The organism is Streptomyces sp. NPDC030840 (genome assembly GCF_055572015.1).
In genome coordinates, this window is the sequence record NZ_JBVIEE010000013.1 from 36,396 (window position 1) to 79,876 (window position 43,481).

The window sequence follows — 43,481 nt, forward strand, 5'->3', positions numbered from 1 at the left end:
CAGCGGGCACGGGCCACCCGCCACGACCGCGCCCCGACGGGCGGGATCGGGCCCTGCGGGCGGCCCCGCGGAACCCGCGGAACCCGCCCGTTCAGGCAGCCGTGCTCAGCCCCGGTCGCGTCGCCGCACCGGGCTCCGCGCCGAGGCCCTGCGGCCCGTGCGCCTCCACGTCCACGACGACCGCTTCCCGGTGACGGCGCGACCGGACGCCGGCAGCGGGCACGGGCCACCCGCCACGACCGCGCCCCGACGGGCGGGATCGGGCCCTGCGGGCGGCCCCGCGGAACCCGCGGAACCCGCCCGTTCAGGCGGCCGTGCTCAGCCCCGGTCGCGTCGCCGTACCGGGCTCCGTGCCGAGGCCCTGCGGCCCGTGCGCCTCCACGTCCACGACGACCGCTGCCGCGGTCCGGCGCCGGCGCAGGGCGAAGCCCGCGCCGATCGCGCCCGCGATGAGGAGTCCGCCGGTCGCGAGGGCGCCGCGGGCCCCGGCCAGCTCCATGAGGAGACCGAGCGCCGGAGGGCCGGCGAGGCCCCACACGGTGCTGATGGTGGCCCAGACGCCGAGCACCCGGCCCCGGAGGCGGGCGGGAGGATCGGTCTGCAGGACCGTGGTCCCGGCGGTGTCGGAGACGGACTCCACCACGGCCATCGGCAGGACGAGCACCAGCAGCACGGCGAGCGACGGGGAGAACGCGGCCACCGCCTGGAGCAGGGCTCCCCCGGCCGCCAGCAGGCCGACGATCCGTACGGACGGGCTGCGCAGCCGGGCGCCGAGGACCGCGCCGAGGATGCCGCCCAGGGCGAGCACGGTCGAGACCGTGCCGAACGCCCCGGCACCGCCCGCGAGGGGCCCGGTGACGAGGACCGCGAGCGTCAGCTGGTAGTTCCGCCCGAACACCGCGCTAATCCCGGTGATCCCGGCCAGCGCCATCAGCCGGGGCCTGCGGACGAAGAAGGCCAGCCCCTGACGCACAGTCATGTCGGCGGTCATGTCGGCGGTCATGTCCTCAGCCCGCTTCCCCGCCCCGCGCTGGGCGGGAAGGGTGACCTTGCCGGCCGCGGGAGCGTCGGGCTCCTGGTGCACCGGGCGCAGGAACGGGATGACCGCGGCGACGAACAGGAACGACAGTCCGTTGCCGACGTACGCGGCGGCCGTGCCGAGCACGCCGACCGTCACGCCCGCCAGCGCCGTCCCGGCGAGGCGTCCCGCGCTGTGCACCAGCGATCCCACCCCGATCGCGGAGGGCACGTCCTCCTTGCGGACGAGGTCGTTGCCGAGGAGCGCGCAGGCGGGGCCGTCGACCGTGGCGACGAGCCCGGTCACGGCGGCCAGCACCATCAGCACGGTCAGGTCGAGCCGGTCCAGCGCGACGAGGACGGCGGTCACGAACGCCACGGTGCCCAGGAGGGCCTGGCTGACGGCGGCGGTCGTCTTCCGGGGCCAGCGGTCCACGGCGGCGCCGCCCGCGAGGCTCACGAGCAGCGCGGGTGCGGCCTGGACGGAGATGGACAGCCCGGTCGCGGCGGCGGAGCCGGTGATCTGGAGGACCAGCAGGTTCTGCACCGTGAGCTGCATCCAGGTCCCCGCGTTGGACAGGAAGTTCGCGAGGGACCACCAGCGCATGCTGGGGTACTTCAGGGACCGCCAGGGCGAACGCGACGCGGACACGGTTACGGGGGCGGGCGCGTGGCCCGCGGGCGAAGAAGGCACAGTGAGCTACTCGGAGACAGGGCCGGGGACTCGGGCGGGGCCGGCGACTCGGGCAGGGTCGGGCGAGGGGACAGCTGCGGGGTGTCGGAACGCCGGCTGCGCTGCACGGCCGCTCCACCGGACGGGTCCGGCGACGGTGCCACCGGGTCGGCATCCCACGACGGCTGCGGCATGGGTTCACCCTTGGGCACGGCGCCGACCATCGTGGCAGACGGGGAGGGCGAGTCATTTCGCGTGCGCCGCGAACGCCGTCGGCGGGACCGCCAACCGCACCCGTGCCAGGGGCACTTGCCCCACCTGGTGTGCTTGCTCACAGAGCTCACGCCGCCGCGACGGCCACCCCCGCCCGGCGTGACGCCGGTAACACCGCCCCCGCGGCGCGCCCTCACGTGTGACCGCCACCCGCCGGGGCACCCGAGCGGCGGCCGCCCCTCCGGCGCACCACGACATGACCGCCCTGACAGCACGAACCGACCGGTCCGGGACCCCATGGCGCATGCCTGCCCGGACCCGCACCCCGGGAGGGTGGTGCACGTGACAGCCATGAGCTTCACCACGTCGGCACGGCCGGCCTGGGAACGGGCCCTGGTGACCGGAGGCGCCGGCTTCCTCGGGTCCCACCTGTGCGAGCGCCTGCTGGAGCAGGGTGTCGCCGTCGACTGCGTGGACAACCTGTCGACGGGCTCACCGGAGAACACCGCCCACCTCATGGACCGCCCGGGCTTCCGCTTCCTGCCACACGACATCGCCGGCCTCTCGGCACCCGGCGCCTCGGTGGCGCTCGCCGGCCCGTACGACCTGGTCCTCCACTTCGCGTTTCCCTCCGCCCCCGCCGACCGCCGCCGTCTCCCGCTGGAGACACTGGCCGCGGGCAGCGCCGGCACCCGCAACGCCCTCGCGGTGGCGTGCCGGGACGGCGCGCGTTTCCTGCTCGGCTCCTCGTCGGCGGTCTACGGCCGTCCCCACGCGCATCCGCAGCGGGAGGACCACGTCGGCGGCGTCGACCCGGTCGGCCCGCGCTGCGCCTACGAGGAGGCTCAGCGGTTCTCCGAGGCGCTGGTCACCGCGTACGCGGGCGCCGAGGGGGCCGACGCCGGGATCGTGCGGGTGTTCAGCACGTACGGTCCCCGGATGCGTGCCGACGACGGCCGGGCGGTGTCCACCTTCATCCGGCAGGCGCTGGCCGGGGAGCAACTGACCGTCGCGGGTGACGGCCGCCAGACGCGGTCCCTGTGCTTCGTCGACGACACGGTCGAGGCCGTCCTTCTGGTGGCGGCCGCACGGTCCGTGCGCCCGGTCAACGTGGGCGGCGGCGAGGAGACGAGCGTCGCCGCCCTCGCCCGCCGGGTGATCGCCCTGACCGGCTCGGACTCGACGCTGCGGTTCGTCGACCGCCCGGCCGGCGAGGCGGAGCGACGCGCTCCCGACACGACCTGGGTCCGCGAGTTGTTCGGCTGGAACCCGAGGGTGTCGCGGGAGGAGGGCCTCCAGCGGACCATCGCCCACTTCGCACGGCACCCCGCGGAAGCCGGTCGCCGCCGTGCCCCAGTGGCGAACGGACGAGGGGAGTGATCGCCGTGAAGGCGCTGGTCGTGTGCCCGGACGGTTTCGACGGTGTCCTCCTGGCCGGTCCGGCCGTCCGGGCCGTGGCGACGCGGGCCGAACACGTGACGATGCTGTGCTCCCCTGAGGGCGCCCCGGCCGCCCGTCTGCTGCCGCACGTCGACGAGGTGCTGACCTGCGCGGACGACGACCCGCCCGGCGGGGACGAGAGCGGCCCGGACGACGTGCTCGGACGGCTGCGCGGCGGAGCGCACGACGTCGCCCTCGTCCTCACCCCCACCGATCGCGGCCCCACGCCCCTCGTGGACCTGGTGCGCGGGGCGCGGGTGCGGCGCGTCGTCGGGAGCGCCGCCGAGCTGGGCGTCCGTCCCCGGCAGGGCGACGACGGCCGGCTGCGCGTGGGGCCGACCCCCGACACCGCGGGTCTCACCGGTAACGGCCCCTACGTGGTCGTCTCGCCGGGGCCGGACACTCCGGAGCGCGCCCGGGACGCCGACCGGTACGCGGAGGCCGTCGGCCTGCTCGCCGACGCGGGCCACCGCGTGGTCGTCACCGGCAGCCCGGACGAGAGCGCCCTGACCCGGCGGATCAGCGGCGACACGGCCGTCGACCTCGGGGGCCGTACGGACGCGCGGACGCTGGCCGGCGTGCTCCGCGCCGCGGACGTGCTCGTCGCCGCGGAGCCGGGCCCGGCCCATCTGGCGGCCGCCACCGGCACCCCGGTGGTCTCCCTGTCCCGCCCCGTGCTGCCCGCCGAACGCGGGGCGCCGTACGGCGTTCCCCGCGTGCTCCTGGGCGACAGCGACCGGTGCGGCGCCCCGGGCGACGGCGGCCACGAGGTCACCGCGCGGGACGTGGTCCGCGCCGTACAGGAACTGATCAGGGAAGGCATGTGATGACGGCGTCCTCCGACGGACACCACCGCCACGCGCCCCCGGCACCGGCGTCGCCCCCGGCACCGGGCGGCGCGGCGCGTACCAGCGTCGCGGTGATCACCCGCAACCGCCGCGAGAGCCTGTTGCGCACCCTGGACCGGCTGGCGGCGCTGCCGGAACGGCCCCCGGTCGTGGTCGTGGACAACGGCTCCACCGACGGGACCGCCCAGGCGGTCCGCGCCCATCCGGTGGGCGCGCGCCTCCTGCTCGCCGGGCGGAACACGGGGGCCCTGGGCCGCAACCTCGCCGTACGCCACGCGACCACGCCGTACGTCGCCTTCAGCGACGACGACTCCTGGTGGGAACCGGGCGCCCTCGACACCGCGGCGGACCTCTTCGAGGCCCACCCCCGGCTCGGCCTGCTGGCCGCGCGCACCCTGGTCGGCCCGGACGGAAGCGAGGACCCGCTCAACTCGGAGCTGGCCGCATCCCCCCTGCCTCCCGTGCCCGACCTGCCGGGCCGCCCGGTCCTGGGGTTCCTCGCGTGCGCCGCGGTCGTCCGCCGGGGTGCCTTCCTTGAGGCGGGCGGCTACCACCCGGTGCTCTTCTTCGGCGGCGAGGAGACGCTGCTGGCGTACGACCTCGCCGCACGCGGCTGGGGCGTGGCGTACGCCCCCTCGGTGACCGCCCGGCACGCCCCGGAGCCGGGCGGCCGGCCGGGGCGTACGGCGGTCCAGGCGCGCAACCATCTGCTGACCCTGTGGCTGCGGCGGCCGGTCCCCGTGGCGCTCCGCGGGACCGCCACGGTCGCGGCCGCGGCCGCGCGCCGGGAGCCCGGCGCCGTGTCGGCGCTGCGCGGGACGCTGGCCCGTCTCCCCACGGCGCTCAGGCACCGGTCACCGCTTCCGGCGCCGGTCGAGAGCGCGGCCCGGTTGCTGGACGGGACGTCCGCCTCCGCGCACCGGGGCGGTGCGTCATGAGCGCGAGGCGTCCGGATCCCCGTACGACGGTCGTCGTCATCACCCGTGACCGGCGGCAGGAGTTGCTGCGCTCCCTTCAGCGGCTTCGGGACCTGCCCGAGCGGCCGAGGGTGATCGTCACGGACAACGGGTCCGGTGACGGCAGCGCGGAGGCCGTCGCCGAGCGGTTCCCCGAGTTCCTGGTGCTGCGGCCGGGACGGAACCTGGGCGCGGTCGGACGCAACCTGGCGGTGCGTCAGGTCCGTACGCCGTACGTGGCCTTCTGCGACGACGACACCTGGTGGGAGCCCGGCTCACTGGCACGGGCGGCGGACCTGCTCGACGCCCACGAGCGGCTGGCCGCGGTGACCGCCCGCATCGTGGTGGAGCCCTCCGGCGAGGAGGATCCCGTCGTGGCGGAACTGCGCGACTCGCCGCTGACCGGTCCCGGCTGGCTGCCCGGGCCGCCGCTCGGCTCGTTCCTCGCCGCGGCGACGGTCCTGCGTACCGACGCGTTCCGCTCGGCGGGCGGCTTCCACCCCGGGCTCTGGCTCGGCGGTGAGGAGGAGCTGCTCGCCACCGACCTGCTCCGCCAGGGGCACTGGCTGTGCTACGTACCGGAGCTGACGATCCATCACGCGGCCTCGCCGGTCCGCGACAGCACCGATCGCCGGGTTCTCGGCCTGCGCAACACCCTGTGGTTCACCTGGCTGCGGCGCCCGTGGTCCTCGGCCGTGCGCCGCACTCTGTACCTGATGCGCACCGTGCCGCGGGACCGGGCGTCCCTGCGCGCGTTCGCCCGTGCGGCGGCGGGACTTCCCTGGGTGCTCGCCCAGCGTGACCCGGTTCCCCCCGCTCTGGAGGCCCGGCTGGCAGCCCTGGAGAAGGCGCGGCGCACCTCAACCGCCCGCAAGTACGTGGGCTGACCGGCCGGCCCCCGCACCACCAGGGCGGGAGCGCCCGTGGCGCTCCCGCCCTTGAGTGTGCGCGTCGCGTTGTCCGAGGGTGTGTCAGAGGGTCGAACCCGGGTCTTCCGGCCGGATGCGTCCGCGCCAGGCGCCCGTCTCGCCCCCGCGCTGTTCGATGTACTCCTTGAAGCGGCGCATGTCACCCTTGACCCGGCGGTCGATCACGCCGAGCATGTCCGCGCCCTTCTCGGTGGCGCCGGCGGGCTCGACCTCCATCGTGAGCTCCACCCGGGTGTGGGTGTCGTCCAGCTTCTGGAAGCTGACCGATCCGCGCTGGTGGGGCTCGCCCTCGACGACCCGCCAGGTGATCCGGTCGTCCGGCAGCTGGTCGACGATCTCGGTGTCGAACTCGCGCCGCACTCCGCCGATCTTCATGGTCCAGTGGTTGTGCCGGTCGTCGAGCTGCCTCACTTCCTCGACGCCCTCCATGAAGTTCGGGAACTCCTCGAACTGCGTCCACTGGTTGTAGGCCGTGCGGACGGGAACCTCGACCTCCACCGCTTCCTTCACCGTGCTCATGGGTTCCTCCTCGCTGACGGTCGTCCGCGCCGGGCCTGACGGCCGGCACGCGTCTTCCGGCGGCCGGGTACCCCGGGGCGGCCGGACAAAGACCTCCTCACGGCCGAATACGGGCGGCGCTTCTCACTGTCATCAGGCCCACGGTGACGGGTACCTGGACGCTTCGCCCACGGCCCCCGTGGGCAGAAACCCCGAGCCCTCCAACACCGAGGCGCTGGCCGCGGTGGCCGCGGCGATGATGTCCGAAACCGACGACGAAGGACATCCCGTGGCCTTCGACCCTGGAGGAGCGGCGTCACGGGGGCGTGACCCGCTGTTCCGGGTTCTCCACCTTGAGAAGGAGCTTGCCGGGCTGCTTGCCGGTGAACACCGTCGGCAGGAGGGCCGGCGCGTTCTCGAAGCCCTCGACGATGTCCTCCGCGACGTGCAGGCGACCTTCGCTTACCCAGGCGCCGAGTTGGGCGGCGCCCTCGGCGAGGCGGTCGGCGTAGAAGAACAGCGGGATGCCCCGGACGGTGAGCCGGCGAGTGCAGACGCGCATGTAGTTGGTCGGGCCCTGGAGCTTGACGTCGGTGCAGCCGGACGACATCGCGCCGCAGATCAGCCCGTCCCTGGGGCGCCATGCGGAGCAGCACCGTGTCGAGCATGTCGCCGCCGACGTTGGGAAGGTCGAGCAGGCCGGTTACGACGCGGCCATCGACTACAAGAGCGACAAGCTCGACGAGCGCGCGGGTCGACGCGGCCCGTCCCGCCCGGCCGGACCTCTCGGAGGAGGACCGGCGCGGACACCAGGACCACGACGATGACGGGGAGGTTGACGAGGAAGACCGAGCCCCCCCCAGAACTGGCCGAGGAGGACGCCGACGATGACCTGGCCGATGGCGAAACCGGCCGCGAAGGCCGCGGCGAAGTCACTGGGCGAGGCCACGCCCGCGGTGGTGCTCGGCAGGCGCGGCGACGTTCTCGCGTGGAACCGCACCGGGCACGCGCTGGCCGCCGAGCACATCCCCTTCCAGGCGCCACGACATCCGCAGGAGCGTCCGTCGATCCCCAGGATGTTCTTCCTCGACCCGCACACCCGCGCCATGTACCGCAACTGGCCGGCTCTCGCCGAGGTCCACGTCGCCTATCTGCGCCTCACCGCCTACCCCCCGGGGTACATCGAACAGGAGATGGCCATGACCGCTGCCCCAACCGTGCTGGAGGCCGAAGAGACCCCCGCCGCCCCGGCCCCGCCCGGCCGGCTCGGGCGACTCGGTGTCCGGGCCATCATCCGAGTACGCCTGATGCTGCTGCTGTGCTGGTCGTGGTCGGGGGTCTCGGGGCGTTCGCGCCGCAGGTGACCTCGGCACTGGCCGGTGCCGGCTGGCAGACCGACAGCTCGGAGTCGGTGAAGGTGCGCGAGCTGGCCCATGAGCATTATGAGCTGGCAGTGGATCGCGGCAGCAGGCGCGGCGACAGTGCCTGGACCAGGGCCAGGGTGCTGAGGGCGAACATCACCACGCCCAGGGGGACGTGGAGCGAGGGCACATGGGCGACGCCCAGCGCGACCTGCGCCGAAGCGAGGAGGAGGAATCCGGTGGCGTACAGGACGGGGCGGGGGGATCCGCCGCCGGGGCGCCACGCCAGGACGGTGGCGAGGACGTACAGCATGGTGGCGGCGTACATGACCTTCGAGCCGATGTCGTGGAGGAGGTAGCCGTGAGACGAGGTCAGGAGCGCTCCGGCGGTGGCCGCTTGGAAGAACAGGGTCAGGGTCTGCAGGGCGATCACGACCTTGAGGAACGTGAGGGTGCGCTGTGTGTTCGCCATCTGTCTGCTCATGCCGCGGTCTCCTCCGTCGTCTCCAAGCGGTCCGGCATCAAGACACCGGTCCACCGACGACCGTGACAGCATGTGACGCAGATCACTTCAAGATCAGCCGAGGAACACACGGTGGACGCCCGGTTGGACTGCCTCGCCGGCCCGACCGCAGGCAGGGCCATCAAGCAGTTGATGGCGGCAGGCGAGCGCTCAAGGAATCGCCGCCGCCCGCCGGGAGCCGGTGCCCTGCGGGTGAGCCAACTCCCGCCTGCGCGGTCCGCATGGACGCGCACACGAAAGAGGCCGCGCGACGAGACACCCCTGTCAGCTCAGCATGTCGCGCAGTCGCTCGACGGCGTGGAGGCGTTCCCCGTGCGTGTCGGCCAGCGGCTTCACGCACAGGGTCGTCACTCCCGCGGCAGCGAAGGCATCGAGCTGTCCGGCGATCTGCTCCTTCGTCCCCACCAGGGATATGGCCCTCAACAGTTCCTCGGGAACGGCGGCTTCGGCCTCCTGCTTTTTTCCTGCCAAGTACAGGTCCTGGATGCGCGCCGCCTCCTGTTCGTAGCCGTACCGACCGGCGAGCCGGGCATAGAAGTTCTTGTTCCTCGCGCCCATTCCCCCGATGTAGAGGGCCAGTTGTGGCCGAGCTCGGTCCAGCAGGTGTTCCACGTCGTCGCCGACGGCCAGAGGCGCCGTCACCGTGATGTCGAGCGTGCCCAGTGCCGCGTCGCGCCGGGACAGCCCCGCGGTCAGTGCCGCTCCCCACACCTCGGCGGCCTTTCCGGGATGGAAGAACACGGGCAGCCAGCCCTCGGCGAGTTCGGCCGTCAACTCGACGTTCTTCGGTCCGATCGCCGCCAGGGTGATGGGGATGCGGGAACGGACCGGCTTGTTGACGAGTTTCAGGGGCTTGCCGAGCCCGGTACCCCGTTCGGGGGGAAGCGGAAGCGGGTACTTCGGGCCCGGGTGCACCACCGGTTCGCCCCGCCACACCTGACGGCAGATCTCCACCACCTCGCGGGTGCGGCTGAGTGGCGCGTCGTACGGCACCCCGTGGAAGCCCTCGATCACCTGCGGTCCCGATGCTCCGAGGCCCAGCGTGAACCGGCCGCCGGAGACCTCGTCCAGACCGGCGGCGGTCATCGCCAGAAGCGACGGCGTACGGGTGAAGACCGGGAGGATCCCGGAGGCGATCTCCAGGCGTTCGGTACGGGCCGCGAGGTAGCCCAACCGGCTGACGGCGTCGAACGAGTAGGCCTCCGGCACGAAGGCGATCTCGACCCCTGCCGCCTCGAAGTCCTTGACGGCACGGACCGATCCGATGAAGTCGCCGCTGTAGTCCAGTGTCATACCGATACGCATGCGAAGGCACCTCGTCTTCTGACCGACTCAGATTTATCGAACGATCGTTTAACAGCGTACCGGCCCTGCTGTCCAGGCGGAACCGGGCGATCTCGTAGCCCTTCAGTCAGTGCCCATACAAGCGATCATGTGCAGGGACCTTGACCGAGTGACGTGGCTCACTTTACGTTCGCGCTGGCCTTAACGAACGATCGATGAGTAACGCCTGACGTTGCTTCAGAGCGGCAAGGGAGGCCGAAGTGCTCGAAATCGATGGACTCGTCGTCCGGTACGGCGCTCGCGCACCCGTTCTGCGGGGGGTGTCCCTGGACGTCGGCGGCAGCGGCGTCGTCGCGCTCCTCGGCAGCAACGGCGCCGGCAAGACGACGCTCATGCGCGCTGTCTCCGGCACGCTCGGCCTGTACGGCGGCGGGGTCACCGAAGGCTCCGTCCGGTTCCGCGGCGAACGGATCACCGGCGCGGACACCGCCCGTACCGTGGCGCACGGGCTCGTGCAGGTACCGGAAGGACGGCACATCTTCGCCGGTCTGACGGTCGAGGACAACCTGAACGCCGGTGCGCTCACCGTGCGGTCGTCGGCGGTGCGTGAGCGCACACGCCGTCGGATGTACGAACTCTTCCCGCAGCTCGCCGAGCGGCGACGCGCCCGTGGCGGGGCGCTGTCCGGCGGCGAGCAGCAAATGCTCGCCATTGCCCGGGCGTTGATGGCGCAGCCCAGACTCCTGCTTCTCGACGAGCCGTCCCTCGGCCTCGCGCCGCGGCTGGTGCATCTCGTGGGCGAGACCATCCGCGACATCAGCCGGGAGGGGGTCCCCGTCCTGCTGGTGGAGCAGAACGCGGCGATGGCCCTGTCGGTCGCCGACTCGGCCTGTGTGCTCGACCTCGGCCGGGTCGTGCTGAGCGGACCGACGGACGAACTGGCGCAGAGCGACGATGTGCGCCGCCTCTACCTGGGCGCGGACGCGGACGCCGGCCAGGGCGCCGGAGGACCCGCGCCATGGCCCGGGCCCGGAACCCGTGAAGCGCCGGCGCTCAGCAGGTGGTCCGGATGACGACGACTCAAACTCAGAAGGCACCGGAACTGCGTGTCGAGGACGTGAGCGTGGTGTTCAGCGGACTGCGCGCGCTTGACCGTGTGTCATTCGCCGTGCGACCCGGAACGATCCATGCCGTCATCGGTCCCAACGGTGCCGGGAAGACGACGCTGCTCAATGCCCTGTCGGGGATCTACCGTGTCGCCTCGGCCGCATCATGATGGACGGTCAGGAGGTGACGGGCCTGCGTCCGGACCGGGTGGCACGGAGGGGAATCGCCCGCACCTTCCAGAACATCGTCGTGTCACCGGTCGAGTCCACACTCGACAACCTCATGGTCGGCCGGCATCGGCTGACCCGGTCCGGGATCGCCGCGACCGCACTGGGACTGGGCCGCGGTGAACAGCGTGTCCACGAAGCGCGGGTGCGCGACATAGCGGAGTTCGCCGGCCTGTCCGGTGTTCTTCACCGCCCGGCGGCGAGCCTCGCCTACGGGGACCTCAAGCGCCTGGAGTTCGCGCGGGCCCTGTGCCTGGAACCGCGGTTGCTCATCCTCGACGAACCGGTCGCCGGGATGAACACCGCCGAGAGCGCGGAACTCGCCCGGCTGGTCTCCACGGCACGTGACGCGCTCGGTCTGACCGTGGTGTTCGTCGAGCACGACATGGGAGTGGTCATGTCGATCGCCGACCGCATCACCGTCCTCGACTTCGGCAAGGTCGTCACGGACGGCACGCCGGAGCACGTACGGCAGCATCCGGAAGTGATCAGCGCCTATCTGGGAGCGCCCATGGGATCCGGAAACGACCAGGTGGCGGAGAGGTTGTCGTGATGACCCGCGGAGTCGAAATCCTCCTGAACGGTGTGTCATTGGGGTTGTTGTACGCCCTGATCGCCCTGGGCTTCGTCATCGTCTTCAAGGCGACCCGCACGGTGAACTTCGCGCACGCCTCGTTTGTGCTCTTCGGCGTGTGGGTGGTGGCGCAGACCAGCCCGCACATCGGCTTCGCGGCCGCCGTGGCGCTCGGCCTGGTCGCGGCCGGGACGCTGGGGCTGGCGGTGGAGCGACTGCTGCTGTCCCGGGTCGACGGCCGCAAGCATGATGCGCTGGCCATCCTCACCATAGGGGTCAACGTGGTGCTCACCGCGGAACTGAGCTGGCGCATCGGGGAGAGCGTGCTGCCACTCGGCGCTCCCTGGGACGGACACGTGGTCCACTTCGGCTCAGTGGTCCTGCCCTTGTCCGTGATCATCACCATCGTCACCGTGCCGCTGCTGATCACCGGTCTCGCCGCGGTTCTCCGGCACACCGGCTGGGGCCTGGCCATGCGCGCCTCGATCGAGGACCGGGAGGGTGCGGCGCTCGCCGGTGTCCGGCTGAAGCGGGTCTCGGCAGGTGCCTGGGTGACGGCCGGCGTCCTTGCCGTCGCGGCCGGCATCGGTCTCGCGTCGTTCCCCAGCCCTGGCGTGGCCGTGAGTACCGGGACCGCGGCCATCAAGGCGCTCCCCGCCGCGATCATCGGCGGCCTCGACTCGCTCGGCGGGGCGATCGTGGGCGGCCTGGTCATCGGCGTCGCCGAGGTGACCGTCGCCGAGTACCAGGACGCCCTCTCCTTCCTCGGGCGAGGGCTCGGGGACGTCGTGGCCTACGTGATCATGATCTGCATTCTGCTGTGGCGGCCCTCGGGCCTGTTCGGCGCGAAGGAGGTCAGCCGTGCCTGAGACGTCCCGGCTCCCCAGGGCAGGGCGTGTGCCGGCCCTGTGCGCGCTGACCGCCGCCCTGCTGGTCCTCCTCGCACTGCCCCTGTATGTCTCCGCGTTCTGGCTGAACATGGGCCTGTTCGCGATGGCGGCCGCGGTCGGCGCGATCGGCCTCACCATCCTGCTCGGCGCGGCGGGACAGTTGTCACTGGCACACGCCTTCTTCGTCGCCGTCGGCACATACGGCTATGCCTTCCTGGCCGGAGAAAGCGGCGGCGGGGTGTCCGGTCTCGGCCTCCCCACGCTACTCGCCGCAGTCCTGGCCGTCCTCCTGGCGGGCGTCTGCGGCCTGCTGTTCAGCCCGGTCTCCAGCCGTCTGCGCGGCATCTACCTGGGCATCGCCTCCCTGGGCCTGGTGTTCCTCGGCCACCATCTGCTGCAGAACATGAAGCCGGTGACCGGCGGCTTCGAGGGCCGGACCGTCGTGCCGATGTCGATCGGCGGGTTCTCCTTCTCCGACCAGGCGGACGTCACCGTCCTGGGCGTTCCGTTCGGTGCCGCCGAGAGCCAGTGGTATCTGTTCCTCGTCGTCACCGCCGGGGCGGCGCTGCTCGGCCGCAACGTCCTGCGCGGCCGGCCCGGCAGGGCGCTGAGGCTGATGAGGGACAGCGAGATCGGCGCGAGCGCCATGGGCATCGACATACGACGCACCAAGACAGCCGTCTTCGTACTGTCGTCGATGTACGCCGGCGCTGCCGGTGTGCTCACGGCACTGGCCTTCCAGCGCACCGTTCCCGACTACTTCAGCCTCCACCTGTCGATCAGCTATCTGGTGATGGTCATCCTGGGCGGCCTCGGATCCGTGGGGGGCGCGATCGCCGGTGCGGTCTTCGTCACGACGCTGCCCCTGCTGTTCTCCCGGTATGCGGATTCCCTGCCGTTCGTCACCGGAGCCGGCGGGCGGGGACTGGACGCGTCGACAGCGGCACAGTTCGTGTACGGCGCGGTCGTCATCGTGGCCGTGATCGTCCAGCCGGGCGGTCTGGCGGCGTTGGGCGGCGCCGTTCGACCTCTACGAAGCCGTCGCCCGGCCGCGGCCGCCGCTCCCTGAGCCCCCGCACCCCAGCCGTCCGTCGCCTCAGACACTCCAGACACGCCCCCCGCCTTGCCGGACGTGTGCTGTCAACCACCTCATCCGCTTCTCAGCGAGGAGACACACCGATGCCCACATCGCGCGCACTCGGCCTGGCGGCCACGGCCCTGGCCCTGACGCTGGCGGTTGCCGGCTGCTCCACCAAGGCCGAAAAGGCAGCCGGGGCCACGGCCGCCGCCCCCGGGGTCAGTGACTCCACCATCAAGCTCGGGATGCTGATGGACCTGTCGGGCCCGTTCGCGGGCACCGGCAAGACGATCCTCGACGCGAGCAACGTCGCCGTGAAGGAGATCAACGCGGCAGGCGGTGTCTGCGACCGGAAGCTGGCACTCGTCACCCGCGACCATGGCTACGACCCGCAGAAGGCCGTCGCCGCGTACGACGAGATGGATCCGCAGGTCCTCGGTTATCTGAACATCCTCGGCACACCGGTCGTCACGGCACTGCGGGACAAGATGGAGGCGAAGGACGAGCTCGCCGGCCTGACGTCGTTCGCGTCGACCCTGCTCGGGGACGAGCACCTGATCGTTTTGGGCCCCACGTACGACATCCAGACGATCAACGGCCTGGACTGGCTCGTGAGGAAGGGCGCACTGCGCGGCGGCGATTCCGTCGGGCACATCTACCTGCAGGGAGAAATCGGCGAGAACAGCCTGCGGGGCAGCAAGTTCGCTGCGGGGAAGCTGGGGTTGAAGATCGTCGGTCAGCAGATCGACCCCACCGCGACCGACCTCACCAGCCAGGTCAACGCGCTCAAGTCGGCGAAGGTCAAGGCGATCCTGGTCGACTCGACGCCCAAGCAGGCGGCTTCGGTGGCGGCAGTGGCACAGGCGGCCGGCATGGAGGTGCCGATCATGGGTGGGGTGTCGACCTTCGCCACCAGCCTGCTCACGACGTCTGCGGCGCCCGCGCTCACCGAGCACTACACCAGGCTCTCCGGGCTGGGCGCCCTCGGCGCGGACAACGCCGCCGCTCGCAAGCTGGCCGCTGCCTGGAGGGCCCAGTACGGCAAGGCACCGGAGGCCAGCAGCGGAGTCGTCCACGCCTACGCCATGACCAAGCTGTACGCCGAGATACTCGGCAAGAGCTGCGACGACCTCACCCGCCCGGGCGTGCTCAAGGCCCGCAGCGCTGTCACCGACTTCAGGCTGCCCGGCCTGCTCCCGACTCAGGACTTCTCCGATCCCGCTGAGCCCAGTTCGCTCGAGACCCAGGTGCTGGGTGTGGACAAGGGTGTCTTCGCCGGAGTCGAACCACGCGGTGACTTCTTCGCATCGGACCTGGCGAAGGAGTACAAGGTTCCGTCGGCCCCATGACACGGGGACTGTGCCCGGCGGGTCCGGCGGTGGCGGTCCGCCGGCCCTCGACTCCCCCATGGCGGGGGGCGGCTTTGTCGATCGGTCGTTCGTTCTGGGAGGCTGGGGCCATGGATGCGACGAGCGGCGAAGCGGCGGGCAAGCGCGGCAAGGCGGCGGACAAAGACCCCTCCGGCCCCCGGGGAAACGGCCGGGGGGTCATCATGGACGCCGCACGAGACGTCTTCGCGGAGCGCGGCTACTTCGGCGCCTCCATCCGTGACATCGCCAAGCGGGCCGGCATGAGTCTGTCCGCCCTCTATTACTACTACTCCGGCAAGGCGGAGCTCTTCCACGCCCTGATCGAGGACTCGCTCGACGACTACTTCCGTCACTGCGAGAAGGAACTGGCCCAGGCCGGTGACGACCCCGCCGCGCGGCTGGCCGCCCTGGTCAGAGTGACGGTCGACTACCGGGTCCGGCGGCGGGTCGAGAGTCTGCTGACCCTCCAGGAACTCCGTTATCTCGAACCGGAGTACCGGAACCCCATCATCGAAAGACGGCACGCCGTATCGGGACTGTTCCAGAAAGTCATAGACGACGGCATGGCCGGCGGAGTCTTCCGGACCCCGCACCCGGACGACGCCCGCCGGGCGATCATGGCGATGTGCAACGCCGTCGCCCAGTGGTACGACCCGTCCGGCGACCTCGGGACGACGGAGCTGTGCGACCGGTACGTGCGGCTGGCGTTCGCCATGGTCGGACACGACGAGGCGCCCGCCCGCTAGGGCGCCCGCACTTTTCGTCGCGGTCATTGACAGCGGCTGATACGGCACTTAACTTAACGATCGTTCGACAAGTTTCTTCTCTCCATCGGCTGCGGTCCCGACCGCAACGGCCGGGCCCGTGGCCCGGCGCACGACGGCAGTCGCCGAGCCTTCGCGGCACCGGCGGCGGCAGATCCGACACCGACTCGACCGACTGGAGTGTCCATGCAGACCAGCGGAATATCCGCGGTGGTGACCGGCGGTGCGTCGGGGCTCGGCCTGGCGACGGCACGGCGGCTTCTCAAGGCCGGCGCCCGCGTCACCATCGCGGACCTGCCCTCCTCGGACGGCGACCGCGCCGTCCTCGACCTCGGCCCCGAGGCCGTCTTCGTCCCCGCCGACGTGACGAGCGCCGAGGACATGACCGCCGTCCTCGACACCGCCGAGCGGACAGGAGCGCTGCGCGCGGTCGTCCACTGCGCGGGCCGCGGCGGTCCGCTCCGCGTGGTCGACAAGGACGGCACCGCTGGTGATCTCGACCATTTCCGCGCCGTGGTCGACGTCAACCTGATCGGCACCTTCAACGTGCTCCGGCTCGCCGCCGCCCGTATGGCCCGCAACGAACCCCTCGACGGCGACCGCGGTGTGGTTGTCATGACAGCGTCGGTCGCGGCGTTCGAGGGGCAGATCGGACAGGCCCCGTACGCGGCGTCGAAAGCCGGAGTGGCCGGCCTCACCCTGTGTGCGGCCCGGGATCTGGCGAGCAAGAGCATCCGGGTCGTCACCATCGCGCCGGGCTTGTTCGACACACCGATGCTCGGCAGGAGGCCGAAGGAGAAGCTCGACGCGCTCGCTGCCGCGGTGCCCCACCCCCCGCGCCTCGGCGCGGCGGACGAGTACGCACAACTCGCCCTGCACATCATCGACAACCCGATGCTCAACGGAGAGACCATCCGCCTCGACGGCGCGATCCGCCTGGCCCCACGCTGAAGGCCGGCGCTCAACCGCTACTCCCCCACCGCGACCACCGCTTGGCCACCGTAAAGGAGCTGCCGTGGCAGACGAAGTACTGGTCGAGTACGGCGACGGCATCGCCGTCATCACCATCAACCGGCCCGAGTCCCGCAACGCGGTCACCCGAGCCGTCGCGGAGGCGATCGCATCCGCGCTGGACGAGTTGGACGAGCGTGACGACCTCGCGGTCGGCATCATCACCGGCGCGGGCGGCACCTTCTGCGCGGGCATGGACCTCAAGGCGTTCCTGCGGGACGAACGCCCGTACATACCGGGGCGCGGTTTCGCCGGGCTCACCGAGGCCCCGCCGCGCAAGCCGCTGATCGCCGCCGTCGAGGGCTACGCCGTGGCGGGCGGATGCGAGATCGCACTCGCGAGTGATCTGGTCGTCGCCGCCGAGGACGCCAAGTTCGGGCTGCCCGAGGTCAAACGCGGTCTGGTGGCGGTGGGCGGAGGACTGCTGCGGCTGCCGGGCCGTATCCCGTACCAGATCGCGATGGAACTCGCTCTCACCGGTGACCTCCTCACCGCAGAACGGGCTTACCACTACGGGCTGGTCAACCGGCTCACTCCACCCGGCGGCGCGCTGAAGGAGGCAAGGCTGCTGGCCTCCGCCATCGCCGCCAACGGTCCGCTCGCCGTACGGGTCACCAAACGTGTCCTCGTGGAGTCTCCCGGCTGGCCGCGCGACGAACTGTTCGACCGCCAGAAGCCGATCACCGAGCTGGTGTTCAACTCGGATGACGCCCGGGAAGGCGCGTCGGCCTTCACCGAGAAGCGCGCTCCCGTCTGGCGAGGCCGGTGAGCGGCCGGTGAACGAGGAACAAGACCAGAAACGTGCGAACGGCGCCGTACCCGATGCGGCCCCGGGGCCGCTCACCGGGCTGCGGGTCATCGAGCTGGGGGGCATCGGGCCGGGGCCGTTCTGTGCGATGCTCCTGGCCGACGCCGGTGCGGACGTGATCCGTGTCGAGCGCCCGTCGGACGTGGCCGGCAGGCCCGATCCCGTCCTGCACCGGGGCCGGCGCTCGGCCGCCATCGACCTCAAGCACCCGGAAGGCGTCGCCGCCGTCCTCGACCTGGTGGCGGATGCCGATGTCCTTCTGGAGGGCTTCCGGCCCGGGGTGGCCGAACGGCTCGGGGTGGGCCCCGGCCCGTGCCTGGACCGCAACCCGCGCCTGGTCTACGGACGGATGACGGGATTCGGGCAGGACGGGCCGCTCGCGCCGCGGGCCGGGCACGACATCAACTACATCGCCCTGTCGGGGGCCCTGGGGGCCATCGGACCGGCCGACGGTCCGCCGGTCCTGCCGCTCAACCTGCTCGGCGACTTCGGTGGCGGTGGCGCACTGCTCGCCTTCGGTGTGCTGTGCGCGCTCGTGCAGGCACGCGCCACCGGGAAAGGCCAGGTCGTGGACGCCGCCATGGTGGACGGGTCGGCTCAGCTGCTGGCCATGGTCTACAGCCGTCTGCACCAGGGGCGGTGGACCGACCGCCGGGGCGTCAACTACCTGGACGGTACAGCCCCGTTCTACGGCGTCTACCGCTGCCGCGACGGCGAGTACGTCGCGGTCGGCGCGATCGAGGAGCCCTTCTTCGCCACCCTCCTGGAACGGCTCGGCCTGGTCGCGGATGCCGACTTCGCCGGGCAGTGGGACCGTTCCCGCTGGCCGGTCATGCGGCGGCGCCTGGAGGAGGTCTTCGCCGCCCGGACCCGCGACGACTGGGCCGCCGTGTTCGCGGACGCCGACGCGTGTGTCACCCCCGTGCTGTCGCTGGTGGAGGCACCGCGCCATCCTCACAACGCCGCACGGGGCACCTTCCTCACCGACGGCACGGGAGTCCTCCAACCCGCCCCTGCTCCCCGGTTCGGCTCCTCCGCCCCTCGCCGGCACGCCCGGCCGGCCCCCCTTCCCGGCGAGCACACAGCACAGGTCCTCGCCGAGACAGGCCGGAACTCCGAGGAGATCGAGAAGCTTTTCGACGCGGAGGTCGTGCGATGAACCGGCGTATCGCGCGACAGCCCTGCATGGCCGGCCGCAGGCCGACGCGTGAAGGGAGCGGCACATGACCGACTACTGGCCCGCGGGACTGCCTCGCCGCCTCGCCTACCCCGATGTCCCGCTCGGCGCGGTGCTCGCCGGTTCGGCCCGCCGCTACCGCGACCGGGCGGCCGTACGCGACGGCGACCAGGTTCTCACCTTCACCGGCCTGTACGAACAGGCTGCCGCGTTCGCACGCGGCCTCAGGGCGCGCGGCATACGGCAGGGTGACGTGGTCGCCCTGCACCTGCCGAACACCCTGTGGTTCGCCGTCGCCTACTACGGCATCGCACTCGCCGGCGCGACAGTCTGCCCGGCCAACCCCGCCCAGCCGGCCAGGGCCCTGCGCGCCCAGCTCGCCGACTGCTCCGCGGCGGCCGTGGTGACCCATCCGGAGCCGGCACCGGTGCTGGCCGAGGCGATCGACGAGCTGCCGGTCCGGCTGGTCGTCATCGTGCCGCCCAGCGCATCGGCCCCGGCCGACAGGCCGGACGACTGCGCAAAGCTGTTCGGGAAGGCGGGCACCGCCCTGGAGGACCTCGTCGCAGGCCAGAGCACCCATCCCCCAGAGGTGCTGGTCCCCACCGACTCCGTCGCCCAGTACGGGTACACCGGCGGAACCACCGGAGCACCCAAGGGAGTGCGCATACTGCACCGCAACATCGTCGCGAACACCATCCAGGTCGCCTGCTGGCGCTCCGGGGCGCTCCCCGGACTCGACAGCGAAGGCGGTGTGGTGCTGAACCCCTTGGAGACCCCCGACGACTACGCCCTGGCACCGGGCAGCTACGTCACGTTGTGCATCTCGCCCTTGTTCCACGCCCTCGGCCTGATCAGCCTCAACTTCTTCCTCCTGTGCGGCGCCACCACCATCCTGAGCGGCCGCTTCAACGCGGAGTCGTACGTGGAGCAGGTGGAACGGCACCGGATCACGTACATCCCGGGCGCCCCCGCGCTCTGGCACGCTCTGCTGGCGACACCGGGCATCCGCACGCGGGACCTCAGCTCGGTCAAGGCCGTGGTGTCGGGCGGCGCCCCCATAGACACGTACACGTTGGAGCAGCTGACAGAGGTCTTCCCCAACGCCGCCGTCATCGAGGGTTACGGCCTGACGGAGGCGACAGCGACCGTGTCCAGCGGCCCGATCGCGAAGGCCGGGCTGCGCAAGCCGGGCAGCCAGGGGGTTCCCCTGTTCGACACCGAGCTGGAGATCCGGGACCCGTTGGATCCCGGCCGGAAGGTGCCGCGGGGCGAGCGCGGCGAGATCTGGGTGCGGGGCCCTCAGGTGGCCTCGGGCTACCTCGGCCGCCCGGACGAGACCGCCGCGCAGTTCGTCGACGGCTGGCTGCGCACCGGCGACACCGGCCACCTCGACGCGGACGGCTTCCTGTACGTCTCCGGCAGGTCGAAGGACATGCTCCTCTACAAGGGCTACAACGTGTACCCGCGCGAGCTGGAGGACATCCTCGGCGGACACCCGGCAGTGCTCCAGGCGTCGGTCGTCGGAAGGCCGGTGCCTGCCGTCGGCGAGATCCCCGTCGCCTTCGTGGTCCCCGCCGCTGAGCCGCGCGCGATGGCCGAGGAGCTGATGGAGTACGTCGCGGAGCGCGTGACGCCATACAAGCGGATCAGAGAGGTCCGTTTCGTCGACGAACTTCCCGTGTCCCCGGCCGGAAAGGTGCTGAAAACCGAACTCCGCCGCCTGGCCCGGACGACTCGGGGCGCGGGCGAACCCCCCTCGGGCACACAGGAAACCGGCACGCCGGACACGGCGGAAAGGCAGGTCTGACATGCGTGACGCGGTCATCGTGGACGCCGTCCGTACCCCCGTGGGCAAGCGGAACGGCTCACTCAGCGGTGTGCACCCGGTAGACCTGTCCGCCGTGGTGCTGCGGGCCCTGGCCGAACGCAACGACCTGGACCCGGCGTTGGTCGAGGACGTGCTGTGGGGCTGCGTCTCACAGACCGGAGAGCAGGGCGGCTGCGTCGGCCGCTTCGCCGTCCTGGCCGCCGGATGGCCGGAGGAGGTGCCGGGCGTCACCATCGACCGGCAGTGCGGATCCTCGCAGCAGGCGGCGCAGTTCGCGGCCGCGGGAGTGATGAGCGGTCAGTACGACATCGTGGTGGCGGGCGGCGTGGAGTCGATGAGCCGCGTCCCGCTGGGCTCCGGCCGCGAGCGGGGACCCGGCGAACCCTTCGGCCCGGCCGTACGGGCCCGGTACGGCGTCTCCCGGTTCAGCCAGGGGCTGGGCGCGGAGGAGATAGCGCGGCGCTGGCGGCTGAGCCGGGAGCAGCTCGACGCGCACAGTCTGCGGTCCCACGCCAAGGCGGCGGCCGCGATCGACGAGGGGCGGTTCAAGTCCCAGATCGTGCCGGTGGACGTGACGGACGAGGACGGTTCCGTACGCACCGTCGACACGGACGAGGGAGTACGGCGGGGCGGCACGGCCGCCACGATGGCGGGTCTGAAGCCCGCGTTCACCGAGGACGGCGTGGTCACGGCCGGCAACTCCTCGCAGATATCCGACGGTGCCTCGGCGCTGCTGGTCATGAGCGGCGAGAAGGCGCGTGAACTCGGTCTGCGCCCGATCGCCCGCTTCCACTCCTTCGCCGTCGTCGGAGTCGACCCCGTGACCATGCTGACCGGCCCCATCCCGGCCACCGAGAAGGTCCTGGGGCGCGCCGGTCTGGGCATCGAGGACATCGGAGCCTTCGAGATCAACGAGGCGTTCGCCAGCGTGACCTGCGCCTGGCTCGCCGAGACCGGCGCCGATCCGGACCGGCTCAACCCCGACGGTGGCGCCATCGCCCTCGGCCATCCCCTGGGAGCCTCCGGCGCCCGGCTGACCACGACACTGCTCCACCACATGCGAGCCACCGGCACCCGCTACGGCCTGCAGTCGATGTGCGAGGGCGGCGGCATGGCGAACGCCACCGTCCTGGAACTCCTGCCCCGCTGAGCCGGAGCCGCCCGAGCCCCGGAGCCGCCAAGCGGCCCGAGCAGCACTGGCCCTGGGGCCCGCTCGATGAGGCGCCCACGATCGAGGAGTGCGAAATGCCAATGGACGCAGACGAGTTCGACGCCGTTCTGGCGGCCGTGCGGGCCTTCGTGCGCGAGAAGGTCGTCCCGCGCGAGAACGAGATCGAGGAGAAGGACCAGATCCCGGCTGACCTCCGTGAGAAGGCCGCGGCCATGGGCCTGTTCGGCTACGCGCTGCCCCGGGAGTACGGCGGGCTGGGCTTCTCCATGACGGAGGACGTACGCCTCTCGCTGGAGATCGGCTACACCACGCCCGCGTTCCGTTCGATGTTCAGCATCAACAACGGGGTCGCCGGCCAGCTCCTGGCGAGTTCCGGTACCGAGGAGCAGAAGCGGCGCTATCTGCCGCGGATGGCCGCCGGAGAGTTGATCGCGGCGTTCACGCTCACGGAGGCGGAGGCGGGCTCGGACCCCAGCGGTATCAGGACCCGTGCCGTACGCGACGAGGGCGGCTATGTCCTGAACGGCAGCAAGCGGTTCATCACCAATGCCCCGCTCGCCGGTGTCTTCATGGTGTTCGCCCGCACCGGGCCGCAGAGCACGGGCGCCGAGGGGATCTCCGTCTTCGCCGTCGACGCGGACAGCGCCGGCGTCACCGTGGGACCGAGGGACCACAAGATGGGCCAGTCCGGGGCCTTGAGCGCGGAGGTCTTCTTCGACGACGTACGCCTTCCGGCGAGTGCCCTCGTGGGAGAACGCGAGGAAGAGGGTTTCCGCACCGCCATGCGGTCGCTGGCGAGGGGACGTCTGAGCGTCGCGGCGATGTGTGTGGGGCTGGCCGGGCGCATCCTGGACGAAAGCGTCGCGCACGCCTCGGTCGCCCGGCAGGGCGGACGTCCCATCGGCGAGTTCCAGCTCGTCCAGGCCATGCTCGCCGAGTCGCACGCCGAGATGTACGCGGCCCGCGCCATGGTGCTGGAAGCGGCCCGCGCGTACGACTCGGGCGAGGACCGCAGGCTGGCGCCGTCCTCCACGAAACTGTTCTGCAGCGAGATGGTGGGCCGGGTGGCCGACCGTGCCGTCCAGATACACGGGGGCATGGGATACATGCGCCACGTTCCCGTCGAGCGCTTCTACCGGGACGTGCGACTGTTCCGCATCTACGAGGGGACGAGCGAGATCCAGAAGCTCATCGTGGGCAGGCAGTTGCTGCGGGAGCGCGCGTGACGGGCGGCGCGGGCGGCCCCATGAGCGAGGCGCGCGAGGCCACCGGGCCGTACGGGGAAGGCGACCGGCCGTCGCCACGCGGTCGTGGGCCGGCAACGGGGCCGCCGTGAGCGACCGAACCCCTGGCGCGGCCGTGCGCGTGGAGGACGACGGGCCGGTACGGGCGCTGACGCTCCATCAGCCCGGTCGCCACAACGTCCTCGCCCCGACCGGCCGCAACTCCTCACCGCACTGCGGGACGCGTCTACGAGCGGTGCCGGGCAGTGGTGCTGACCGGGGCGGGAGGCAGCTTCCGCGCGGGCGGCGACATCCGCCCCATGACACCGGTCCCGGAGGAGTCCGCCGCGCGGACGGAGGCGGTCGCGGGCATCGTACGGGCGATCGTCCGGGGCCCGGAGCCCGTGCTCGTGGCGGTCGAGGGTGCCACGTTCGGGCTCGGCATGTCGCTCGCGGCGGCTTGCGACCACGTGGTGGCCCCCCGTGATGCCCGGTTCGGCTGCGCCTTCGGCAGGATCGGGCTGGTCGCGGACGCCGGACCGCCCGGTCGCTGCCGGCGCGGGTCGGGCCGGGCCCGGCGAAGCGCCTGCTGCTGTTCAGCGACGTGCTGGACTCAGGGGAGTGCGGCCGCTCTCGGTCTGACCGATGTCCTCTGCGAGCCCGGATCCGCACGGCGGGAAGCGGTACGGCTGGGCCGGGCGGCTCGTCGAAGGCGCTCCGTTCTCCGTCGCGGCGACCAAGCGGATCCAGGCGTCCCGGCCCGCGGAACTCGACGCCGTACTCGCCGAGGAGGTACGGGCACAGCCGCAACTGCCGGCCGGCGCGGACTTCGCCGAGGGCAGCAGCGCGTTCTTGGCCGGACGCGCTCCGCGGTTCCCCGGACGTCCACGACGGAGCGGGCATGCGGCGGGCGGCGCGGGCCACAGCACCGACACGCCCGGCACAGGCAGGTACGACAAGGTCGAGGAGAAACCCATGGCGAGGCCCGACTTTCCTCCCCGGACCCTGAAGGGTGATCGGATGAACGTGGCAGACACCGAGCGGGCGGAACGCTCCGGCCCAGGACGAGTCGCTGGTGACGCGGCCCAGCCGGCCGGGCCACTGGCGGGCATCACGGTGGTGTCCCTGGAACAGGCTGTGGCGGCTCCCCTCTGTACCCGCACCCTGGGTGACTTCGGGGCTCGGGTGATCAAGGTGGAGAACCCGGAAGGCGGTGACTTCGCCCGGCACTACGACGACGTGGTGGGCGGCATGGCGGCGCACTTCGTATGGGTCAACCGGGGCAAGGAGTCGGTCACGCTGAACCTGAAGGATCCATCCGGGATGGCCGTATTCCACCGGCTGCTCGACCGCGCCGATGTGATGGTCTCCAATCTTGCTCCCGGTGCCACGGCGAGGCTCGGTATCGCGCCCGACGACCTGGCCGTCAGCCACCCGGAACTCATCGCCGTGGAGATCGACGGCTACGGGCCGGGAGGCCCCCTGTCCCACAAGCGTGCCTACGATCTGCTGGCCCAGGCGGAGTCGGGCGCATGCGCGACGACGGGCCTTCCCGGTGCGCCGGCCAAGCCCGGTCCACCGATGGCCGACGTGTGCACCGGCCTGTATGCCGCGTTGTCGGTTCTGGCGCTGCTCTGTGGCAAGGAGCGTGGCCATGGCCGCGGCCTCACCGCGGTCGGGGTGAGCCTGTTCGACACGATGACGGAGTTGATGGGGTATCAGCTCACCTACACGCTGCACACGGGTGTGGACCAGCAGCCGGTCGGCATGGGCTCGCCCGCGGTCGCGCCGTACGGTGCCTACCGGACAGCGGATGGCCAGACCGTCGTCCTGGGTACGACGAACGACCGCGAATGGCAGCGTTTCGCGCGTGACCTTCTCGGCAGGCCCGACCTGGCCGACGACGAACGCTTTCGTACCACCTCCGGCCGGGCCGAGCACCGTGAGTTCCTGGACGCGGAGATCGCCGACTGGTGCGCGCGCCATGACTTGACGCAGGTGCAGAGCGACGCGGATGCCGCGGGGATCGGGAATGCCCGGTTCAACACACCGAGCGAGGTCATAGCCCATCCGCATCTGACGGCCCGCGACCGGTGGCGCCGGATCGACACACCTCACGGTCAGGTGCCCGCTCTGCTTCCGCCTCCGGTCATCGCCGGCTACGAGCCACCGATGGGTGGAATCCCCGCACTCGGTCAGCACACCGATGCCCTGCTCACCGAACTCGGCATCACCAAGGACGACATCGCCATGCTGCGCGCACAAGGTGCGGTGGCCCCGACCCCTCGCTGAGGTGCCGGATCCATGACTCGACGGCCAGGGCAGGCGCGGCGCCGAACCGCACCTTCAGCTGGAAAGTGCCTCCGGCGGTGGCGGGAGCGCGAGGCCAACCGCATGCGGGATGACCGCGACCTCCAACCGGAGTGGCTCGGCTGCTTCAGTATGAGGAAGCGCGATCCTCCTGGCCTGTTGACCTGCCTGTCTGCCAGATCAGCGAAGCGGTGCCAAGTCACGTACTGGACATCGAAGAGGAACTACCCGACAAGGCACTGACCTGCGGAAATGCGCGCACATCCAGCACCCGTCCAGCACGGGCGCCGCGAAAAAAATACGAGATGAGCCAACGCTACCCGACAGAGTCCGCACGTGCGTGAAGTCCGTGAACCGGCCACGCATGCCACATCGGACTCATGTGCCGGCGACCGTATCTCGCTCCGCTCTTACTACAGACCGCGAGTCACAGCTGGAGCCCGACGTCGAGGACCTCCTGGTCGATTTGTCGAGCGCGGTGCGGACGGCTCCGAGGGCCACCGACTCGTCGCCGAGTTCTGATACCTCTGTCCGGGGTGCGGTCAAGCACAGTTCGTTCACCCGGTCGCGCAGCGGTTGCAGAAGCTGGTCCCCCGCGCGGGAGAGTCCGCCGCCGATACGACGAGGTCGGGGTCGAGGGTGAGGACGAGGGCCGAGATGCCGTTGGCGAGGGCGGACGCGTAGGCGCGTACGGCGTCGGCGGCCTTGAGGTCGCTCGGCGCGGCGCTGAACACGGCCTCGGCGTTGGCACCGTGGGCCTCCAGGTCGCCGGGGGCGTCGCACCAGCCCAGCAGGCGCAGGTTCCCGATCTCGCCGGCGGCGCCGTTCGGACCCCGGTGCAGCCACCCGCCGACGATCATCCCGGCACCGGTGTGCCGGCCGGCGAGGATGTACACGACATCGTCGATGTGGCCGGCGCAGCCGCGCCAGTGCTCGGCGAGGGTGGCGAGGTTGGCGTCATTCTCGGCGTTCGCCTGGCAGCCGAAGCGGCTGGTGAAGTAGCCGCTGAGGTTCACTCGGCTTCACGTACTGCCCGGCCGGCCGCCCGTCGTCGCCGAGTTCGTGGAGTCGTCCTTCGACGTCGTGCGCGCCAAGCGATTGGGTCGGCACCGGCAGCTTCCACCTGACCGGCCTCTCCGGCCTCGACCCGCAGCACAAACTGCCGGTCGTCGAGCAGCTGGAGGCCGCGCTCTACACCGCCCTGGTCACCCTCGCCGCCACGCGCACCTTCCCGGTGAAGCAGCCGCCCTCGGGGACGCTGATGAGCGCCATGCATCACGGCGTCCCCAACCGGCATTGGACCGCCCCGGAGCCGGTCACCAATAGTGCTGGGCATGGGCGCAGACGCCGTGACGGAGGTTCGCCGATGACCAGCTCCCCACCACCCGGAACCGCCGAGCCGGCCCGTGCCGCCTCGCCGTTGACGATCAGCGAGCAAGGCGCGTTCTGGGTCGGCGTCGGACGCAAGCCGACCGAGGCCGGGACCGCCGCCGAGGCCGCGATGTACGTCCAGTACCAGATCCCGGCCGATCTCCGGTATCCACTGCCCGTGGTGATGGTCCACGGGGGCGGCGGCCAGGGCACGGACTACCTGTCGACGCCTGACGGCCGCCCCGGCTGGGCCACCCGGTTCCTCCAGGCCGGTTACGCCGTGTACGTGGTCGACCGTCCAGGTCACGGGCGCTCCCCGTACCACCCCGATGTCCTCGGGCCCATCGAGGGCGCGGCGCCGACGTACGAGTTCATCCGCTGGCTGTTTTGCGACGGGGCGGAACGACCTGGTAGCCAGTGGCCCGGCAGCGGCGAGATCGGCGACGACTCCGCGCTGGACCAGTTGATGGCGAGCCAGGGCCCGACGCTGCCCACCTTCGCCGAGAACGAGGAGCAGATGCGGCGCTGCGGGGCCGAGTTGCTGGACCGTATCGGACCGGCCGTGCTGATCACCCACTCCATGGGGGCGCCGTTCGGCTGGCTGGTCGCCGATGCCCGGCCCGGAATGGTGAATGCCATTGTCTCCATCGAGCCGATGGGGCCGCCGTTCATCGAACTGCCCGGCCTCGGAAAGCTGGAGTGGGGACTCACCGCGGCCCCGATCACCTACGAGCCGCCGGTGCGGACCCCGGAGGAACTGCGCACCCGGCTGCGCGAGGCCGGGGGCGGCGGGCTGCAGGCCTGCCTGGTCCAGGACGAACACGCCGGACCCGTGCGCTCCCTGCCAGGGCTGCGCGGCTTCCCGATCGCCGTGGTCGCGGCCGACACCTCACCGTTCGCGGCGTTCCAGCACGGTGTCGCCGACTACCTCGCCCAGGCCGGTGCGGACGCCGAGTTGCTGCGCCTGGCGGACCTGGGGCTCACGGGCAACGGTCACCTGCCCATGGGCGAGAAGAACTCCGACGACGTGGCCGAGGCAGTGATGACCTGGCTGAACAAGCGACTGGCGGATGTGGAGGAAACGTCCCGATGACAACCGCGCCGACCGTGCCGACCGTCGAGACCGATGTGCTCATCGTGGGAAGCGGGCCCGCGGGAGCGAGCGCCGCGCTGGCCCTGAGCACCTATGGCGTGCCGAACGTCATGGTCACCCGCTACTCACGCCTCGCGGACACGCCCCGGGCGCACATCACCAACCAGCGCACCATGGAAGTGCTGCGTGACCTGGGCGTCGAAGAGGATGTGATCGCCCAGGCCACCCCGCAGCATCTGATGGGCAACACCGTCTTCTGCACCGCCATCGCGGGCGAGGAGCTCGGCCGGCTGAGGTCCTGGGGCAACGAACCGCTCGTGCAGGCCGCGCACGAGCTGGCGAGCCCCACCCGCATGTGCGACATGCCGCAGCACCTCATGGAACCGGTGCTCGTCAACGCGGCCATAGCACGCGGAAGCCAACTGCGGTTCGGCACCGAGTACCTGTCGCACGAGCAGGACGCCGACGGCGTGACCGCCACGGTCCGCGACCGGCTGCGCGGCGACACGTACACCATCCGCGCCAAGTACCTGATCGGCGCGGACGGCGGCCGCAGCAAGGTGGCCGAGGACGCGGGGCTGCCGATGGGCGGCCAGATGGGCGTGGCCGGCAGCATCAACATCGTCTTCGACGCGGACCTGACCAAGTACGTGGCGCACCGGCCCGCCACCCTCTACTGGGTGCTGGCGCCCGGCGCGACCGTGGGCGGCATCGGCGCCGGCCTGGTGCGCTGCGTACGGACGTGGAACGAGTGGCTGATCGTGTGGGGCTACGACGTCGACGCCGGGCCGCCGGACCTCACCGAGGAGTACGCCCTGTCCGTCGTCCGCAAGCTGATCGGCGACGACGAGATCCCGGTGACCATCAAGTCGTCCTCCGCGTGGACGGTCAACGAGATGTACGCCGAGACGTACTCCAGCGGCCGGGTGTTCTGCGCGGGCGACGCCTGCCACCGCCACCCTCCGTCCAACGGGCTGGGCTCCAACACCTCCATCCAGGACTCCTACAACCTGGCGTGGAAGCTGAAGCTGGTTCTGGACGGCACCGCGTCCCCGTCGCTGCTGGACACCTACAGCGACGAGCGGGCGCCGGTCGGCAAGCAGGTCGTAACCCGCGCCAACCAGTCCATCGGTGAGACGGCACCCGTCTTCGAGGCGCTCGGCGGCCTGGCGCCGCAGACCCCCGAGCAGCTGTGGCGGAACATCGCCGCCCGCAAGGACGCCACCACGGAGGCCGAGGAGCAGCGGGTGCGGCTGCGGGAGGCGATCGCCTTCAAGGCATACGAGTTCAACGCCCACGGCGTGGACCTCAACCAGCGCTACGCCTCCGCCGCGATCGTCCCGGACGGCACCGAGGACCCCGGCTTCGCACGCGACCCCGAGCTGCACTTCCAGCCGAGCACCCGCCCCGGCGCCAAGCTCCCGCACGCCTGGCTCTCCGCGGGCACCCGCAATCTGTCCAGCCTGGACCTGGGCGGGAACGGCCGGTTCACCCTGATCACCGGCATCGGCGGCGAGCCCTGGACGGAGGCCGCCCGCATCCTCGGCAAGGAGTTCGGCCTGGAGATCGCCACGGCGGTCATCGGCCCCGGCCAGGAGTACGAGGACCCGTACGGGGACTGGGCCCGGCTGCGGGAGATCGGCGACTCGGGCGCGCTGCTGGTGCGGCCGGACAACCACGTGGCCTTCCGCCGCCAGGACGCCACCGGTGACGTCACGGCCGCACTGCGGGACGCACTGCGGCAGATCCTCGGGCGGGGCTGAGCGACCATGGACCTCACCGCGAAGACCTCGAAGACCTCGAAGACCTCGAAGACCGCAACGACCGCGACGACGACGGCGGTGCTGGAAAGCTTCGCCCACACCTCCGATCCCCGACTGCGCGAGGTGCTGGTCTCCCTGACGCGTCACCTGCACGATTTCCTACGGGACATCGAGCCGACCCAGGCCGAGTGGGAGCGGGCGATCGACTTCCTCACCGCAACCGGGCACATGTGCGACGACACCCGGCAGGAGTTCATCCTGCTGTCGGACGTCCTGGGTGTGTCGATGCTCGTCGAGACGATCAACGACCACAAGGCGGCCACCGCGACCGACTCCACGGTGCTCGGCCCGTTCCACATGACCGAGTCCCCGGTCCGTGAACTCGGGGCGAACATCGATCTGGTCGGCGCCGGCGAGCCGTGTGTGATCAGCGGACGGGTCGTCTCCGTCGACGGCACCCCGCTGCCCGGCGCGACACTGGACGTGTGGCAGGCCGACGACCAGGGCTTCTACGATGTCCAGCAGCCGGAGAAGCAGCCGCCGGGCAATGGGCGCGGGCTGTTCACGGCGGACGCGGACGGGCGGTTCTGGTTCCGCTCGTGCGTTCCCAGCCCGTATCCCATTCCGACGGACGGGCCGGTCGGATCCCTGCTGGAGGCGACCGGCCGCCACCCCTACCGTCCCGCCCATGTCCACTTCATCGTGGGCGCCGAGGGGCACAGCCCGGTGACGACGCACATCTTCGTGGCGGGCAGCGACTATCTGGACTCGGACGCGGTCTTCGCCGTGAAGGAGAGCCTGGTCGAGGAGTTCGTCGAGGTGGACTCCCCCGAGGAGGCCGCGGAGCTGGGCGTGGCCAATCCCTTCCGCCGGGCTCGCTTCGACATCGTGCTGCAACCGGTGATCGTGTGAAGGGAGAGGTCCTGGACTTCACCTACCAGGCCCAGCCGATGCGCGTCGTCTTCCGGTCGGGTGCCGTCCCGGACGCGGTGCCCGACGAGGTCGCGCTTCTCGGCCTGCGCCGCGTCCTCGTGCTGTGCGACGACCATGGCCTGGACACGGCCCGTGCCGTCGCCGCGTCTCTCGGCGACGCCTGCGCCGGGCTGCACGCGGGGGCGGTGACGCACGTCCCGGTGGAGGTCGCCGACCTGGCCGTCGAAGCGGCCCGCGAAGCCCGGGCCGACGGCTGCGTGGCGGTCGGCGGCGGTTCCGTGACCGGCCTGGCCAAGGCCGTCGCGCTCAGGACCGGCCTGCCGATCGTCGCCGTCCCGACGACGTACGCCGGATCGGAGATGACACCCGTCTGGGGCCTGACCGAGGGCGCGGTCAAACGCACCGGGCGCGACCCGAAGGTGTTGCCGCGCAGCGTCGTGTACGACCCGCTGCTCACGCTCACCATGCCGCCCGTGGGGTCCGCGACGAGCGGCATGAACGCCATCGCGCACGCCGTCGAGGCTCTGTACGCCCCGGACTCCACTCCGATCGTCTCCCTCATGGCGGAGGAGGGTGTACGGGCGCTGGCCACGGCCCTTCCCGAGATCGTCGCCGACCCCTCGGGGCATGACGCGCGCAGCCGCGCGCTGTACGGGGCGTGGCTGTGCGGTGCCTGTCTCGGCGCGACCACCATGGGGCTGCACCACAAGCTCTGCCATGTGCTCGGCGGCACCTTCGACCTGCCGCACGCCGAGACACACGCCGTCGTCCTGCCCCATGTGCTGGCCTTCAACGCGCCGGCGGTTCCCGAGGCACTGGCGGCGCTGCGCCGGGCGCTCGGTGTCCCGGATCCGGTACGGGAGCTGCACGAGCTGGGCGAGCGGCTGGGCATCCCGCGATCGCTCGCCGACCTGGGCCTGACCGCCGCCGGCGTGGACCATGCGGTCGATGTCGCTCTCGGGGCGCCGTACGCGAATCCCCGCCCGGCCTCCGCCGACGATCTGCGCGCCGTCCTGCACGCGGCCTGGGCGGGCGAGCCGCCGTACGGCGGCTGACCCGTCCTACCGGGAGATCTCGGCGTACGGAACGCCGGTCGCGCGTCGGGCCACCCGGCGTGCGACCTCGGCGAAGGCCGGGGCGGCGGGCGAGTGACCGGCCTCCGGAAAGACGACGGCGGCCACCAAGCCGAGGGGCTCCTTCGGAGCGACGTTCTCCACTCCCGGGTGCGGGAACATCCGGGTGGCCGACAGCGGCATCAGTCCCACCATGTGCTGGTAGGCGATCTTCAAGGAAACGTCCTGGGCCGAGCGGGCGTGGAAGCCGACCGTCGGGGCGTCGTCGTCCCCGTTTCGTCCGCCGACCCAGAAGTCGAGGCCCGGCTCGGGGGTGACCCAGGGCTGGTCGAAGACCTCGGTCACGTCCACCGCGGCGGCCGAGGCCAGCGGATGCCCCTTCCACAGCGCGAGGGAAGCGGGCTCGGTGAAGATCGGTACTCGTGTCAGGCCCGGCATGTCGACGTTCAGGGGCAACAGCGCCACGTCGTGCTCGCCGGCCAGCAGCGGGGCGAGACCCTGGTGGAAGTCCGCTTCATGTACCCGGATCGTGACGCTGGGATACCGCTCGCAGAACGCCTCGATGACCGGATGCGTCAGCTCCGCGAGAGCCACCCCGTAGAGCGCGACCCGCACCTCGTCCCGTCGCCTGGCCCTGATGGCGTCTGCGGCGGCGGCGAGCCGGTCGGCGTCGGCCAGCACCTCGCCCGCCCGTTCGAGCAGTTCCGCGCCGTCGGCGGTGAGCGCTACATGCCGTTTGTCGCGGTCGAACAGCTGGACGCCCAGCTCACGCTCGAGGGCGGCGATCGATCGCGTCAGCGCGGGCTGGGTGAGGTGCAGACGCTCGGCGGCGACCCGGTAATTCAAGGTCTCGGCGAGCGCCGAGAAATGGCGCAGGTTCCGGAGTTCCACTCAGCCCTCCAGAAAGGCGGGGTCCACGGCGTTGTGGTCCGCGCCAGGTTACAGCGCGCTTCCCCGCACGTCACCAGTCAGAAATGTGCGGCATTCCCGTCACCCTCTCCGACCTGCTGTGATGCACGACACTCATCAAGCCCACGGTCACCGGCATTGGACGGTCCTTCGCTGCGCTGCCAACACTCCCTTCAGGCCGACCCAGAACATCAGCGGATGGGGTGCGAATTGTCCGAGACAACCGAGACAACCGTGGCAGTCGAGAAAATCATCGAGATTCCGCAGCCGGAGCCGGACCTGACACCGGAGGAACTGGTGCGCCGGGCCGCCGGCATGAGGGCCTGGCTACGTGATCATCAGGACGAGACCGAACAGCGGACCGGTATCTCCGAGGACACGCACAAGGCGTTCCTGGAGGCGGGTTTCTACCGGTCCCTCCAGCCACGCCGCTTCGGTGGCTACGAGTTCGACCTGCGGACCTACTCCCGGATGGTCACCGAGGTGGCCCGCGGCTGCCCGTCCAGCGGCTGGAACCTGTGTCTGGCCGCCTCCCACAGCCTGGTGGTGGCCGGCCGCTTCCCCGAGAGCACCCAGCGCGAGGTGTTCGGGCCGGACGGTGACTTCCGGGCCCCGCTGCCGATCGCCCCGAGCGCCACCGCGACGAGGACCCCCGACGGGTACCTGGTCAACGGCCGCTGGGACTACTCCTCCGGAGTCAACGTCTCCACGCACTTCCTGGGTGGCGTGCTCATCATCGACGAAGAGGGCGGCATGCCCACGCCGGGCCTGGTGCTCGTGCCCTCCGGCTGGCGGATGCTCGACAACTGGGGCGAGATCCTGGGCTTCCGCGGCAGCGGCTCCAACAGCGTCGTGGCCGAGGACGTCCTCGTACCGTACGAGTACGTGTCCAGGACCCACCTCCTGGCGAACGACGCCACCGACGGGCCAGGTGTGGAACTGCACGGCAACCCGATGTACGCGGGCCGGCTGATGTCGTTCTTCAACATCCAGCTGTGTTCGATCGTGGCGGGCACCGCCTGGGCCGCGGTCGACGAGTACCAGCGGATCATCACCACCAAGAACAGCCCGCTGCCGCCCTTCAAGCCGCGCAGCCACGATCCGGAACACCAGCGCAACCTCGGCCTGGCCACGGCCCTGGCCGACAGCGCGCAGCGGATCATCCTGTCGGTCACCGACGACTACACCGCGTACGCCGCCCGGGGCCTGGCAGGGGGCGAGCCCTTCTCCGAACTGGACGACCAGGCCCTCTCCCTCACGGCCCGGCAGTCCGGCCAGCTCGCCTGCCAGGCCGTCGAGATGCTGGCCTCGGCCAGTGGCTCCAGCGCGCTGGCGAACGGCGAGCGCATGCAGCGGTACCTGCGCGACGTCGCCACGTACAGGACGCACATCAACGCCCAGCACAGCTGGTGGGCCACGGGATACGCCCGCTCTCTGCTCGGCGTGGAGAACCCGGCGTGAACCGGTCGACGTCCGCCGCGACGGCACCCGGCGGCGGCCCGGCGGACGACCCCGGCCGGTTCCGGCACGTGCTCGGCCACTACCCGACGGGTGTCACGGTGGTCACCGCGAAGGAACCCGACGGCACCCCGGTCGGCATGGTCATCGGCTCGTTCACCTCGGTGTCCCTCGACCCCCCGCTCGTCGCGTTCTTCCCCGGCCGCTCCTCCACCACCTGGCCAAGGATCATGGCCGGCGGCGCCTTCTGCGTGAACGTGCTGGCCGTCGGCCAGGAGGGCCTCTGCCGGGACGTCAGCGCCAAGGCCCCCGACGTCTTCGACCGCCACCCGTGGCGCGGCGCACCCTCGGGCAGCCCCGTCCTGGCGGGCGTCGCCGCCTGGATCGACTGCGACATCGCCGACGTGTGGACCCTCGGCGACCACTACTTCGTCCTCGGCCGCGTACGGGAACTCGGGGTGGAGAAGACCGGCGTCTCGCCGCTGGTCTTCTCCCGGGGGCGGCTCGCCCCGTTGCCGCCCCGCCGGGACCACGACGACTCGGCCGACTACACATGGCCCGACTGGCTCTGAGAGATCTGAGAGAAGAGAGACGCACCATGCGCAATCAAGGGCTCGGCTCGTGGCCCGCGCGGCGCGCCCGCATGGCACCGGAGGCCACCGCCGTCGTGCACGACGGTGGATTGCTGTCCTACGGAGAGCTGGCCGCGCGCGTGACGCGGCTCGCTCACGCCCTGCGTGCCCTGGGGGTCGGCCACGGCGACCGGGTGGCCTACCTCGGCGCGAACCATCCGGCCCTGGCGGAAACCCTGTTCGCCACGAACGCGCTGGGCGCCGTCTTCGTCCCGCTCAACACCCGCCTCGCGGCACCCGAGTTGGCCTTCATCCTGGGCGACTCGGGAGCGCCGGTGCTGCTGTTCGGGGCCGAACTCACCGACATCGTCGACGCGTTCAGGGACGACGTCGAGGTGAAGCACTACGTCGAGGTGGGGAAGGCGTACGAGGAGCTACTCGCGAGCGCGCCGGACAACCCCCTGGACGAGACGGTCGGCCTCGACGAGGTGTGCATGATCCAGTACACCTCCGGCACCAGCGGCCGTCCCAAGGGCGTCATGCTGACCCACGCCAACATCGCCTGGAACTGCTTCAACATCCTGCTGGACGTGGACATCGCCTCCGACGACGTCGCTCTGGTGGTGGCACCGATGTTCCACACCGCCGCCCTCAACACCGTCTTCCTGCCGGGCTTCCTCAAAGGGGGGACGTCGGTGCTGATGCGCGGCTTCGACCCGGACCGGGTGCTCGACGTCATCGCCGAGCACCGGGTGACCAGGATGTTCGGCGTGCCCGCGATGTACCAGGCCATGGCCCGGTCGTCGCGGTGGGCGACGGCCGACCTGTCGTCGATCCGGATCCTGATGTGCGCGGCGGCACCCGTACCCAAGGCCCTCATCCACACGTACCAGGACCGTGGCCTGACCTTCCTCCAGGCGTACGGCCTGACCGAGACCGCTCCCGCCGCGCTGGGCCTGCGCGCACCGGACAGCATCCGCAAGGCCGGCTCGGCCGGCACGCCCTGCTTCTTCACCGACGTACGCGTGGTGCGGCCCGACCTCACCGATGTCGCACCGGGCGAGGTCGGCGAGGTGATCATCGAGGGCCTCAACGTGATGAAGGGCTACTGGCAGTGGCCCGAAGCGACCAAGGACGCCTTCGTGGACGGAAGTTGGTTCCGCTCCGGAGACGCGGCCACCGTCGACGAGGAGGGGTACGTCACGATCGTCGACCGGATCAAGGACATGTACATCTCCGGCGGGGAGAACGTCTACCCCGCAGAGGTCGAGCAACTCCTCTACCAGCATCCCGCGGTCGCCGAATGCGCGGTGATCGGCGTACCCGACGAACGATGGGGCGAAGTGGGCAGAGCGCTGGTCGTGCCCCGCGCGGGCGCCGACGTGTCACCCGACGACATCATGGACTCCCTGTCCGGCCGACTCGCCAAGTACAAGCTCCCCAAGTCGGTCGTCCTCGTCGACGCCCTGCCCCGCAACGCCACCGGCAAGATCCTCAAGGCCCGCCTGCGCAGCCAGTACGGCTCCCTGTCAGACCGCGGCGCCGAGGAGGCATGACGCCAGGCCAGGGAGTCCGACACGCCACGCCACACGGTCACCACATCGTTCGCCGACAGTGGTGGGGCCCCTCGCCTCCCTGCGGGCCCCGCGCGAAAGCCGGTGGACGGCGCCGACGCGACTTCGCCCGCATCGCCGACTGCCGCACCGGCGAGGTCAGCTGCACCTGGACCGACGTACGGCACCTGGAACCCTTGGGCGACAGCCCGGCTGCCGTCGGTCCCGGAAGGGCTGTAGATCCCTGCGGCGCAAATCCCCGTAGGAAGTCGGTCATTCTCGACCGTCCTGCTCGCGACATGCCGCGTCAGCGGTATCACTGAGGGCGGGCGGCAGGAACTTGGACCGCCTTGTCAGCGGCCTCGAACGAGCGGGCGACGCCAGGATGCTCAGGTTCACCAGCGAGAAGTATTCGAGCCGGACTCCGGGCAGGGTCGCGATGCTCGAAGAAGTAACTCCCGGGTTGGCACAGGTATCCGCGGTCTGACTACATGCCATCGCTCGATCAACCCGCCCGGCGAGGACCGAGAATCCAGCGCCGCGGCGGCAGTGCGCCCCGACCGACGGCAGTCCCCGCGCAGCGTCTCGCGCACGGCGGCATGCCTCTCCCGTGGGGGAGGTCATCAGCAAGTACACAACAGCGTCAAGATATCGCCCGTAACGCCCACACCGCACATAATAGGCACACACAAAACCGCAGTCAGGAGCCCTTAGCGGTCGGTTCAAGGATCGCCACGCACTCCACATGATGCGTCATCGGAAACAGATCGAACACCCGCAACGTCCGCACCCGGTACCCGCCCTCGCGGAAGTACGCCAGGTCCCGTGCGAGGGCGGCCGGGTCGCAGGCCACGTAGGCGATCCTGCGCGCGCCCAGCGTCGAGAGGTGCTGGACCGTCCGGCGGCCGGCGCCCGCGCGGGGCGGGTCCAGGACGATGAGGTCGACCTCGGTGATGCCCGTCCGGGGCAGGACCGACTCGACCTTGCCCTGCTCGACGCGGACGCGGTCGAACGCGGCGAGGTTGTGCCGGGCGTCCTCCACCGCGCGCTTGCCGGACTCGATGCCGAGGACGGCGCCCTTGTCACCGAGCCGGTCCGCGAGGGCGCCCGCGAAGAGGCCGACCCCGCAGTACAGGTCCAGCGCCATCTCGCCCTTGCGCGGCAGCAGTCCCTGCATCACGGCGGTGACGAGGGTGTCGGCCGCCTTCGGGTGCACCTGCCAGAAGCCGCCGCTGCCGACCCGGTGCGTACGGCCGTCCGCGCGCTCGCGCACGAAGGGGCGGCCGTGGACGCGGTGGACGCCGCCGTCCTTCTCCTCGACCCGCATCACGGACACGGGCTTGTCCAGCTCCACCAGGGGCAGGCGCGCGCCCGGCCGGGGCGTCAGGATGACCTGACGATCCTGCGAACCCGTCGCCGCGATCGCCTCGACCGACTCCATGCCGGTCCAGTCGCGCTTCTCGATGCCCAGCTCGTCGACGCCCGGCGCGGCGATCATGCAGTGGTCGATCCGCTCCACCTCGTGCGAGCGGTGCCGGCGCAGACCGGCGTGGCCCTCCGCGTCGACGGCGTACTGCACGCGTGTGCGCCACGCCGGGACCTCGCCCGCCGGCAGCTTGTCGCCCTCGGCCGGCATCACGGTGCCGTCCCAGCCGGCCTCCTCGGGCGTGAGGCCCGCCAGCCGCTTCAGCTGCTCGGCGACCACCTCGCCCTTGAGCCGCCGCTGGGCGCCCGGCTTGGCGTGCTGCCAGTCGCAGCCTCCGCAGCGGCCGGGACCCGCGTACGGGCAGGGGGCCTCGACGCGGTCCTTGGACGCCGACAGCACCTCCACCGCGTCGGCACGCAGGAAACGCGCCCCTTCCTCGCCCTCCGTCACCCGCGCGACGACCCGCTCACCGGGCAGCGCGTGCCGGACGAAGAGCACCTGGCCCGTGGACGTACGGGCGATGCAGTGGCCGCCGTGGGCGACGGGGCCGATCTCGACCTCGTACTCCTGACCCACCAGCGACTTCTTCGGTTCTGCCTGCATGGCGGGGTGACTCCGTAACGTAAAGCGGTGAGCGGCCGGACAACAGCCCACCAGTCTACGTGGGCGTCACCCGGCCGCTCTCCCCGAGCCCGTCCCGTCAGCTCTTGGCGCTGGGCGCCTTGGTCTCCTTGGGCCGTTCCGCGGGACCGCGGCGCACCGCACCCGGCGCGTTCCACTCCTGCCGCTTGCGGGCCCGCTTGCGCGCCACCTCGGACGACTCCAGCTGGTAGGGCACCGAGGTGACCATCACCCCGGGTGTGAACAGCAGCCGGCCCTTGAGCCTGAGCGCGCTCTGGTTGTGCAGGATGTGCTCGTACCAGTGGCCGACCACGTACTCGGGGATGATCACGGACACCGCGTCCCGCGGGGACTCCTTGCGCAGCCCCTTCACGTACTCGATGATCGGCCGTGTGATCTCGCGGTACGGCGAGTCCAGGACCTTCAGCGGTACGTCGATGCCGCGCCGGTTCCACTCCTCCTGGAGCGCCTTGGTCTCGGCCGGGTCGACGTTGACGCTGAGCGCTTCCAGGGTGTGCGAGCGCAGCAGCTTGGCGTAGGCGAGGGCGCGCAGCGTGGGGCGGTGGATCTTCGAGATGAGTACCACCGAGTGGACGCGGGAGGGGCGTACGACGTCGTCGCTCGGGCCCTCGGGTGCCGCGATCTCCTCGGCGACCCGGTCGTAGTGCTTACGGATCGCCGTCATCGTCGCGTAGAAGATCACCATGCCGAGCAGCGCCACCCACGCGCCGTGCGTGAACTTGGTGACCAGGACGACGACCAGCACCAGGCCCGTGAAGAAGGCGCCGAAGGTGTTGATCGCCCGGGAGCGGATCATGTGGCGCCGCTTCGCCTGGTCCCTCTCCGTCCTCAGGTGGCGGTTCCAGTGCCGGACCATGCCGGTCTGGCTGAGGGTGAAGGAGACGAACACGCCCACGATGTAGAGCTGGATGAGGCGGGTGGAGTCGGCGCCGTAGATCCATACGAGCAGTCCGGCCGCGCCCGCGAGCAGCACGATGCCGTTGGAGAACGCGAGCCGGTCGCCGCGGGTGTGGAGCTGGCGCGGCAGGTAGCGGTCCTGGGCGAGGATCGAGCCGAGCAGCGGGAAACCGTTGTAGGCGGTGTTGGCGGCCAGGAACAGCACGAGGGCCGTGGCGGCGGCCAGCAGGACGAAGAAGAACGTGCCGTCACCGAAGACGGCGGCCGCGACCTGCGAGATCACCGGGTTCTGGACGTAGCCGTCACCGACCGGGACGCCGTTCTGAAGCAGGTCGTGGGCGGGGTTCTCGGCCATGCGGACCTTGGTCACCATGGCCAGGCCGATGATGCCGCAGAACATGGTGACGGCGAGCAGCCCCATCATCGCCAGCGTGGTGGCCGCGTTCCTCGACTTGGGCTTGCGGAAGGCGGGCACACCGTTGGAGATCGCCTCGACGCCGGTGAGCGCGGCACAGCCGGAGGAGAAGGCGCGCAGCAGCAGGAAGACCAGTGCGAAACCGGCCAGCCCCTGGTGCTCGGCCTTGATCTCGAAGCCGGAGGTGGGCGCCCGCATGGTCTCGTCGAGGACCAGACCGCGGAACGCGCCCCAGGCGATCATGACGAAGACGCCGACGACGAACACGTACGTCGGGATGGCGAAGAGCTTGCCGGACTCCTTCACCCCGCGCAGGTTCATCAGCGTCAGCAGCACGATGATGCCGACCGCGCACAACACCTTGTGCTCGACGAAGAAGGGGATGGCGGAGCCGAGGTTCTCCACACCGGAGGAGATGGAGACGGCGACCGTGAGGACGTAGTCCACGAGCAGCGCGCTGGCGACGGTGAGGCCCGCCTTGGGGCCGAGGTTGGTGTTCGCCACCTCGTAGTCGCCGCCGCCGCTGGGGTACGCGTGTACGTTCTGCCGGTACGACGCCACAACGGTGAACATCAGCACCACGACCGCGGCCGCGATCCAGGGGCTGAAGTGGTATGCCGACACGCCCGCGATGGAGAGGACCAGGAGCACTTCGCCCGGCGCGTACGCCACGGAGGAGAGCGGGTCGGAGGCGAAGACGGGCAGCGCGATGCGCTTGGGCAGGAGTGTTTCCCCCAGCCGGTCACTGCGCAGTGCGCGCCCGATCAGGATCCGTTTGGGCACGTCGGTCAGTTTGGACACGCCAAGGATCGTAAGCCGTCGGCGCACGAGGCGCCCAGCCTCCCCCGCCCGCGACCGGTCGCGGGCGGTGCCCGTCACGCCGTATGCCCTCCGAGTGAATTGGCGGACGGGGCGGGCCGCCGATTCCGTCACGGACACCGTCCCCGTGTCTATATGACAAAACCCGCCTCCCGCCCCGCCCTGGAGACCTCATGACGCATGCCGCCGAACTCATCGGCGCCGTCGCCGCACTCGTCGGGCTCGGCGTCCTGACGCTCGTCAGCGTCCGCAGCATCAGCCGCCGCTGAGGAGGGTGAGAGGGGTGGGCGGGCTCCGGCGCCAGGCCCGTCAGCGGCTCGTGCGGCGGGGACCGATACGTTGGATACGTGCATCCGGCAGCGGTACCTCGTACCCGGGCGGGGCAACGGCTGGAAATCAACGGCATGATGTTGCCTGGCGGCCCGCACACCGGCCGCGCCCGTTGCCCGGCGAGCCGAGAGAAGGACATGAGCAAGACAAGGACACAGGCCAGATGGTCTGTGGGAAGCGTGGTGTAGGCCCGTGCACATTGTCATCATGGGCTGCGGACGAGTGGGCTCCGCGCTCGCCCAGAACCTGGAGCAACAGGGGCACACGGTCGCGGTGATCGACCAGGACCCCACCGCCTTCCGGCGGCTGGGTTCCGGGTTCGGCGGCCGCCGCGTCACCGGAGTCGGCTTCGACCAGGACACCCTGCGCGAGGCGGGCATCGAGGAGGCCGGCGCCTTCGCCGCCGTCTCCAGCGGTGACAACTCGAACATCATCGCCGCGCGGGTGGCCCGCGAGATGTTCGGCATCGAGAACGTGGCGGCGCGTATCTACGACCCGCGCCGCGCCGAGGTCTACCAGCGGCTGGGCATTCCGACGGTCGCCACGGTCCGCTGGACCGCCGACCAGATGCTGCGCCGGCTGTTGCCCTCCGGGGCCGAGCCGCTGTGGCGGGACCCCACGGGCGGGGTTCAGCTCGCCGAGGTGCACGCCTCGACGGCGTGGGTGGGCCACAAGATCAGCAAGCTCCAGGAGGAGACCGGTGTCCGGGTCGCGTTCCTCACCCGGCTGGGCGAGGCGATGCTGCCCACCTCGCAGACGGTGCTGCAGGAGGGCGACCTGGTCCACGTCATGATGCGCACGGACGATGTCGAGAAGGTCGAGGCGTCCTTCGCCGAGGGCCCCGACGAGGAGGGCGGTCACTGATGAGGGTCGCCATTGCCGGAGCCGGCGCGGTCGGCCGCTCGATCGCGGGCGAACTGCTGGAGAACGGGCACGAGGTCCTTCTCATCGACAAGGCGCCGACGGCCATCTCGGTCGAGCGCGTCCCCCAGGCGGAGTGGCTGCTGGCCGACGCCTGCGAGATCACGTCACTGGACGAGGCCGCGCTCCAGCGCTGCAACGTCGTGATCGCGGCGACCGGCGACGACAAGGTCAACCTGGTCGTCTCGCTGCTCGCCAAGACGGAGTACGGCGTTCCGCGCGTCGTGGCCCGCGTCAACAACCCCAAGAACGAGTGGCTGTTCAACGAGTCCTGGGGCGTGGACGTGGCCGTCTCGACCCCCCGCCTGATGTCGGCGCTCGTGGAGGAGGCGGTCAGCGTCGGCGACCTGGTCCGCCTGCTGCGCTTCAGCCACGGCGACGCCAACCTCGTCGAGCTCACCCTCCCCCCGGAGTCGGCCCTGGCCGGCACCCAGGTCGGCGAGGTCGAGTGGCCCGAGGACACGTCCCTGGTCACCATCATCCGCGGCACCCGCGTCCTCACCCCCACGCAGGAGGACTCGCTGGAGGCCGGTGACGAACTGCTGTTCGTGGCCGCCCAGGCGCGGGAGGAGCAGCTGGAGGACCTGCTGTCGGTGCGGCGCGAGGACGCGGCGAGCTGAGGTTCGGAAAACGGAAGTGAGGGCGCCCGGAGATTCTCCGGGCGCCCTCACTTCAGCCCGTCGGGCGTTTGAGGACGAGGCCGTCAGGCCGAAGCGGGGGTCTGGGGCGGCAGCCCCCAGGGACGGCGCCCCCACCCAGGGCGCACCTATTCGCCGGAGGCCGCCGCGGCCTTCCGCTCCTCCGCCGCGCGCTCCTCCGCCTCCATCTCCGCGAACACGTCGATGGGAGCCGGGGCCTTCGCCAGGAACACCCACGTCAGCCACACCGCCAGCAGGAACGGCGGGATCTTCAGCGCGACCAGCACCCAGCCCAGCTGGGTCGTGTCCGCCCACCAGTACAGCGGGAACAGGATCGCGCACTTGGCGAGCAGGATGAATCCCCAGGCGTAACTCGCCTTCGCGTACGCCTTCTTGCGGCCGGGGTTACGGGTGCGCCAGGAGAGGTTCTCCTTGAAGACGGGGCCGAGGATCAGACCGAGCAGTGGCACACCCGCGAGCGTCGTGATGATGTACGCGAGGGCCAGACCGAGCGTGTAGAGCATGCCCGGCAGGTAGAAGTCCTTCGCGTTGCCCGTCATCATCGCGAAGACCACGCCGAAGGCGACGCCGAAGACACCGCTGAAGGCGTGCTTCATGGTGTCCCGCATCGCCAGGCGGACCACGACGAGCAGCAGCGAGACGGCGAGGGCCGCGATGGCCGCCGAGTGCAGGTCCTTGTTGATCGTGTAGATCGTGACGAAGAGCAGGCCGGGCACGACCGTCTCGACCATGCCACGGACGCCACCGAACGCCTCGAACAGCGCGGCCTCCGTCACCGCCCTCGAATCGTGCGGGGCGTCTTCGGTCGGCTTGTCGAGCGACGTCACCGGCTACTCCCGTCCAAGCGGTCTCAGTTCGTACTTCGGATTGAACAGCACCCTACGGCCCCGGCTCATCGAGATCCGGCCGGAGGCGATCAGTTTGCGCCCCGGCTCTATCCCGACGATGGAGCGCCTGCCGAGCCACACCACGTCCAGGGCGGCCGAACCGTCGAACAGCTCGGCCTCCAGGGCCGGGACTCCGGCCCGCGGGCGCAGCGTGACCGTGCGCAAGGTACCAGTAACCGTCACTATCTGTCGGTCGTGACAGTCACAGATGCGCGTACAGCCCTCCGTGTCGGCGGCGTCCTCGCGCAGCTCCTCGGACTCCAGGTCCTCCTGGGACGAGGAGAGCCGGTCGAGCATGCGCCGGAAACGGCCCACCGGCTTGTCGGAACGAGGCACAGCACTCATACCCGAAAGCCTACCGGGGGCCACCGACACGGGATGAGCCCGCACGCTCATACGTTCGCTTTCGAGTAGTGATTCCCGTCGCCTTGGTTCTCGAACCGGCGACCCCTCACTTCTCGAACCGATACCCCATCC

37 protein-coding genes and 3 pseudogenes are annotated in these 43,481 nt (G+C 71.0%); 29 read left to right on the forward strand and 11 right to left on the reverse strand.

All coding sequences use genetic code 11. The annotated features are described in order from the left end of the window. Positions 1–304: 304 nt before the first annotated feature. Complete coding sequence (locus ACZ49J_RS26345; RefSeq protein ID WP_467451873.1) at positions 305–1,624, reverse strand: MFS transporter; 1,320 nt, start codon at positions 1,622–1,624, stop codon at positions 305–307. A 630-nt stretch (positions 1,625–2,254) separates the two neighbouring features. Between ACZ49J_RS26345 and ACZ49J_RS26350 the strand changes: the two genes are divergently transcribed. The 4 genes from ACZ49J_RS26350 to ACZ49J_RS26365 are packed head-to-tail and all read left to right on the forward strand — an operon-like array spanning position 2,255 to position 6,034. Next, positions 2,255–3,283 carry an NAD-dependent epimerase/dehydratase family protein gene (locus ACZ49J_RS26350; RefSeq protein WP_467452023.1) on the forward strand — a complete coding sequence of 343 codons (1,029 nt, stop codon included), beginning with the start codon at positions 2,255–2,257 and terminating at the stop codon, positions 3,281–3,283. A gap of 5 nt (positions 3,284–3,288) precedes the next feature. After that, the gene (locus ACZ49J_RS26355; RefSeq protein ID WP_467452024.1) at positions 3,289–4,170 is read left to right on the forward strand and encodes a glycosyltransferase family 9 protein; all 882 of its coding nucleotides are present in this window, start codon (positions 3,289–3,291) and stop codon (positions 4,168–4,170) included. After that, positions 4,170–5,129 carry a glycosyltransferase family 2 protein gene (locus ACZ49J_RS26360; protein WP_467451874.1) on the forward strand — a complete coding sequence of 320 codons (960 nt, stop codon included), beginning with the start codon at positions 4,170–4,172 and terminating at the stop codon, positions 5,127–5,129. Before ACZ49J_RS26355 ends, ACZ49J_RS26360 begins: the two co-directional genes overlap by 1 nt. Beyond that, on the forward strand, positions 5,126–6,034 hold the full coding sequence (locus ACZ49J_RS26365; RefSeq protein WP_467451875.1) for a glycosyltransferase family 2 protein: 909 nt from the start codon (positions 5,126–5,128) through the stop codon (positions 6,032–6,034). The genes ACZ49J_RS26360 and ACZ49J_RS26365 overlap by 4 nt, the downstream gene beginning before the upstream one ends. An 84-nt stretch (positions 6,035–6,118) precedes the next feature. On the opposite strand, the gene ACZ49J_RS26370 is transcribed toward ACZ49J_RS26365, so the two are convergent. Together ACZ49J_RS26370 and ACZ49J_RS26375 are read right to left on the reverse strand one after the other, a co-directional pair. After that, on the reverse strand, positions 6,119–6,595 hold the full coding sequence (locus ACZ49J_RS26370; RefSeq protein WP_467451876.1) for an SRPBCC family protein: 477 nt from the start codon (positions 6,593–6,595) through the stop codon (positions 6,119–6,121). A gap of 295 nt (positions 6,596–6,890) precedes the next feature. Next, a complete protein-coding gene (locus tag ACZ49J_RS26375) occupies positions 6,891–7,184 on the reverse strand; it encodes a hypothetical protein (RefSeq protein ID WP_467451877.1) in 294 nt (97 codons plus the stop codon). Here ACZ49J_RS26375 and ACZ49J_RS26380 point away from each other — a divergent pair. Both ACZ49J_RS26380 and ACZ49J_RS26385 read left to right on the forward strand, forming a co-directional pair. Then, positions 7,168–7,401 (forward strand): hypothetical protein, encoded by a 234-nt coding sequence (locus ACZ49J_RS26380; RefSeq protein WP_467451878.1) that lies wholly within the window; start codon positions 7,168–7,170, stop codon positions 7,399–7,401. The genes ACZ49J_RS26375 and ACZ49J_RS26380 overlap by 17 nt on opposite strands. Before the next feature lie 102 nt (positions 7,402–7,503). Continuing rightward, positions 7,504–7,746 (forward strand): annotated as a pseudogene (locus tag ACZ49J_RS26385) (MmyB family transcriptional regulator); the annotation flags it as partial. Between the two features lie 268 nt (positions 7,747–8,014). Here the strand turns inward: ACZ49J_RS26385 and ACZ49J_RS26390 are convergent. After that, positions 8,015–8,419, reverse strand: a complete 405-nt coding sequence (locus ACZ49J_RS26390) for a hypothetical protein (protein WP_467451879.1) — start codon at positions 8,417–8,419, stop codon at positions 8,015–8,017. 303 nt (positions 8,420–8,722) lie between these two features. Then, entirely contained in the window at positions 8,723–9,763 is a 1,041-nt protein-coding gene (locus ACZ49J_RS26395) for an LLM class F420-dependent oxidoreductase (RefSeq protein WP_467451880.1), read from the reverse strand. Positions 9,764–10,002: 239 nt separating this feature from the next. Here ACZ49J_RS26395 and ACZ49J_RS26400 point away from each other — a divergent pair, with 239 nt between their 5' ends. The 14 genes and pseudogenes from ACZ49J_RS26400 (at position 10,003) to ACZ49J_RS26465 (ending at position 25,265) form a co-directional block, all read left to right on the forward strand. Then, entirely contained in the window at positions 10,003–10,815 is an 813-nt protein-coding gene (locus ACZ49J_RS26400; protein WP_467451881.1) for an ABC transporter ATP-binding protein, read from the forward strand. Beyond that, a pseudogene (locus ACZ49J_RS26405) lies at positions 10,812–11,629 on the forward strand (ABC transporter ATP-binding protein). Before ACZ49J_RS26400 ends, ACZ49J_RS26405 begins: the two are co-directional and overlap by 4 nt. Further along, positions 11,629–12,519, forward strand: coding sequence for a branched-chain amino acid ABC transporter permease (locus tag ACZ49J_RS26410; protein WP_467451882.1), 891 nt, complete (start codon positions 11,629–11,631; stop codon positions 12,517–12,519). The pseudogene ACZ49J_RS26405 and the gene ACZ49J_RS26410 overlap by 1 nt, the downstream one beginning before the upstream one ends. After that, positions 12,512–13,609 carry a branched-chain amino acid ABC transporter permease gene (locus ACZ49J_RS26415; RefSeq protein ID WP_467451883.1) on the forward strand — a complete coding sequence of 366 codons (1,098 nt, stop codon included), beginning with the start codon at positions 12,512–12,514 and terminating at the stop codon, positions 13,607–13,609. The genes ACZ49J_RS26410 and ACZ49J_RS26415 overlap by 8 nt, the downstream gene beginning before the upstream one ends. A gap of 110 nt (positions 13,610–13,719) precedes the next feature. Then, positions 13,720–14,967 (forward strand): ABC transporter substrate-binding protein, encoded by a 1,248-nt coding sequence (locus ACZ49J_RS26420; RefSeq protein WP_467451884.1) that lies wholly within the window; start codon positions 13,720–13,722, stop codon positions 14,965–14,967. A gap of 110 nt (positions 14,968–15,077) precedes the next feature. Next, the gene (locus ACZ49J_RS26425; protein ID WP_467451885.1) at positions 15,078–15,734 is read left to right on the forward strand and encodes a TetR/AcrR family transcriptional regulator; all 657 of its coding nucleotides are present in this window, start codon (positions 15,078–15,080) and stop codon (positions 15,732–15,734) included. A gap of 204 nt (positions 15,735–15,938) precedes the next feature. Then, entirely contained in the window at positions 15,939–16,703 is a 765-nt protein-coding gene (locus ACZ49J_RS26430; protein WP_467451886.1) for an SDR family NAD(P)-dependent oxidoreductase, read from the forward strand. Positions 16,704–16,767: 64 nt separating this feature from the next. Continuing rightward, positions 16,768–17,532 (forward strand): crotonase/enoyl-CoA hydratase family protein, encoded by a 765-nt coding sequence (locus tag ACZ49J_RS26435; protein ID WP_467451887.1) that lies wholly within the window; start codon positions 16,768–16,770, stop codon positions 17,530–17,532. Positions 17,533–17,539: 7 nt separating this feature from the next. Beyond that, entirely contained in the window at positions 17,540–18,730 is a 1,191-nt protein-coding gene (locus ACZ49J_RS26440; protein ID WP_467451888.1) for a CaiB/BaiF CoA transferase family protein, read from the forward strand. A 64-nt stretch (positions 18,731–18,794) separates the two neighbouring features. Beyond that, positions 18,795–20,558 (forward strand): class I adenylate-forming enzyme family protein, encoded by a 1,764-nt coding sequence (locus ACZ49J_RS26445; protein WP_467451889.1) that lies wholly within the window; start codon positions 18,795–18,797, stop codon positions 20,556–20,558. A 1-nt stretch (position 20,559) separates the two neighbouring features. Further along, positions 20,560–21,729 carry a thiolase family protein gene (locus ACZ49J_RS26450; protein WP_467451890.1) on the forward strand — a complete coding sequence of 390 codons (1,170 nt, stop codon included), beginning with the start codon at positions 20,560–20,562 and terminating at the stop codon, positions 21,727–21,729. A 95-nt stretch (positions 21,730–21,824) separates the two neighbouring features. Continuing rightward, the gene (locus ACZ49J_RS26455; RefSeq protein WP_467451891.1) at positions 21,825–22,976 is read left to right on the forward strand and encodes an acyl-CoA dehydrogenase family protein; all 1,152 of its coding nucleotides are present in this window, start codon (positions 21,825–21,827) and stop codon (positions 22,974–22,976) included. A 176-nt stretch (positions 22,977–23,152) separates the two neighbouring features. After that, positions 23,153–23,581, forward strand: a pseudogene (locus ACZ49J_RS26460) (enoyl-CoA hydratase/isomerase family protein); the annotation flags it as partial. 37 nt (positions 23,582–23,618) lie between these two features. Further along, a complete protein-coding gene (locus tag ACZ49J_RS26465; RefSeq protein ID WP_467451892.1) occupies positions 23,619–25,265 on the forward strand; it encodes a CaiB/BaiF CoA transferase family protein in 1,647 nt (548 codons plus the stop codon). Positions 25,266–25,840: 575 nt separating this feature from the next. On the opposite strand, the gene ACZ49J_RS26470 is transcribed toward ACZ49J_RS26465, so the two are convergent. Then, positions 25,841–26,299 carry an ROK family protein gene (locus ACZ49J_RS26470; protein ID WP_467451893.1) on the reverse strand — a complete coding sequence of 153 codons (459 nt, stop codon included), beginning with the start codon at positions 26,297–26,299 and terminating at the stop codon, positions 25,841–25,843. A 350-nt stretch (positions 26,300–26,649) separates the two neighbouring features. Here ACZ49J_RS26470 and ACZ49J_RS26475 point away from each other — a divergent pair, with 350 nt between their 5' ends. The 4 genes from ACZ49J_RS26475 to ACZ49J_RS26490 are packed head-to-tail and all read left to right on the forward strand — an operon-like array spanning position 26,650 to position 31,498. Beyond that, on the forward strand, positions 26,650–27,747 hold the full coding sequence (locus ACZ49J_RS26475) for an alpha/beta hydrolase (RefSeq protein WP_467451894.1): 1,098 nt from the start codon (positions 26,650–26,652) through the stop codon (positions 27,745–27,747). After that, a complete protein-coding gene (locus ACZ49J_RS26480; RefSeq protein WP_467451895.1) occupies positions 27,744–29,510 on the forward strand; it encodes an FAD-dependent oxidoreductase in 1,767 nt (588 codons plus the stop codon). The genes ACZ49J_RS26475 and ACZ49J_RS26480 overlap by 4 nt, the downstream gene beginning before the upstream one ends. A 6-nt stretch (positions 29,511–29,516) precedes the next feature. After that, positions 29,517–30,422: an intradiol ring-cleavage dioxygenase gene (locus ACZ49J_RS26485; RefSeq protein WP_467451896.1), complete on the forward strand. Its 906-nt coding sequence runs from the start codon at positions 29,517–29,519 to the stop codon at positions 30,420–30,422. A 38-nt stretch (positions 30,423–30,460) separates the two neighbouring features. Continuing rightward, complete coding sequence (locus ACZ49J_RS26490) at positions 30,461–31,498, forward strand: maleylacetate reductase (RefSeq protein WP_467452025.1); 1,038 nt, start codon at positions 30,461–30,463, stop codon at positions 31,496–31,498. Positions 31,499–31,504: 6 nt separating this feature from the next. Here the strand turns inward: ACZ49J_RS26490 and ACZ49J_RS26495 are convergent, their stop codons facing one another. Further along, positions 31,505–32,407: a LysR family transcriptional regulator gene (locus ACZ49J_RS26495; RefSeq protein WP_467451897.1), complete on the reverse strand. Its 903-nt coding sequence runs from the start codon at positions 32,405–32,407 to the stop codon at positions 31,505–31,507. 252 nt (positions 32,408–32,659) lie between these two features. Between ACZ49J_RS26495 and ACZ49J_RS26500 the strand changes: the two genes are divergently transcribed. The 3 genes from ACZ49J_RS26500 to ACZ49J_RS26510 are packed head-to-tail and all read left to right on the forward strand — an operon-like array spanning position 32,660 to position 36,011. Further along, entirely contained in the window at positions 32,660–33,886 is a 1,227-nt protein-coding gene (locus tag ACZ49J_RS26500) for an acyl-CoA dehydrogenase family protein (RefSeq protein WP_467451898.1), read from the forward strand. Then, on the forward strand, positions 33,883–34,455 hold the full coding sequence (locus tag ACZ49J_RS26505; RefSeq protein WP_467451899.1) for a flavin reductase family protein: 573 nt from the start codon (positions 33,883–33,885) through the stop codon (positions 34,453–34,455). The genes ACZ49J_RS26500 and ACZ49J_RS26505 overlap by 4 nt, the downstream gene beginning before the upstream one ends. 26 nt (positions 34,456–34,481) lie before the next feature. Beyond that, positions 34,482–36,011 carry an acyl-CoA synthetase gene (locus tag ACZ49J_RS26510; protein ID WP_467451900.1) on the forward strand — a complete coding sequence of 510 codons (1,530 nt, stop codon included), beginning with the start codon at positions 34,482–34,484 and terminating at the stop codon, positions 36,009–36,011. Positions 36,012–36,708: 697 nt separating this feature from the next. On the opposite strand, the gene ACZ49J_RS26515 is transcribed toward ACZ49J_RS26510, so the two are convergent. Together ACZ49J_RS26515 and ACZ49J_RS26520 are read right to left on the reverse strand one after the other, a co-directional pair. Further along, on the reverse strand, positions 36,709–38,037 hold the full coding sequence (locus ACZ49J_RS26515) for a class I SAM-dependent RNA methyltransferase (RefSeq protein ID WP_467451901.1): 1,329 nt from the start codon (positions 38,035–38,037) through the stop codon (positions 36,709–36,711). 97 nt (positions 38,038–38,134) lie between these two features. Then, entirely contained in the window at positions 38,135–40,189 is a 2,055-nt protein-coding gene (locus ACZ49J_RS26520; protein WP_467451902.1) for an APC family permease, read from the reverse strand. Positions 40,190–40,729: 540 nt separating this feature from the next. Here ACZ49J_RS26520 and ACZ49J_RS26525 point away from each other — a divergent pair. Together ACZ49J_RS26525 and ACZ49J_RS26530 are read left to right on the forward strand one after the other, a co-directional pair. Further along, complete coding sequence (locus ACZ49J_RS26525; RefSeq protein ID WP_467451903.1) at positions 40,730–41,401, forward strand: potassium channel family protein; 672 nt, start codon at positions 40,730–40,732, stop codon at positions 41,399–41,401. After that, entirely contained in the window at positions 41,401–42,078 is a 678-nt protein-coding gene (locus ACZ49J_RS26530) for a potassium channel family protein (protein WP_467451904.1), read from the forward strand. Before ACZ49J_RS26525 ends, ACZ49J_RS26530 begins: the two co-directional genes overlap by 1 nt. A gap of 146 nt (positions 42,079–42,224) precedes the next feature. Here ACZ49J_RS26530 and ACZ49J_RS26535 read toward each other — a convergent pair whose 3' ends face one another. Together ACZ49J_RS26535 and ACZ49J_RS26540 are read right to left on the reverse strand one after the other, a co-directional pair. Continuing rightward, the gene (locus ACZ49J_RS26535) at positions 42,225–42,944 is read right to left on the reverse strand and encodes a DUF3159 domain-containing protein (protein WP_467451905.1); all 720 of its coding nucleotides are present in this window, start codon (positions 42,942–42,944) and stop codon (positions 42,225–42,227) included. Positions 42,945–42,947: 3 nt separating this feature from the next. Continuing rightward, positions 42,948–43,349, reverse strand: coding sequence for an OB-fold nucleic acid binding domain-containing protein (locus tag ACZ49J_RS26540; RefSeq protein ID WP_467451906.1), 402 nt, complete (start codon positions 43,347–43,349; stop codon positions 42,948–42,950). Positions 43,350–43,481: the final 132 nt, after the last annotated feature.

Coding starts and splice junctions, on each gene's coding strand:
- ACZ49J_RS26410 (WP_467451882.1), top strand. CDS start 11,629: ATGACCCGCGGAGTCGAAATCCTCCTGAACGGTGTGTCATTGGGGTTG.
- ACZ49J_RS26510 (WP_467451900.1), top strand. CDS start 34,482: ATGCGCAATCAAGGGCTCGGCTCGTGGCCCGCGCGGCGCGCCCGCATG.
- ACZ49J_RS26530 (WP_467451904.1), top strand. CDS start 41,401: ATGAGGGTCGCCATTGCCGGAGCCGGCGCGGTCGGCCGCTCGATCGCG.
- ACZ49J_RS26465 (WP_467451892.1), top strand. CDS start 23,619: ATGTCCTCTGCGAGCCCGGATCCGCACGGCGGGAAGCGGTACGGCTGG.
- ACZ49J_RS26350 (WP_467452023.1), top strand. CDS start 2,255: ATGAGCTTCACCACGTCGGCACGGCCGGCCTGGGAACGGGCCCTGGTG.
- ACZ49J_RS26485 (WP_467451896.1), top strand. CDS start 29,517: ATGGACCTCACCGCGAAGACCTCGAAGACCTCGAAGACCTCGAAGACC.
- ACZ49J_RS26475 (WP_467451894.1), top strand. CDS start 26,650: ATGACCAGCTCCCCACCACCCGGAACCGCCGAGCCGGCCCGTGCCGCC.
- ACZ49J_RS26420 (WP_467451884.1), top strand. CDS start 13,720: ATGCCCACATCGCGCGCACTCGGCCTGGCGGCCACGGCCCTGGCCCTG.
- ACZ49J_RS26515 (WP_467451901.1), bottom strand. CDS start 38,037: ATGCAGGCAGAACCGAAGAAGTCGCTGGTGGGTCAGGAGTACGAGGTC.
- ACZ49J_RS26370 (WP_467451876.1), bottom strand. CDS start 6,595: ATGAGCACGGTGAAGGAAGCGGTGGAGGTCGAGGTTCCCGTCCGCACG.
- ACZ49J_RS26445 (WP_467451889.1), top strand. CDS start 18,795: ATGACCGACTACTGGCCCGCGGGACTGCCTCGCCGCCTCGCCTACCCC.
- ACZ49J_RS26345 (WP_467451873.1), bottom strand. CDS start 1,624: ATGCGCTGGTGGTCCCTCGCGAACTTCCTGTCCAACGCGGGGACCTGG.
- ACZ49J_RS26450 (WP_467451890.1), top strand. CDS start 20,560: ATGCGTGACGCGGTCATCGTGGACGCCGTCCGTACCCCCGTGGGCAAG.
- ACZ49J_RS26480 (WP_467451895.1), top strand. CDS start 27,744: ATGACAACCGCGCCGACCGTGCCGACCGTCGAGACCGATGTGCTCATC.
- ACZ49J_RS26455 (WP_467451891.1), top strand. CDS start 21,825: ATGCCAATGGACGCAGACGAGTTCGACGCCGTTCTGGCGGCCGTGCGG.
- ACZ49J_RS26425 (WP_467451885.1), top strand. CDS start 15,078: ATGGATGCGACGAGCGGCGAAGCGGCGGGCAAGCGCGGCAAGGCGGCG.
- ACZ49J_RS26360 (WP_467451874.1), top strand. CDS start 4,170: ATGACGGCGTCCTCCGACGGACACCACCGCCACGCGCCCCCGGCACCG.
- ACZ49J_RS26390 (WP_467451879.1), bottom strand. CDS start 8,419: ATGAGCAGACAGATGGCGAACACACAGCGCACCCTCACGTTCCTCAAG.
- ACZ49J_RS26490 (WP_467452025.1), top strand. CDS start 30,461: ATGCGCGTCGTCTTCCGGTCGGGTGCCGTCCCGGACGCGGTGCCCGAC.
- ACZ49J_RS26540 (WP_467451906.1), bottom strand. CDS start 43,349: ATGAGTGCTGTGCCTCGTTCCGACAAGCCGGTGGGCCGTTTCCGGCGC.
- ACZ49J_RS26375 (WP_467451877.1), bottom strand. CDS start 7,184: ATGTCGTCCGGCTGCACCGACGTCAAGCTCCAGGGCCCGACCAACTAC.
- ACZ49J_RS26430 (WP_467451886.1), top strand. CDS start 15,939: ATGCAGACCAGCGGAATATCCGCGGTGGTGACCGGCGGTGCGTCGGGG.
- ACZ49J_RS26365 (WP_467451875.1), top strand. CDS start 5,126: ATGAGCGCGAGGCGTCCGGATCCCCGTACGACGGTCGTCGTCATCACC.
- ACZ49J_RS26395 (WP_467451880.1), bottom strand. CDS start 9,763: ATGCGTATCGGTATGACACTGGACTACAGCGGCGACTTCATCGGATCG.